This is a genomic window from Lysobacter oryzae DSM 21044, from assembly GCF_059568595.1.
The window spans coordinates 623054-678875 of record NZ_JCANTQ010000008.1 but is presented as its reverse complement, the minus strand read 5'-3'; the positions used below and the strand labels follow the sequence as shown (position 1 = coordinate 678875).

At 66.5% G+C, this 55822-nt stretch carries 55 protein-coding genes and 2 tRNA genes (2 of these 57 cut by a window edge); 37 read left to right on the top strand and 20 right to left on the bottom strand.

All coding sequences use genetic code 11. The features are described from left to right. The 4 genes from BP05_RS03340 to ykgO form a co-directional block, all read right to left on the bottom strand. Nucleotides 1-449, bottom strand: the 5' portion of a protein-coding gene (locus BP05_RS03340) for a carbon-nitrogen hydrolase (protein WP_496360401.1). It extends 439 nt beyond the left edge of the window; 449 of the gene's 888 nt are visible here — the first part of the coding sequence; its start codon is at nt 447-449; its stop codon lies beyond the left edge, outside the window. Nucleotides 450-565: 116 nt separating this feature from the next. Beyond that, nucleotides 566-1600 (bottom strand): agmatine deiminase family protein, encoded by a 1035-nt coding sequence (locus BP05_RS03335; RefSeq protein ID WP_496360399.1) that lies wholly within the window; start codon nt 1598-1600, stop codon nt 566-568. Nucleotides 1601-1687: 87 nt separating this feature from the next. Continuing rightward, nucleotides 1688-2098 carry a hypothetical protein gene (locus tag BP05_RS03330; RefSeq protein ID WP_496360398.1) on the bottom strand — a complete coding sequence of 137 codons (411 nt, stop codon included), beginning with the start codon at nt 2096-2098 and terminating at the stop codon, nt 1688-1690. A 155-nt stretch (nt 2099-2253) separates the two neighbouring features. Next, the gene (ykgO, locus tag BP05_RS03325; protein ID WP_010342887.1) at nt 2254-2379 is read right to left on the bottom strand and encodes a type B 50S ribosomal protein L36; all 126 of its coding nucleotides are present in this window, start codon (nt 2377-2379) and stop codon (nt 2254-2256) included. Between the two features lie 161 nt (nt 2380-2540). Here ykgO and cmk point away from each other — a divergent pair, with 161 nt between their 5' ends. The 8 genes from cmk (at nt 2541) to galU (ending at nt 10933) form a co-directional block, all read left to right on the top strand. After that, nucleotides 2541-3212, top strand: a complete 672-nt coding sequence (gene cmk / locus BP05_RS03320) for a (d)CMP kinase (protein WP_496360390.1) — start codon at nt 2541-2543, stop codon at nt 3210-3212. 154 nt (nt 3213-3366) lie between these two features. Next, the gene (gene rpsA, locus BP05_RS03315) at nt 3367-5055 is read left to right on the top strand and encodes a 30S ribosomal protein S1 (protein ID WP_496360388.1); all 1689 of its coding nucleotides are present in this window, start codon (nt 3367-3369) and stop codon (nt 5053-5055) included. A gap of 153 nt (nt 5056-5208) precedes the next feature. Then, nucleotides 5209-5511, top strand: a complete 303-nt coding sequence (locus BP05_RS03310) for an integration host factor subunit beta (protein ID WP_460734253.1) — start codon at nt 5209-5211, stop codon at nt 5509-5511. Between the two features lie 141 nt (nt 5512-5652). Further along, nucleotides 5653-5913, top strand: a complete 261-nt coding sequence (locus tag BP05_RS03305; RefSeq protein ID WP_496360386.1) for a hypothetical protein — start codon at nt 5653-5655, stop codon at nt 5911-5913. 2 nt (nt 5914-5915) lie between these two features. After that, the gene (gene lapB, locus BP05_RS03300; RefSeq protein WP_496360384.1) at nt 5916-7091 is read left to right on the top strand and encodes a lipopolysaccharide assembly protein LapB; all 1176 of its coding nucleotides are present in this window, start codon (nt 5916-5918) and stop codon (nt 7089-7091) included. Between the two features lie 4 nt (nt 7092-7095). Next, on the top strand, nt 7096-8106 hold the full coding sequence (locus BP05_RS03295; RefSeq protein WP_496360382.1) for an MraY family glycosyltransferase: 1011 nt from the start codon (nt 7096-7098) through the stop codon (nt 8104-8106). Beyond that, complete coding sequence (locus BP05_RS03290) at nt 8103-10016, top strand: polysaccharide biosynthesis protein (protein ID WP_496360380.1); 1914 nt, start codon at nt 8103-8105, stop codon at nt 10014-10016. Before BP05_RS03295 ends, BP05_RS03290 begins: the two co-directional genes overlap by 4 nt. Then, the gene (gene galU, locus BP05_RS03285; RefSeq protein WP_496360378.1) at nt 10016-10933 is read left to right on the top strand and encodes a UTP--glucose-1-phosphate uridylyltransferase GalU; all 918 of its coding nucleotides are present in this window, start codon (nt 10016-10018) and stop codon (nt 10931-10933) included. Before BP05_RS03290 ends, galU begins: the two co-directional genes overlap by 1 nt. A 38-nt stretch (nt 10934-10971) precedes the next feature. Here galU and BP05_RS03280 read toward each other — a convergent pair whose 3' ends face one another. Then, nucleotides 10972-11403 carry a hypothetical protein gene (locus tag BP05_RS03280; protein ID WP_496360376.1) on the bottom strand — a complete coding sequence of 144 codons (432 nt, stop codon included), beginning with the start codon at nt 11401-11403 and terminating at the stop codon, nt 10972-10974. A 149-nt stretch (nt 11404-11552) separates the two neighbouring features. Here BP05_RS03280 and BP05_RS03275 point away from each other — a divergent pair, with 149 nt between their 5' ends. Beyond that, entirely contained in the window at nt 11553-11879 is a 327-nt protein-coding gene (locus tag BP05_RS03275; RefSeq protein ID WP_496360637.1) for a tRNA-binding protein, read from the top strand. 60 nt (nt 11880-11939) lie between these two features. Here BP05_RS03275 and BP05_RS03270 read toward each other — a convergent pair whose 3' ends face one another. From BP05_RS03270 to BP05_RS03260, 3 genes are all read right to left on the bottom strand, one after another. After that, on the bottom strand, nt 11940-13148 hold the full coding sequence (locus BP05_RS03270; protein WP_496360374.1) for an acetyl-CoA C-acyltransferase: 1209 nt from the start codon (nt 13146-13148) through the stop codon (nt 11940-11942). 23 nt (nt 13149-13171) lie between these two features. Further along, nucleotides 13172-15547 (bottom strand): 3-hydroxyacyl-CoA dehydrogenase/enoyl-CoA hydratase family protein, encoded by a 2376-nt coding sequence (locus BP05_RS03265; RefSeq protein WP_496360372.1) that lies wholly within the window; start codon nt 15545-15547, stop codon nt 13172-13174. Between the two features lie 83 nt (nt 15548-15630). After that, nucleotides 15631-16251, bottom strand: coding sequence for a TetR/AcrR family transcriptional regulator (locus BP05_RS03260; protein ID WP_496360370.1), 621 nt, complete (start codon nt 16249-16251; stop codon nt 15631-15633). A gap of 232 nt (nt 16252-16483) precedes the next feature. Here BP05_RS03260 and ndk point away from each other — a divergent pair, with 232 nt between their 5' ends. From ndk to BP05_RS03205, 11 genes are all read left to right on the top strand, one after another. Then, the gene (gene ndk, locus BP05_RS03255) at nt 16484-16909 is read left to right on the top strand and encodes a nucleoside-diphosphate kinase (protein ID WP_496360368.1); all 426 of its coding nucleotides are present in this window, start codon (nt 16484-16486) and stop codon (nt 16907-16909) included. Nucleotides 16910-16923: 14 nt separating this feature from the next. Then, nucleotides 16924-18171 carry a dual-specificity RNA methyltransferase RlmN gene (rlmN, locus tag BP05_RS03250; RefSeq protein WP_496360366.1) on the top strand — a complete coding sequence of 416 codons (1248 nt, stop codon included), beginning with the start codon at nt 16924-16926 and terminating at the stop codon, nt 18169-18171. Further along, nucleotides 18158-18991, top strand: a complete 834-nt coding sequence (locus BP05_RS03245) for a tetratricopeptide repeat protein (RefSeq protein ID WP_496360364.1) — start codon at nt 18158-18160, stop codon at nt 18989-18991. Before rlmN ends, BP05_RS03245 begins: the two co-directional genes overlap by 14 nt. Then, the gene (locus tag BP05_RS03240) at nt 18988-19806 is read left to right on the top strand and encodes a helix-turn-helix domain-containing protein (protein WP_496360362.1); all 819 of its coding nucleotides are present in this window, start codon (nt 18988-18990) and stop codon (nt 19804-19806) included. The genes BP05_RS03245 and BP05_RS03240 overlap by 4 nt, the downstream gene beginning before the upstream one ends. An 82-nt stretch (nt 19807-19888) precedes the next feature. Next, nucleotides 19889-20518, top strand: a complete 630-nt coding sequence (locus BP05_RS03235; protein WP_496360360.1) for a YfgM family protein — start codon at nt 19889-19891, stop codon at nt 20516-20518. A 29-nt stretch (nt 20519-20547) separates the two neighbouring features. Next, nucleotides 20548-21726 carry an outer membrane protein assembly factor BamB gene (gene bamB, locus BP05_RS03230; RefSeq protein ID WP_496360635.1) on the top strand — a complete coding sequence of 393 codons (1179 nt, stop codon included), beginning with the start codon at nt 20548-20550 and terminating at the stop codon, nt 21724-21726. Between the two features lie 101 nt (nt 21727-21827). Next, nucleotides 21828-23228: a ribosome biogenesis GTPase Der gene (gene der, locus BP05_RS03225; protein WP_496360358.1), complete on the top strand. Its 1401-nt coding sequence runs from the start codon at nt 21828-21830 to the stop codon at nt 23226-23228. 38 nt (nt 23229-23266) lie between these two features. Beyond that, the gene (locus tag BP05_RS03220) at nt 23267-23857 is read left to right on the top strand and encodes an NTP transferase domain-containing protein (RefSeq protein ID WP_496360356.1); all 591 of its coding nucleotides are present in this window, start codon (nt 23267-23269) and stop codon (nt 23855-23857) included. Then, entirely contained in the window at nt 23850-25064 is a 1215-nt protein-coding gene (locus tag BP05_RS03215) for a molybdopterin molybdotransferase MoeA (protein WP_496360354.1), read from the top strand. The genes BP05_RS03220 and BP05_RS03215 overlap by 8 nt, the downstream gene beginning before the upstream one ends. A 45-nt stretch (nt 25065-25109) precedes the next feature. Continuing rightward, nucleotides 25110-26237 (top strand): molybdopterin-synthase adenylyltransferase MoeB, encoded by a 1128-nt coding sequence (gene moeB, locus BP05_RS03210; protein ID WP_496360352.1) that lies wholly within the window; start codon nt 25110-25112, stop codon nt 26235-26237. 11 nt (nt 26238-26248) lie between these two features. Beyond that, nucleotides 26249-27301 carry a DUF2272 domain-containing protein gene (locus tag BP05_RS03205; protein WP_496360350.1) on the top strand — a complete coding sequence of 351 codons (1053 nt, stop codon included), beginning with the start codon at nt 26249-26251 and terminating at the stop codon, nt 27299-27301. A gap of 18 nt (nt 27302-27319) precedes the next feature. Here BP05_RS03205 and BP05_RS03200 read toward each other — a convergent pair whose 3' ends face one another. The 3 genes from BP05_RS03200 to BP05_RS03190 all read right to left on the bottom strand — a co-directional run bounded on the left by BP05_RS03200 (nt 27320) and on the right by BP05_RS03190 (nt 28789). Next, entirely contained in the window at nt 27320-27535 is a 216-nt protein-coding gene (locus tag BP05_RS03200) for a hypothetical protein (protein ID WP_496360348.1), read from the bottom strand. Further along, the gene (locus BP05_RS03195; protein ID WP_496360346.1) at nt 27532-28368 is read right to left on the bottom strand and encodes an alpha/beta hydrolase; all 837 of its coding nucleotides are present in this window, start codon (nt 28366-28368) and stop codon (nt 27532-27534) included. Before BP05_RS03195 ends, BP05_RS03200 begins: the two co-directional genes overlap by 4 nt. Nucleotides 28369-28477: 109 nt before the next feature. Then, nucleotides 28478-28789, bottom strand: a complete 312-nt coding sequence (locus BP05_RS03190) for a DUF1244 domain-containing protein (protein ID WP_496360344.1) — start codon at nt 28787-28789, stop codon at nt 28478-28480. A gap of 85 nt (nt 28790-28874) precedes the next feature. Here BP05_RS03190 and folD point away from each other — a divergent pair, with 85 nt between their 5' ends. The 4 genes from folD (at nt 28875) to tadA (ending at nt 33430) form a co-directional block, all read left to right on the top strand. After that, the gene (folD, locus tag BP05_RS03185; RefSeq protein ID WP_496360342.1) at nt 28875-29735 is read left to right on the top strand and encodes a bifunctional methylenetetrahydrofolate dehydrogenase/methenyltetrahydrofolate cyclohydrolase FolD; all 861 of its coding nucleotides are present in this window, start codon (nt 28875-28877) and stop codon (nt 29733-29735) included. 84 nt (nt 29736-29819) lie between these two features. Next, on the top strand, nt 29820-31277 hold the full coding sequence (gene guaB, locus BP05_RS03180; RefSeq protein ID WP_496360340.1) for an IMP dehydrogenase: 1458 nt from the start codon (nt 29820-29822) through the stop codon (nt 31275-31277). Between the two features lie 75 nt (nt 31278-31352). Next, nucleotides 31353-32921 (top strand): glutamine-hydrolyzing GMP synthase, encoded by a 1569-nt coding sequence (guaA, locus tag BP05_RS03175; RefSeq protein ID WP_496360338.1) that lies wholly within the window; start codon nt 31353-31355, stop codon nt 32919-32921. Next, nucleotides 32921-33430, top strand: a complete 510-nt coding sequence (gene tadA, locus BP05_RS03170; RefSeq protein WP_496360336.1) for a tRNA adenosine(34) deaminase TadA — start codon at nt 32921-32923, stop codon at nt 33428-33430. The genes guaA and tadA overlap by 1 nt, the downstream gene beginning before the upstream one ends. A 2-nt stretch (nt 33431-33432) precedes the next feature. On the opposite strand, the gene BP05_RS03165 is transcribed toward tadA, so the two are convergent. After that, nucleotides 33433-33891 (bottom strand): DUF2721 domain-containing protein, encoded by a 459-nt coding sequence (locus BP05_RS03165; protein WP_496360334.1) that lies wholly within the window; start codon nt 33889-33891, stop codon nt 33433-33435. Between the two features lie 61 nt (nt 33892-33952). Here BP05_RS03165 and orn point away from each other — a divergent pair, with 61 nt between their 5' ends. Further along, nucleotides 33953-34516 (top strand): oligoribonuclease, encoded by a 564-nt coding sequence (gene orn, locus BP05_RS03160; RefSeq protein WP_496360332.1) that lies wholly within the window; start codon nt 33953-33955, stop codon nt 34514-34516. Nucleotides 34517-34522: 6 nt separating this feature from the next. Here orn and BP05_RS03155 read toward each other — a convergent pair whose 3' ends face one another. Both BP05_RS03155 and ppsA read right to left on the bottom strand, forming a co-directional pair. Then, nucleotides 34523-35443 carry a mechanosensitive ion channel family protein gene (locus BP05_RS03155; RefSeq protein ID WP_496360330.1) on the bottom strand — a complete coding sequence of 307 codons (921 nt, stop codon included), beginning with the start codon at nt 35441-35443 and terminating at the stop codon, nt 34523-34525. Nucleotides 35444-35453: 10 nt separating this feature from the next. Beyond that, a complete protein-coding gene (ppsA, locus tag BP05_RS03150) occupies nt 35454-37829 on the bottom strand; it encodes a phosphoenolpyruvate synthase (protein WP_496360328.1) in 2376 nt (791 codons plus the stop codon). A 132-nt stretch (nt 37830-37961) separates the two neighbouring features. Between ppsA and ppsR the strand changes: the two genes are divergently transcribed. From ppsR to BP05_RS03120, 6 genes are all read left to right on the top strand, one after another. Then, nucleotides 37962-38783 carry a posphoenolpyruvate synthetase regulatory kinase/phosphorylase PpsR gene (gene ppsR / locus BP05_RS03145; RefSeq protein ID WP_496360326.1) on the top strand — a complete coding sequence of 274 codons (822 nt, stop codon included), beginning with the start codon at nt 37962-37964 and terminating at the stop codon, nt 38781-38783. Between the two features lie 116 nt (nt 38784-38899). After that, complete coding sequence (locus BP05_RS03140) at nt 38900-39412, top strand: DUF1249 domain-containing protein (protein ID WP_496360324.1); 513 nt, start codon at nt 38900-38902, stop codon at nt 39410-39412. 45 nt (nt 39413-39457) lie between these two features. Continuing rightward, nucleotides 39458-39533, top strand: a tRNA-Ala gene (locus BP05_RS03135). Nucleotides 39534-39604: 71 nt separating this feature from the next. Continuing rightward, nucleotides 39605-39680: transfer RNA gene (locus BP05_RS03130), tRNA-Glu, on the top strand. Between the two features lie 334 nt (nt 39681-40014). Further along, a complete protein-coding gene (locus BP05_RS03125; RefSeq protein ID WP_496360322.1) occupies nt 40015-40755 on the top strand; it encodes a response regulator in 741 nt (246 codons plus the stop codon). Between the two features lie 5 nt (nt 40756-40760). After that, nucleotides 40761-42740 carry a PAS domain S-box protein gene (locus tag BP05_RS03120; RefSeq protein ID WP_496360633.1) on the top strand — a complete coding sequence of 660 codons (1980 nt, stop codon included), beginning with the start codon at nt 40761-40763 and terminating at the stop codon, nt 42738-42740. Between the two features lie 3 nt (nt 42741-42743). On the opposite strand, the gene BP05_RS03115 is transcribed toward BP05_RS03120, so the two are convergent. Further along, on the bottom strand, nt 42744-43562 hold the full coding sequence (locus BP05_RS03115) for a helix-turn-helix domain-containing protein (RefSeq protein WP_496360320.1): 819 nt from the start codon (nt 43560-43562) through the stop codon (nt 42744-42746). Between the two features lie 55 nt (nt 43563-43617). On the opposite strand from BP05_RS03115, the gene BP05_RS03110 reads away from it, so the two are divergent. Together BP05_RS03110 and BP05_RS03105 are read left to right on the top strand one after the other, a co-directional pair. Further along, nucleotides 43618-44196 (top strand): flavodoxin, encoded by a 579-nt coding sequence (locus tag BP05_RS03110; protein WP_496360319.1) that lies wholly within the window; start codon nt 43618-43620, stop codon nt 44194-44196. Between the two features lie 155 nt (nt 44197-44351). After that, complete coding sequence (locus BP05_RS03105; RefSeq protein WP_496360317.1) at nt 44352-44906, top strand: GNAT family N-acetyltransferase; 555 nt, start codon at nt 44352-44354, stop codon at nt 44904-44906. A gap of 67 nt (nt 44907-44973) precedes the next feature. On the opposite strand, the gene BP05_RS03100 is transcribed toward BP05_RS03105, so the two are convergent. Both BP05_RS03100 and BP05_RS03095 read right to left on the bottom strand, forming a co-directional pair. Next, on the bottom strand, nt 44974-45345 hold the full coding sequence (locus tag BP05_RS03100; RefSeq protein ID WP_496360315.1) for a hypothetical protein: 372 nt from the start codon (nt 45343-45345) through the stop codon (nt 44974-44976). Nucleotides 45346-45350: 5 nt separating this feature from the next. Next, nucleotides 45351-46193, bottom strand: a complete 843-nt coding sequence (locus BP05_RS03095; protein WP_496360313.1) for a universal stress protein — start codon at nt 46191-46193, stop codon at nt 45351-45353. A gap of 196 nt (nt 46194-46389) precedes the next feature. Here BP05_RS03095 and BP05_RS03090 point away from each other — a divergent pair, with 196 nt between their 5' ends. The 4 genes from BP05_RS03090 to BP05_RS03075 are packed head-to-tail and all read left to right on the top strand — an operon-like array spanning nt 46390 to nt 52428. Continuing rightward, complete coding sequence (locus tag BP05_RS03090) at nt 46390-47913, top strand: thymidine phosphorylase family protein (RefSeq protein ID WP_496360311.1); 1524 nt, start codon at nt 46390-46392, stop codon at nt 47911-47913. A 2-nt stretch (nt 47914-47915) separates the two neighbouring features. Further along, entirely contained in the window at nt 47916-48827 is a 912-nt protein-coding gene (locus BP05_RS03085) for a ribose-phosphate pyrophosphokinase (RefSeq protein ID WP_496360309.1), read from the top strand. Beyond that, the gene (locus BP05_RS03080; RefSeq protein WP_496360307.1) at nt 48824-51310 is read left to right on the top strand and encodes a phosphoketolase family protein; all 2487 of its coding nucleotides are present in this window, start codon (nt 48824-48826) and stop codon (nt 51308-51310) included. Before BP05_RS03085 ends, BP05_RS03080 begins: the two co-directional genes overlap by 4 nt. Further along, nucleotides 51307-52428 (top strand): acetate/propionate family kinase, encoded by a 1122-nt coding sequence (locus BP05_RS03075; RefSeq protein ID WP_496360305.1) that lies wholly within the window; start codon nt 51307-51309, stop codon nt 52426-52428. Before BP05_RS03080 ends, BP05_RS03075 begins: the two co-directional genes overlap by 4 nt. Here BP05_RS03075 and BP05_RS03070 read toward each other — a convergent pair. The 3 genes from BP05_RS03070 to BP05_RS03060 all read right to left on the bottom strand — a co-directional run. Then, nucleotides 52403-54925 carry a cation-translocating P-type ATPase gene (locus BP05_RS03070; protein ID WP_496360303.1) on the bottom strand — a complete coding sequence of 841 codons (2523 nt, stop codon included), beginning with the start codon at nt 54923-54925 and terminating at the stop codon, nt 52403-52405. The two genes, BP05_RS03075 and BP05_RS03070, sit on opposite strands and share 26 nt — an antisense overlap. Then, nucleotides 54919-55428 (bottom strand): CDP-archaeol synthase, encoded by a 510-nt coding sequence (locus BP05_RS03065; RefSeq protein WP_496360301.1) that lies wholly within the window; start codon nt 55426-55428, stop codon nt 54919-54921. Before BP05_RS03065 ends, BP05_RS03070 begins: the two co-directional genes overlap by 7 nt. Before the next feature lie 92 nt (nt 55429-55520). Continuing rightward, nucleotides 55521-55822, bottom strand: the final stretch of a protein-coding gene (locus BP05_RS03060; RefSeq protein WP_496360299.1) for an efflux RND transporter periplasmic adaptor subunit. 916 nt of this gene lie beyond the right edge of the window; 302 of the gene's 1218 nt are visible here — the last part of the coding sequence; its start codon lies beyond the right edge, outside the window; the stop codon is at nt 55521-55523.

The following is a 55822-nucleotide window of genomic DNA, read 5'->3' as shown; positions in this document are numbered from 1 at the left end:
AGGCGCCCGACCGAGGTGTTGATCGGTTCGAAACCGATATCGCCCGGAGTGAAATAGAACTTCTCGTAGAAGCCCGGATCGTCGGGGATATGCATCTTGCGGTACTTGCCCGCCGTCGAACCGTCCTTCTCAAAGACCACTGCCGTGTTGTGGTAGAGGCCCGTCGCGCGCTTCTCGAACAGCGAGCTGACCAGCACCACCCCATGCTGCTTGGCGAGTCGTCCCAGGCGTTCCGTGCTGGGGCCGGGGATGGTCTCGGCGAGGTCGAATTCGCTGACGCTCTCGTGCTGGCAGAAGTAGGGGCCGTTGTGCAGTTCCTGCAGCAGGACCAGTCGCGCGCCACGTTTGGCCGCCTCCGCGACGCGGGCCTCGATGACCGTCAGGTTGGCATCGGCATCGCCGTGGTTTCGCTCCTGGACCAGGGCAACGGGCAGGCTGGTTTTCTTCATGACCGATGCGGCTCCCTAAATGGCTGGCGCGATTGTAGTCGGCGCGATGCGCACGGCGGGTTTGCCCCTCGTGCGCCGGATGGGTGCAGGACGTGCGTTCCGCACGAGCGGAATTGCTAGGCCACAAGGCCCGCCGGCAGCTGCATGGTGATGCAGTGCAGGCTGCCGTTCTGCCAGATCAGTGGGCGGCAGGGGACCGCGATGATCTCGCGGTCCGGGAAGGCCTGCGCAAGCACCGCCTGCGCCTCTGCGTCGGCCGGATCGCCGTAGCCCGGCATCAGCACCGCGCCATTGATGATCAGGAAGTTGGCATAGCTCGCCGCCAGTCGACGGCCTCCGTCGATCACCGGCTTGGCCCACGGCAGGGGGAACAACCGGTACGGCTGGCCGTCGCGGGTGCGCAGGGCGGCGATCTCGTCGGCCATCGCCTTGAGCTCGGGGTAATGCGAGTCGGCCGGATCGTCGCAGGCCTGGAAGACGATGGCGTCGGGTGCGGCAAAGCGGGCGAGGGTGTCGATATGCGCATCGGTGTCGTCACCTTCCAGGTAGCCGTGGTCGAGCCACAGCACGCGGTCCTGATGCAGCCAGCCGGCCAGCTTACGGGTGATCTCCTCGCGGGAGGCATCCGGATGGCGCTCGTGCAGGCATTGCCAGGTGCTCAGCAAGGTGCCGTCGCCGTCGGTCTCGATGGCCCCGCCTTCCAAAGCAAAATCAATCGGTTGGCGTGAACTGTTGACAAACAGTCGCAATCCATCGAGGCGCTCGATCAACTGGTCGTCGCGACTGGCCTCGAATTTCCCGCCCCAGCCGGTAAAGCGGAAATCCAGCAGGCGGAAGCCGCTGCCGTCGGGCAACGAGATCGGGCCGGAATCGCGCAGCCAGGTGTCGTCGTATTCGGCCGGCACGAAGCGCACGCGCGACAGGTCCACCCGCGCAGAGCGCAGGCGCGCTTCCGCGTAGGTTTGCAGGTCGTCATCGGCGACGCAGATCACTACCGGCTGGAAGCGGGTAATGGCGGCGACCAGGGCAATGTAGGTTTCCTCGACTTCGCCCAGGCGTTCGGCCCAGTCGGTTTCGGCATGGGGCCAGGCAATCAGGACCGCGGACTGCGGTTCCCATTCCGCGGGGAAGCGAGGAGGGGCAGGATTCATTGGGTATTGGGGCAATAAAAACGGCGGGAGATGATACCCGCCGTCGGATGATTCATGAGTTTTGTCCCCGTCGCGCGGGGATGCGAATTACTTGATCGGCGGTTTCGGGCCGATTTCCTGCGCATCGGCCTTGTTGGCGACGACGTCGATTACCTTGCTCTTCTCGAAGTACACCGTGAAGGCCGGATAGACCCAGCGATTGATCATCGGCCACTGGCGCTTCTGGCCGCCGCGCGGGTCGAGCTTTTCCGACGGCGCGCCGTACTTGGATTCGACCTGGGCCATGGTCTGGCCGCGGACCGGCATGCTCGCCTTGTTTTCTTCTTGTACGCGCTCGATGAGCAGCGTGCTGGTCTGGACCTCGGTAGTGGCCGGCTGGGTCTCGACTGCAGCAGGCTGGGTCTCGACTTCGGCGGGCTGGGTCTCGGTCTGGGCCGAAGCAGCGCCGGCCAGGGCCAGGAGGGCGAACATCGGAATGGCGGCAATACGGGCATTCATAGCGTGGCACTCCCCAGTGGACGGGCGATTGTACGCACAAGCGTGCAGAAGTCGGCAGCAAGACGCCGTCACGGTTTTGCACGCCGGCGGCCCTTGCCGGAAACGCAAAAGGCCGCCTTGCGGCGGCCTTTTCGTCGAACCTGGAACGCTGGCGCTTAGCGCTGGCGAGCCTTGAAGCGCGGGTTCGACTTGCAGATCACGAAGACCTTGCCACGGCGGCGAACGACCTTGCAGTCGCGGTGACGGGCCTTCGCCGACTTCAGGGAGGACAGGACCTTCATGACAGAGACCTCGGACGAAATGGGTGAAAGACGGGTGGAGCGAAACGAAGCCCGCAATTCTAGAGGACAAATTGCCGGCGGATCAAGTGGTTGCACCGGCGAAGGAGGCGCCACGGGTCGGCGCGCGGGATTGGGCTCGCCCGCGTCGGCATAATGAACGGATGAGCGACCCCATTCCCGTACTGACCATCGACGGCCCCTCCGGCTCCGGAAAGGGCACCATCAGCCGCCTCGTCGCCCAGCGACTGGGCTGGCATTACCTGGATTCGGGCGCCCTGTACAGGGCCGTCGGGGTGGCTGCTGGCTGGGAGGGCGTCGACCTCGATGATCATGCCGCCTTGGTCCGCTGCACCTTTGACACCCGGATCGAGTTTCGGGAGGTGGGCAGCGAGCTACGGGTAGTGGTCAACGGCGTGGATGCGACCGACGAACTGCGCACTGAGACGGCCGGCGCCGCCGCCTCGGCCATCGCGGCTATCCCGGAGGTGCGCGCCGCGCTGAAGGATCGCCAGCGGGTGTTCCGCCAATCCCCGGGGTTGGTCGCCGACGGGCGGGACATGGGTACGGTGATCTTCCCCGACGCCTCCCACAAGGTGTTCCTGACCGCCAGTGCGGAGGAAAGGGCAGAAAGACGCTATAAGCAGTTGATGGAAAAAGGAGTTTCCGTTACATTGAGCGGTCTGCTGCGGGAGATCCTCGCCCGTGACGCCCGTGACGCCCAGCGTGCCGTGGCGCCGTTGCGACCGGCCGATGACGCCGTCCGCATCGACACCACCGGACTCGGGATCGAAACGGTCGTCGAGCAGGTGCTGGCCTTGTTGCCGAAGCACTGAGCGAATCGTCTTTCGCGGCAGATACAACTCCCATCGCATGGTGCGTTGGGGTTCCATCCACTGGTACGAATCCTCGTACCGCACAACGGGTGGGTCGCCGGATCAGTGTCATGTCCCCCGTCTGCGACCCGTGTGTTCAACCGAGTAATTTTCAATGACCGAATCATTTGCCGAACTGTTTGAACAGAGCCAGACCAATCTGGCCAAGCTGAAGCCGGGCTCCATCGTCATCGGCACCGTCGTGGATGTCCGCGGCGACGTCGTGGTGATCAACGCCGGCCTCAAGTCCGAAGGCATCGTGCCGATCGAACAGTTCCGGAACGACGCTGGCGAAATCGACGTGGGCATCGGCGACGAAGTCAAGGTCGCCCTCGACTCGATCGAGAACGGCTTCGGCGAGACAGTGCTGTCGCGCGAGAAGGCCAAGCGTTCGATGGTGTGGGACGAGCTGGAAGAAGCTCTCCAGGCCAACGCCACGATCACCGGCCGCATCAGCGGCAAGGTCAAGGGCGGTTTCACCGTCGACATCAAGGACGTCCGCGGCTTCCTGCCCGGTTCGCTGGTCGACGTGCGCCCGGTGCGCGACTCGTCCTACCTCGAGGGCAAGGAACTCGAGTTCAAGCTCATCAAGCTCGACCGCAAGCGCAACAACATCGTCGTCTCCCGCCGTGCGGTGGTCGAGAGCGAACATTCGGAAGAGCGCGAGCAGCTGCTTGAGAAGCTGGTCGAGGGCGCCGTGCTGAAGGGTGTGGTCAAGAACCTCACCGATTACGGCGCGTTCGTCGACCTCGGCGGCATCGATGGCCTGCTGCACATCACCGACATGGCTTGGAAGCGCGTGCGTCACCCGAGCGAAGTGGTCGAAGTCGGCCAGGAACTCGACGTCCGCGTGCTCAAGTACGACCGCGAGCGCAACCGCGTCAGCCTCGGCCTCAAGCAGCTTGGCGAGGATCCGTGGGACAACATCGCCCGCCGTTACCCGGCCAACACCCGCGTGTTCGGCAAGGTCTCCAACGTCACCGATTACGGCGCGTTCGTCGAGATCGAGCCGGGCGTCGAAGGCCTGGTGCACGTCTCCGAAATGGATTGGACCAACAAGAACGTCAACCCGTCGAAGATCGTGCAGGTCGGCGACGAAGTGCAGGTCATGGTCCTCGACGTGGACGAAGAGCGTCGCCGCATCTCGCTGGGCATGAAGCAGGTCACCTCGAATCCGTGGGAGACCTTCTCCGTCCTGCACAAGAAGGGCGACAAGGTTTCGGGCCAGATCAAGTCGATCACCGACTTCGGCATCTTCATCGGCCTGGACGGCGGTATCGACGGCCTGGTGCACCTGTCCGACATCAGCTGGAACACCACCGGCGAAGACGTCGTGCGCAACTACAAGAAGGGCGACACGCTGGAAGCCGTGGTGCTGGCCGTCGATCCGGAGCGCGAACGCATCTCGCTCGGCGTCAAGCAGCTGGAACAGGACCCGATGGGTCAGTACGTGGCGACCAACGCCAAGGGCTCGATCGTCAAGGGCATCGTGAAGGAAGTCGACGCCAAGGGCGCAACCGTCGAACTCGACGGCGGCATCGAAGGCTACGTCTCTGCGCGCGATATCTCGAACGAGCGCGTGGACGATGCCAGCAAGGTGCTGAAGGTCGGCGACGAAATCGAAGCCAAGATCGTCGGCACGGACCGCAAGGGTCGCAGCATGCAGCTGTCGATCAAGGCGAAGGACCAGGCCGAGCAGGCCGAGGCGCTGGCCGATTACAACCGTGCGGCGGCCGATGCTTCCAGTGGCACCACCAAGCTGGGCGCGCTGCTGCGCGAACAGCTCGGCAACAAGGGCGAGTAATCGCCCCTGTTGAGGTAAGTTGTTGAAACAACGAGGGCGGCCCGGCATGCCGGGTCGCCTTCGGTCTGTAAGACGATCCGGCCCGGTCCGGATCGAAAGAGGAGGGCGCAGTGGGGTGCGTCCGCCCGGAAGTCAGGGGAGCGAAGCCACGTCATGACCAAGTCCGAACTGATCGAGATCCTGTCGCAGCGTCAGGCGCACCTGAAAGGCGACGACGTGGATCTGGCGGTAAAGGCACTGCTCGAAATGATGGGCGGCGCGCTCTCCAGCGGAGAGCGGATCGAGATCCGCGGCTTCGGCAGTTTCTCCCTCCATTTCCGTCCGCCTCGCCTGGGCCGCAACCCGAAGACCGGCGAGTCGGTAGCTTTGCCTGGCAAGCACGTTCCGCACTTCAAGCCGGGCAAGGAATTGCGAGAGCGCGTCAGCGGCGTGACCCCGGTCGAAGAGAACGATTGACAGCGGCACGTCCGGCGGCACGTCCGCGCGGCACGGGGATTTCCGATGCGCTCGCATCAATCGACCGCGATTGCGCATCGCGCCGGCGCCTTGCGTCCGTTAAGCTAATTCGATGACGACAAGGGCCGTTCGGAGGGCGTCATGCGCGTAATCCGCCTGCTGGTTGCAATCGCGTGCATCGCGCTGGGCGCGGTGGTAGGTGCGCTCAACCGCGAAGCGACCATCGTCGACCTGGGTGCCGTGCGCATCCCGACAACCCTGGGCGTCGCCATGCTCGTCGCGCTGTTGCTTGGCGTCCTGATCGGCGGGCTCGCCATTGCTGCGAGCGTCGCCCTGCCACTGCGGCGCCGGCTTGCACGCATTGAGCGTCAAGTCGTTTCCCCGGCCAACACTGGAACCTGACGATGGAATTCATCAACGAGTGGTTCTGGTTCTTCCTTCTTCTGCCGATTGCCGCGATCAGCGGCTGGGTGATCGGCCGCCGCGGCGGTGAGCGCCATAGCGACAGCCAGGTCAGCAAGTTGTCCATGACCTACTTCCGCGGGCTCAACTACCTGCTCAACGAGCAGCCGGACAAGGCCATCGAGTTGTTCCTGCACATCGCCGAACTCGACAAGGACACCTTCGAGACGCAGGTCGCGCTCGGACATCTCTTCCGCCGTCGTGGCGAGGTCGATCGAGCGATTCGCCTTCATCAGGCGCTGGTGCAGCGGCCCGGCCTGAGCGACCAGCAGAAGGTACAGGCGCTGCTGGCGCTGGGCGAGGATTACATGCGCTCGGGTCTGCTGGATCGCGCGGAGACCGTCTTCAGCGATCTCGTGGCCCTGGACATGGCCCCGCTCGCACTTAAGCACCTGATCGGGATCTACCAGTCGGAGCGCGACTGGGACAAGGCGATCGAGAACGCGCGCCGCTACGAGGCCGCCACGGGCGAGGCGATGGGAAAGTTGATCGCTCAGTTCGAATGCGAGGTGGCCGAGCGCCAGCGTGCCTCGGGCGACACCGATGCCTCGCGAGCGGCGGTGGCCCGTGCCTACGAAGCCGACGCGAACTCCGTGCGCGCGGGCATGATCGAAGGCCGCATCGAACTGGATGCCGGCAACGATCCCGGCGCAATCCGCGCATTCGAGCGGGTGGCCAGGGCTGATCCGGACTACCTCCCCGAAATATTGCCCTCGTTGCTGCCGGCGTACGAACGCGCAGGCGATCACCCGGGTGCCAGGGCTTTCCTGGCGGAGATGTGCGAGCACTATCGCGGCATTTCGCCGGTGCTTGCACTCACCCAGATGGTCGAAGCCGATGAAGGCGTTTCAGCCGCTCGTGCCTACCTGGCGCGCCAACTCAAGGATCGCCCCTCGGTGCGTGGCGAGGCCGCGCTGATCGACCTCACGCTGGCGGAGCAGGCCGATCCGCTGGCGACGCTGCACGATCTAAAGCACATCACCGACCAGCTGCTGGTGCGCAACCCGAGCTACCGCTGCACCCGCTGCGGGTTCGGCGCGCGCAGCCACCACTGGCAATGCCCGAGTTGCAAGGAGTGGGGCACCGTCAAGCCGCTGCTGAATTACGCGGTGGTTTGAGCCGATGCTCCTTTGGCTCTTCCTGCATTTCGCGATCGGCTTGGTCGGAACCTGGCTGGCGCGGAAGTACGCCATCGAGCGTGACCTGATCGACCACCCGGGCGAGCGCCGCAGCCACGAAGTGCCGACGCCGCGCGGCGGAGGCGTCGCCGTGGTCATCTCGCTGTTGATCGCCGGCTGCGTGATCGGTTGGCGAAACCCACAACAGATCGTCCTGGTCGTCGGATTCCTGACGGGGTTGTCGCTGATTGCGGGGATCGGAATGGCCGATGACCACCGGCCGCTGTCCCCGTGGTTGCGTTTGGCCGTACAGGCGCTCGCGGCAAGCCTGTTCGCGCTGGCCGTTGCGGGAACCTGGGGAAGCATTGGGATCGCCGTGCTGGCCTTCGCGGCAGTGATGGTGCTCACCAACGTCTGGAACTTCATGGACGGCATCAATGGCATCGCCGCGACCCAGGCGGTGCTGGTCGCGCTTGGGTTGGCGTTTGTGATCGGCAGTGGCTGGTCCTGGCTGGCGCTGGCGCTGGCTGCCGCCTGCCTGGGATTCCTGCCGTTCAATTTCCCGCGAGCTCGCATCTTCCTGGGCGACGTGGGCAGCGGGGCGCTTGGATTCGCCTTGGCGTGCCTGCTGGTCATCGCCATCGCCACCGGAACCTCGCGCGGCCTGCTGTTGCTGCTGCCCTTGTCGGCCTTCCTGATCGACAGCGGCCTGACCCTGGCGCGCCGGGTGTTTCGCGGCGAGCGTTGGTGGAGCGCCCACGCCCAGCATGCCTACCAGCGCTGGGCGACAGGTGCAGGAACTCACACAATCGTGACATTGGTGTACGCAGGCTGGACCGCTGGTGCCTGGTGGCTGGCTTGGCGGTTGGGGGCGGTGGACGAGAGGCAGATGGCGATCTGGTGCGCGGTCTGGCTGGGAACGACGGTCGCCCTCTGGGGTTGGCTGCAACACTCCTATTCAACAGGTCCGACAATCGAGCCGCAGGCAGCGGCGAAAGGGAAGGGCAGGAAATGAGTTCCTGGTTCGAACGATGGAAGAGCCTGCTGCCGCGCCAGGCCGTGGTGCTGCACGACCTGATGATGGTCTGGGTGGTCTGGCAGTGCCTGCACCGGCTGCGCTGGGGCATGGTCAGCAATCCACCTGAAACGTCGCTCTGGAGCACGGAAATCGCCTTGGTGCTGGCCGCGCAGGGCCTCGTGTTCTGGCAGATCGGGCTCTACCGCGGCCTTTGGCGATTCGCCAGCGTCCCCGACCTCTGGAATATCGTGAAGGCGAGCGTGCTCGGCCTCTTCGCGATCCTGCTGGGGCTGTTCCTGTACAACCGCCTCGACATGGTGCCCCGCACCGTGCTGGTGCTCTATCCGCTCGCGCTGATGGCCTTGCTCGGCGCGCCGCGACTGCTTTACCGCGCCTGGAAGGACAGCCGCGTCGAAGGTCGGGGACGCGAGGGCAACGTTCGCACCCTGATCCTCGGAGCAGGGCGCGCCGGCGAGGCACTGGTCCGCGACCTGAGGCGCGTCGGCAACTACCAACCCGTGGGCTTCCTTGACGACGCTTCCGTTCTGCGCGGCAGCAAGGTGCAGGGTGTACCCGTGCTCGGCACCGTCCAGGACGTCGCCGAGATTGCGCGGGAAACCGCAGCCAAGCTCCTCGTCATCGCCATGCCTTCGGCCGATGCAGTGGCAATGCAGCGTGTGCTGGCAGCTTGCGAGCGCACCGGACTGCCGTTCCGCATGGTCCCCCGGCTCCAGGACGTACTGGAAGGCCGTTCGCTTCCGGGCGAGCTCAAGGAAGTGGCGATCGAGGACCTGCTCGGGCGCAAGCCCGTATTGCCCGATTGGAAGTCGATCCGCGGGTGGCTGGGCGCGCGTACTGTGCTGGTGACAGGTGCTGGTGGCTCGATCGGTTCCGAGTTGTGCCGCCAATGTGCCCGGCATGGCGCGCGCAGGATCGTGCTGATCGAGATCGACGAAATCGCGTTGACGACGACCGAGGCCACGCTTCGTCGCGACTTCCCGGACATCGAATGCGTTCCTCTGTTGGGAGATTGCGGCGACGCCGCACTCATCGGCCACGCTCTGGCGACCACCGAGCCCGACGCGGTGTTCCATGCCGCGGCATACAAGCAGGTACCGCTGCTGGAAGCGCAACTGCGCGAAGCCGTGCGCAACAATGTGCTGGCGACGAGTACGGTCGCGCACGCATGCCGCGAGCATGGCGTGGGCACGTTCGTACTTATTTCCACCGACAAGGCGGTGGACCCGGTGAACGTGCTGGGCGCCACCAAGCGATTGGCGGAGATGACCTGCCAGTCGCTGGCCGACCACCGCTCCACCCGCTTCGTCACAGTCCGCTTCGGCAATGTGCTTGATTCCGCCGGGAGCGTCGTGCCGCTGTTCCGCGAGCAGATCCGCATGGGCGGCCCGGTCACCGTGACGGATCCGGAAGTGACTCGCTTCTTCATGACGATTCCCGAGGCCTGCCAACTGATCCTGCAGGCATCCGCGATCGGCACGCACGAAGCGATCTACACGCTGGACATGGGCGAGCCGGTACCGATCCGCATGCTGGCGGAACAGATGATCCGTCTCGCCGGGAAACAGCCCGGCCGTGATATCGCCATCGTTTACACCGGCCTGCGACCGGGCGAGAAACTGCACGAGACGCTGTTCCACGCGGACGAGCGCTATCGCCCGACCGCGCACCCGAAGATCCTCCAGGCTGAGCCGCGCCAAGTGGCTGCCCAGACCATTGAAAACGCGATCGCGCAACTGCGTGAAGCGAGTGGCCGTTACGACGTCGAAGCGTTGAAACTGCAATTGCGCGCCGCGGTGCCGGAATTCGAGCCGATTGGCGCGCATGGCGTGCAACAACCGGCCTCTACCGTGGTCGCATTTCCCACCCGTAGCGTCAGGAAGGTTTGATGTCTCCCGCTCCAAAGCAGACCCGCATTCGCACTGCAGTCTTTCCGGTTGCAGGGCTCGGTACCCGCTTCCTTCCCGCCACGAAGACGGTGCCGAAGGAGATGCTGCCAATCGTCGACAAGCCGCTGATCCAGTACGCCGTTGACGAAGCTGTCGAAGCGGGCTGCGACACCTTGGTCTTCATCACCAACCGGTACAAGCACGCAGTTGCCGACTATTTCGACAAGGCCTACGAGCTCGAGCAGAAGCTCGAGCGTTCGGGCAAGTCAGAGCAGTTGGGCCTGATCCGCAACGTGCTGCCGCCGCATGTGCGGGCGGTCTTCGTCACCCAGGCCGAAGCGCTCGGCTTGGGGCATGCGGTGCTGTGCGCGAAGGCAATCGTCGGCGACCAGCCATTCGCCGTGGTCCTGCCGGACGACCTGATCTGGAACCGCGGCGGCGCGGGTGCACTCAAGCAGATGGCGGACGCGGCCGAAGCCGCGGGGTCGAGCGTGATTGCGGTGCAGGATGTCCCGCGCGAGCAGACGGGCAGCTACGGGATCGTCGCGACCGAATCGTTCGCGAACCGGCAGGGCCGGATCACCGGGATTGTCGAGAAGCCCAAGCCCGAGGCGGCGCCCAGCACCCTCGCGGTGGTGGGGCGTTATGTGCTGAGCCCGCGCATCTTCGAGTTGCTGGAGTCCACGCGGCCTGGAGCAGGCGGCGAGATACAACTGACCGACGCCATCGCCACGCTGTTGACCGAGGAGGTGGTGAATGCCTACCGGTTCAAGGGCACCCGATTCGACTGCGGCACGCACATCGGCCTGATCGAGGCGACGATCCGCTACGCGCTGGACCACGAGAAGTTGAGCGACTCGGCGCGCCGCATGATGCAGAACGCGCTGGACGAGCTTGGGGTCGAAGACCTCCAGTAATCCACCCGCCAAGGCGGCGGGTGCTGCCTTCGCGAGAGTCAACCCGCGAACCGCCACCACGCCCAGATCGACCAGCCGATCAGCGAGCCCCCGAGCGCCAGGACCACCGTGCCCGCCGCTGCAACACGGCGCGCCCATGCCAGACCGGTCGCATCCCGCAATATGCGGACATCGCGCATGGTCTTCCACTGGGCAGGGGGAAACCGGCCCTCGATGCGCGACGCAAATGCCATCCGGCGCAGTGTCAGGCCAAGTCCAAACGCGGGCATTGCCAAGGCCACGCCGAGGCTGGACAGCAGCCAGCGCAACCAAGCACGCACCGTTTCCGGGCTGCTGTTGCCAAGCTCCACGGTGAGGTGTGCGAGCCACAGCTGCAGCTGCCATAGCAGCACGCCGCACATGAGCACGATGCCGGCAAGCAGCCATAGCGCCCGCTTGCGATAGGCTTTGTCTGCGTAATGGATTTCCATGGGGCCTCCTCGATGCCGCAATCACACCCGGGCCCGCGGCCCATGTCCAGACCTCCTGTCAGCCATTCCGCCGCAGCGGTCACAGATCGCAACGAGCGGGCCTGCCCGCGGCCGTGGAGGCAGGCGTGAGCCAGCGCGACGGGGTGGACATGATCGAGTGGAGCGACTTCGAGAAGGTGCTGCTGTGCGCCGGCACCGTCCTGAAGGTGGAGGAGTTTCCCGAGGCGCGAAAGCCCGCGTGGAAACTCTGGGTGGATTTCGGGGCGCACGGGGTGCGCAAGACGAGCGCGCAGGTGAAATCGTTGTATCGCGCCAACGACCTCGTGGGGCGCCAGATCATCGGTGTGATCAACTTTCCGCCCAAACAGGTGGGACCTTTCGTATCCGAGTTCCTGCTCACGGGCTTCCATACCGACGAAGGCGTGGTGATTGCCACCGTGGAGCGGCAGGTACCGAACGGTGCGCGACTGGCCTGAGGGCGGCGCCGAAAGCAAGACGGCGCCCGCAGGCGCCGCCGTGCCAGTTCCATCGTAAGGTTACAAGGACTCGAAAATGCCGGCAGCACCCATGCCGGTGCCGATGCACATCGTGACCATGCCGTATTTCTGCTGGCGGCGGCGCAAGCCATGGACGATGGTGGCAGTACGAACCGCGCCCGTTGCACCGAGGGGATGGCCCAGCGCGATCGCGCCGCCGAGCGGGTTGACCTTGGCCGGATCCAGTTGCGTATCGCGGATGACGGCCAGCGCCTGCGCGGCAAAGGCTTCGTTGAGTTCGATCCAGTCCAGCTGGTCCTTGGTCAGGCCGGCCTGCTTGAGCGCCTTCGGAATCGCCGCGATCGGACCGATGCCCATCACTTCCGGACGCACGCCGGCGACCGAGAAGCTGACGAAGCGGGCCAGCGGCGTCAGGCCATAGTCCTTCACCGCTTGCTCCGAGGCGAGCAACACGGCACCTGCGCCGTCCGACATCTGCGAGCTGTTGCCGGCCGTCACCGTGCCCCCGAACTGGCCGTTGCGGAACACCGGCTTCAGCTTGGACAAACCTTCAAGCGTCGTGTCCGGGCGCGGGCCTTCATCGAGTTCGACCAGGGTCTTCTTCAGGCGGATCGCATTGCCGGCCAGGTCGGGCAGGTGCGAAATCACTTCGAATGGCGTGATCTCGTTGGTGAATTCGCCGGACTGAATCGCCGCGATCGCCTTCTGGTGCGAAGCAAGGGCGAAGGCATCCTGGTCCTCGCGCGAGACCTTCCATTCCTCGGCGACCTTTTCGGCGGTGATGCCCATGCCGTACGCGATGGCGACGTTTTCGTTGTTGGCGAACACGCTCGGCGAAAGTGCGACCTTGTTGCCCATCATCGGCACCATCGACATCGACTCGGTGCCGCCCGCCAGCATCAGGTCGGCGTTGCCCAGGCGGATCTGGTCCGCGGCCAGCGCGACAGCCTGCAGGCCCGACGAGCAGAAGCGATTGATCGTCTGGGCGGCCACCGTGTTGGGCAGGCCGGCCAGCAGCGCGCCGATGCGCGCGACGTTCATGCCTTGCTCGCCTTCGGGCATGGCACAGCCGATGATGGCGTCGTCTATACGGTTGACGTCAATGCCCGGCGCCTGCGCGACCACGCTACGCAACACGTGCGCCAGCATGTCGTCGGGACGGGTGTTGCGGAACACGCCGCGCGGGGCCTTGCCGACCGGGGTGCGGGTGGCGGCGACGATGTAGGCTTCTTGGACTTGCTTGATCATGGTCGTGATTCCTGTGTCGTCGCTCAGTTGCGCAGCGGCTTGCCGGTCTTGAGCATATGGGCGATGCGTTCCTGCGTCTTTGGCATCTGCGCCAGGGCGACGAAGTGTTCGCGTTCCAGCTTGATCAGCCATTCCTCGTCGACGAGGGTGCCGCGGTCCACTTCGCCGCCGCAGATCACGGTAGCTATGCGGGTCGCGATCTCGTAGTCGTGCGGAGAGATGAAGCGCCCTTCCAGCATGTTCACCAGCATCATCTTGAAGGTGGCGATGCCGACGTTACCGGCGACCTGGATGCGGCGCCCCGGCAGGGGCGGGCGGTAGCCGGACTCGGCGAGCGCGCGCGCCTGCTGCCTGGCAACATGCAGCAGTTCGAAGGCGTTGAAGACGACCACGTCGGAGTCGCGCGCCACCTTCAGCGCCTTGGCTTCGAACGCCGAGGTCGAGACCTTGCCCATCGCGACGCTTTCGAATGCGGTCTTGAGCTGTGCGAACACGTCGCCGCCCGGGCCAGCGGCTTCCGATGCACGCACCGCGAATTCCTTCAGGCCGCCGCCGGCCGGAAGCAGGCCCACGCCGGCCTCCACCAGACCGATGTAACTTTCCAGCGCCAGCACTGTCTTCGCTGCGTGCATCTGGAATTCGCAGCCGCCGCCCAGCGCAAGGCCGCGCACCGCGGCGACAACAGGTACCTGGGCGTACTTGATGCGCTGGCTGGTGGCCTGGAAGTTGGCGACCATGGCTTCGAAGCCCTTCATGTCACCCGCTTGCAGCAGGCCGAGCGCGCCTTGCAGGTCCGCGCCGGCCGAGAAGGGCTCCTTCGGTTGCCAGATCACGAGGCCGCGGAAGTCCCGCTCCGCGATTGCGACCGCTTCCTGCAGGCCATTGAGCACGTGGTCGTTGACGGTGTGCAGCTTGGTCTTGAAGCCCACCACCGCGATGTCGTCACCCTCGTCGACCCACATGCGCACGCCGTCGTTCTCGTACACGGTCCGGCCCTGCGAGAACTTCTCCCCGATCAGTGCATCCGGGAAGCGCTGGCGCGCGTAAACGGGGTGGGACGAGCGCGGCACCATCGCCTTGTGCGCCGGGCTGTAGCTGCCCGCGGTGCCATGAACGCCGTCGCGGCCGTCGAACACCCAGTCCGGCAGCGGCGCGCTGCTCATCGCGGCTCCCTTCACGATGTCGTCCGCGATCCACTCCGCCACCTGTTTCCAACCCGCGGCCTGCCAGGTCTCGAACGGACCGAGCGACCAGCCGTAGCCCCAACGGATGGCGAAGTCGACGTCACGCGCGGTGTCCGCAATCGATTCCAGGTGGTAGGCGGTGTAATGGAAGGTGTCGCGGAAGCAGGCCCACAGGAACTGCGCCTGGGGATTCTCGCTGGCGCGCAGCGCGGCGAACTTCTTCGCCGGATCCTTTTCCTTCAGCAGGGCGGCGACATCGGCATCGATCTCGCCGGCGGAAGCGCGGTAGTCCTGCGCCTTCAGGTCAAGAACGAGGATGTCCTTCCCCTTCTTGGTATAGAAGCCCGCACCGGTCTTCTGTCCCAACGCGCCCTTATCGATCAGTCCGGTGAGCCACTTCGGTGCCTTGAAATACTGGTGCCAAGGATCGTCCGGCAGCGTATCGGCCATGGTCTTGATGACGTGGGCCATGGTGTCCAGGCCGACCACATCCGCCGTGCGGTAGGTCGCCGACTTCGGACGGCCGATGGCGGGGCCGGTGAGCGCGTCGACGGTGTCGAAGCCCAAGCCGGACTGCTCGGTGTGGTGCATGGCAGCCAGCATCGAGAACACGCCGATGCGGTTGCCGATGAAGTTCGGAGTGTCCTTGGCGTAGACCACGCCCTTGCCGAGCGTGGTGGTCAGGAACTCCTCGAGGCCCTCCAGCACCGGAGCATCGGTGGTGCGGGCCGGGATCAGTTCGGCCAGGTGCATGTAACGGGGCGGGTTGAAGAAGTGCACGCCGCAGAAGCGATGGCGCAGTTCCTCCGGGAGCACTTCGGCGAGGGCGTTGATGCCCAGGCCCGAGGTGTTGGATGCGAGCACGGTGTGCGGCGGCACGAACGGCGCGATCTTCCGATAGAGGTCCTGCTTCCAGTCCATCCGCTCGGCGATGGCCTCGATGATCAGGTCGCAGCCCGTCAGCAGTTCCAAGCCGGTTTCGTAATTTGCCGCGACGATGCGCTCGGCCAGCGCTTTGTCGGCAAGCGGGGCGGGGCTGAGCTTGGCGAGGTTGGCGACAGCCTTGGTGGCGATGCCGCTGGGGTCGCCTTCCTTTGCCGGCAGGTCGAACAGCACCGTGTCGACGCCGGCGTTGGTCAGGTGGGCCGCGATCTGTGCGCCCATCACGCCAGCGCCCAGCACGGCCGCACGCCGGACAAGTAGTTTCTTAGACATGGATTACAAGTCCTTGATTATGCGCGAGCAGATAGCCCGCTTTCGGTTCGGAGCGTTAAAGCGAAAAATGTTGTCCGCCCGCCTCAGGCGCTGCGGAAGCCGGCCGCAGCGAAGGCAATGAGCTCGCGAGCGGCGCGTTCGCGATGCGCCGCCTCGGTGACGCCGGCGGGGCGCTTGATCAGGCCAAAATCGGCCATCGCATAGGTCAGCGCCCCGACCACGATGTCCAGGCGCCAATACAGGGATTCCTTGCTCAGCGCGGGTAGGCAGGCGGTTATGGCCTTGGCGAATTCGCGCAGTACATGGCCGTAATGCTCGGACAGGAACCGGCGCAGGGCATCGTTCTTTTCCGCATATGCGCGGGCGATCATCCGAGCGAACGCGCCGTTGTGGCGATCCTGCGCCATCGCCAAGGCCGGTTCCACGAACGCGGCCAGGATGGGCTCGAGTTCCCCCGGATGGTCCTTTTGGGCCTCCTTCAGCGCGTTCAGCCGCTGCTGGCTCATCTCGTCCATGCGCCGACGGAAAACCTCGTTGACGAGGTTCTCCTTGCTACCGAAGTGGTAGTTCACGGCGGCGATGTTCACATCCGCCCGGCTCGTGACCTGGCGTAGCGACGTGCCAGCGAATCCGAATTGGGCAAAGAGCTCCTCGGCGGCGCCGAGAATGCGGTCCTTGGTGGAAAAGGGGTGGGGCGTGGCCATGGGACACCAGCAGTCGTTTCAAAGGACGATTCAAACAACTGTTTCAGGCTAGAACCATACGGCACCGCACGTCAACCGCCCGTTGGCGAAAAGTTCTCCAATCGGATCGCTACTTGGGCTAGAATTTGCCCCAGCCATATTGGCTAAACCCGCGATTCGACGCGGGTTTTTCTGTTATTCTCGGGCGCGAACACGGAGTGTTCCGCGGCCCGCCTATCCGGAGATATTTCCCATGGCGCTGGAGCGCACCCTTTCGATCATCAAGCCCGATGCCGTCGCCAAGAACGTCATCGGCGAAATCTATTCGCGCTTCGAGAAGGCCGGCCTGAAGGTCGTCGCCTCGAAGATGACGCAGCTCTCGCGTAATGAGGCCGAAGGCTTCTACGCCGTGCACCGCGAGCGTCCGTTCTTCAACGCGCTGGTCGAGTTCATGATCAGTGGCCCGGTCATGATCCAGGTCCTGCAGGGCGAAGGCGCCGTGCTGAAGAACCGCGACCTGATGGGCGCCACCAACCCCAAGGACGCCGCCCCGGGCACCATCCGCGCCGACTTTGCCGACAGCATCGACGCCAATGCGGTGCATGGCTCGGATTCGCTGGAAAACGCGGCGATCGAAGTTGCCTATTTCTTCCCGGCGACCGACGTCTACTCCCGCTGATTTGAAGTGACGCAATGAACCAGACCCGCGACATCGCCATCGACCTCGTTCCCGCCGGCGCCGCAGCCGACGATGCGACGTCGGCCGCCCTGCGCGGGTCTGTGGGCAAGGCCGCGCCGTCGGAGTCGAAGACCAACATCTTCGACTTCGACCGCGTATCGCTTGAGCGCTTCTTCGAGGAAGAACTCGGCGAGAAGAAATTCCGCGCGCACCAGGTGATGAAGTGGATCCACCACCGCTACGTCACCGAATTCGCCGAGATGACCGATCTGGGCAAGGTGCTGCGCGCCAAGCTTGAGGAGCGCGCCGTCGTGCACGCGCCGCAGCTCATCTTCGACAAGGAATCCACCGACGGCACGCACAAGTGGCTGCTCGGCATGGATCCCAAGAACGCGATCGAGACCGTTTATATCCCGGACAAGGGACGCGGCACGCTGTGCGTGTCGTCGCAGGTGGGCTGCGCGCTCAACTGCCAGTTCTGCTCGACCGCGACGCAGGGCTTCAACCGCAACCTGTCGACGGCGGAGATCATCGGCCAGGTCTGGATCGCCGCCCGCCACCTCGGCAACGTCCCGCACCAGCAGCGCAAGCTCACCAATGTGGTGATGATGGGCATGGGTGAGCCGCTGGCGAACTTCGACAACGTCGTGCGCGCGATGAGCATCATGCGCGACGATCTCGGCTACGGCCTGGCCAACAAGCGCGTGACGCTGTCGACTGCTGGCATGGTGCCCATGATCGACCGCCTTGCGGCCGAGAGCGACGTTTCGCTGGCTGTCTCGCTACATGCTCCGAACGACGAGCTGCGCAGCGAGTTGGTGCCGCTGAACAAGAAGTACCCGATCGCCGAGCTGATGGATTCCTGCGTACGCTACGCGTTGCGCAAGAAGGGCGAGTCGGTGACGTTCGAATACACCCTGATGAAGGGCGTCAACGACCAGCCGCAGCATGCGCGCGAGCTGATCCGCCTGATGCGCGAGTTCGACCGCCGCGTACAGATGAAGGATGCCGCAAAGGTCAACCTGATTCCGTTCAACCCATTCCCCGGTACGCGCTTCGAGCGCCCGGACGATGAAGCCATCCGGGGCTTCCAGAAACTGCTCAACAACGCCGGCATGATTGCCCCGGTGCGGCGCACCCGCGGCGATGACATCGATGCGGCGTGCGGTCAGCTCAAGGGTCAGGTGATGGACCGCACACGCCGGCAAGCCGAATTCCGCAAGCGCCTGGTGGCACAGGGAGCCGGTGATGCGGCTGCGTGACGCACTCGTTCCCGCCCTTTGCGTGGCCCTGCTTGCAGTAGGCGGATGCGGCGGCGGGAGCTACGTGCGCACGAGCCTGGGTAGGGACCACCACATTGAACCGGCGGTCAATCGCATAAGCGAAAAGAAGGACAAGGCGCGCGATGAAGCGGCGATCGAGCAGCGCGCGCTCGTGGAAGTGGCGCGGAATCTTGCAGAAGGCGACTTTCCCGCGGCAAAGCGTTCGGCCTCGGCCATCCTGAAGCGGCATCCTGGCTCGGTCGACGCGCATACCTATCTGGCTATCGCCTTGGACGAAACCGGCGACGCGGCGGGCGCGGCAGCGCACTACCTGCGCGCAACAGAACTCGCCCCCACCAATGGCGGGGTATTGGGCAATTACGGAATCTGGCTGTGCGAACAGGGTCGGGCCGTTGAATCCCTGTCCTGGTTCGATCGGGCGCTCGCACTGCCGAGCTACAAGGATTCGTCCCTGATCGTCGCCAATGCGGGGGTATGTGCCGGCAAGGCGGGACAACCGCAACGGGCCGAGCAGGCGCTGCGCCGCGCGGTCGAACTCGATCCGCAGAACTCACTGGCGCTTGGCGCGCTTGCCGAGCGCGAGTTCCGCGCCGGCGACGCGTTCGAAGCCCGTGCATTTTCGGAACGGCGTCTCGCTGTGGCACCAGCGGATGCCAAGGCGTTGTTGCTTGCGTCACAAATTGAACAAAAACTCGGCGACAGCTCTGCGGCTGAGCGCTACGTTTCGCGACTGAAGACGGAGTTCCCCGATGCACCGGAAGCACGGAACTCCGCTATAGGGGATGGTGGCAGGCAATGACGTATTCCGAGCAGGCAGTACCGGGCATCGGTGCGGGCTGTGGCGCTGCCCTCAGGCAGGCGCGAGAAGCCGCTGGGATGTCCATCGAACAGGCGGCTGCGCAGCTGCGCATGACGGTGCGCGCGGTGGCCAATCTTGAAGCCGACGACTGGGCTGCGCTTGGGGCGCCGGTATTCGTCAGGGGGCAGTTGCGCAGCTATGCACGCCTGCTTGGGGTAGACATCGAGCCCTACATCGAGCAGACACCCGTGGCCTCGGTGGCCCCTTCGACCCTCGTCAGCCACACGCACACTCCGGGCTATCAACGATTCGCCGAACAGGTCGGTCGGCGCGCCATCTATGTGGCGATCACGGCGGCGATCGCGGTGCCGGTATGGCTCGGAACGCGCTCGCACTTCGGCAGCAATGATCTGGCGGTGCAATCGCTCGACGTGCCCGCCACCACGGCCCAGGTCGAAGAGCGGGCTGCGCCCGAGCGGCCGGTTTCCCAGCAGCGTACGCCGCTGGTGGCCTCGATCGCGTCGCTCCCCGCGGCGCCGCAGGCGGCCGCCGCACTGACCATTACTTTCACGGGCGACAGCTGGGTCGAGATCCTTGGCCCGGATAACCAGCAGGTGCTCGAGCGCGGCTTGCTCACGGCGGGCCAGCAGCGCAGCTACAAGATCGGCGAAGTAGGTCGCATCAAGCTCGGCAACATCGATGCCGTGGAAGTGAAGCGCGGCGGCGCAGCAGTCGACCTGGAACCATTCAGCCGCGCGAATGTGGCGCGCTTTACGCTATCCTCTGACGGTTCCCTCGCGCCGGTCGCCAACTGACCCGCGTCGCGGGTCGGCCCTTCCCACCGGCGAGCAGCCGGTTTCCTGATGAACCCTGCCTGCGAAGGCGGGGCGAGACTCCATGGCGATCGACGAACTTCTAGACGAACACGAACAGAGCGAACGCGTCCGCGAATGGCTGCGTCGCAATGGCAGCGCACTTGTTTTCGGCATCGCGCTTGGACTTGCCGCCATCGGGGGCTGGCAGTGGTGGCAGCGCCACCAGGCCGCGAAACAATCCCAGGCCGCCAGCGACTACCAGGCCGCCATCGATGCCATCCAGGCCAACGACAAGGCTGCAGCCGGCAAGATCCAAGCCGTGCCCGAAGGCATCTTCCGCGCGTTGGCCCAGCTCGAACTGGCCAAGTCGCAGGTCGCCGCCAGGCAGGTCGATGCGGCGGTCGCCACGCTACGCGCCATCAAGGTCGACGATCCTGCGATCGCGGCGATCGTCAACCAGCGCCTTGCCCGCCTCCTGATCGAAAGCAAGCAGGCCGATGCCGCCTTGAAGTTGGTCTCCGATGGCGATTCCCAGGCCGCGCTCGAGATACGGGGCGACGCGCAGATGGCGCTCGGCCAGCGCGAGCAGGCCCGCGAGAGCTACAGCAAGTCCCTGCTCAAGGCGAAGGTCGGTACGCCGCAGCGCCGCGTGCTCGAACTGAAGCTGACCGAAGCCGGCGGTACGCCCCCCAAGACCGAGAGCCAGTCCTGATGACGTCCAACATGAGTTCGCCCGATCGCATGCCGGCCTCGACCGTCCTGCTGCGTTCTTCCGCCCTGTTGCTGTGCGTGCTTGCCATGGGCGGTTGCTCCACGGTCAAGGGCTGGTTTGGCAGCAAGAAGGAAAAGCCGAACGAGCCGGCCGCACTGACCGATTTCACGCCGTCGGTTTCCGTCGCCAAGATCTGGTCGGAAAGCGCGGGCAAGGGCGAGGGCCGGGTCGGTGTTCGCCAAGGGCCGGTCGTGGGCGACGGCCGGGTCTACGCGGCAGCCGTCGACGGCGGCGTACGGGCGCTCGACCTGCAGACCGGCAAGACGATCTGGCACTACCCCAGCAAGCTTCGCCTGTCCGGCGGCCCGGGTACGGGCGACGGATTGGTGGTCATCGGCGGTCTCGATGGACAGGTGATCGCGCTGGACGCGGCGACCGGTACGGAAAAGTGGCAGGCCAAGGTCCCGGCCGAGGTCATTGCCGCGCCGGCGATCGGGCTGGGCAGCGTCTTCGTCCGCTCCAACGACGGCCACGTCACTGCGTTCGATGCCTCGACCGGCGAACGTCGCTGGTTCTGGACTTACGACGTGCCCGTCCTGAGCCTGCGCGGCAACGACGCGGTGGTGCTGGGACCGGGCTACGTGTTCTCCGGCAATGACGACGGCACCGTGACCGCATTGTCGGCCGTGGATGGCCACACGCTTTGGACCCTGCCAGTAGGATCGCAGGAAGGCCGTAGCGAACTGGATCGCCTGGCCGACGTCGACGGTACGCCGGTGCTGGAAGGCAGCACCATCTATGCCACCAGCTTCAAGAAGCAGACCGTGGCGATCGATGCGCCGACCGGTCGCGGCATCTGGGCGAGTCAGTTCGGTGGCGTGGGCCGCCTGGGCGTCGCCAGCGACCGGCTGATCGTGGCCGATCCGGCGGGCAGCGTTTACGCGCTCGACAAGAGCAATGGTGCGTCCCTCTGGCAGCAGCCTGCGCTCGCGCGGCGCCTGCTCACCTCGCCGGTGGTGCAGGGTGACTACGCGGTAGTCGGTGACTATGACGGCTACCTGCACTGGATGAAGCTCGATACGGGTGAACTGGCGGCCCGCGCCCGCGTAAGCGGCGATGCGCTTCGCGGCAGTCCGGTCGTTGCGGATGGCATCCTCGTGGCCCAGGACGTCGACGGCAAGCTGGCCGCCTTCCGCCTCGGCCAATAACCGCCGTTTTGGCTTTTCCATGACCCCGGCCCGCGGCCGGGGTTATTGTTTGCGCGATTCGCAGGTTCATCCCTCGATCCGCTCTTGATTGGCAGGTTTGCATGCTTCCCCTCGTTGCCCTGGTGGGCCGCCCCAATGTCGGCAAGTCGACGCTCTTCAACGCCCTGACGCGTACCCGCGACGCGTTGGTGCACGACCAGCCCGGCGTGACCCGTGACCGCAACTACGGCGTATGCCGCCCTGAAGGGCAGCGTCCTTTCGCTGTGGTGGATACCGGCGGCATCGCGGGCGAGGAAGAGGGTTTGGCGGGCGCCACCGCGCGCCAGGCCCGCGCCGCTGCCGAGGAGGCCGATCTCGTGCTCTTCATCGTCGACGGCCGCGAAGGCCCGTCCGCCCTCGACGACGAGATCCTGCAATGGCTGCGCAAGGCCGACCGGCCGACCGTACTGGTGGTGAACAAGACCGACGGTCTCGATGCCGGCGCCGCCAAGGCCGAATTCGCCCGCTATGGCTTCAGCGACGTCATTCCGATCTCGTCCGCCCACCGCGTGGGCCTGGACGCGCTGCTCGCCGACATCCAGAAGCGTTTGCCGGAGGCCGGTAGCGCAGTCGAACTGGATAACGATCCCGACCGCATCCGGGTCGCCTTCATTGGCCGTCCCAATGTGGGCAAATCGACCCTGGTGAACCGCCTGCTGGGGGAGGAACGCATGATCGCCTCGGAGGTTCCCGGCACGACCCGCGATTCGGTCTCCATCGACATGGAGCGCGACGGCCGGCTGTACCGGCTGATCGACACCGCCGGCCTGCGCCGCAAGTCGAAGGTCGAGGAGGCGGTCGAGAAGTTCTCGATCGTCAAGACCCTGGCCGCGATCGAAGAGTGTCAGGTCGCCGTGGTGATGCTGGACGCCGGCGAAGGCGTGACCGACCAGGACGCCAGCGTGCTTGGTTATGCATTGGATGCCGGGCGCGCACTGGTCGTCGCCGTGAACAAGTGGGACAACCAGACCGACTACCAGCGCCAGCAGACCGAGAACCTGCTGACGCGCAAGCTGGCCTTCGTCGACTGGGCGGAAGCGGTGCGCATCAGCGCCAAGCACGGCTCCGGCCTGCGCGAGCTGTTCAAGGCGATCCATCGCGCGCACAAGTCCGCGACCACCGAGCTGGGCACCAGCGAAGTCACCAAGGCCATGGAAATCGCGTACGAAACCAATCCGCCGCCGGTGGTGCGCGGGCATGTGGCGAAGATGCGCTTTGCGCACCCCGGGGGCACCAACCCGCCGACCTTCATCATCCACGGTACGCGCCTGCGCACCCTCGCCGACAGCTACAAGCGCTACCTGGAGAATTTCTTCCGCAAGCGCTTCAAGCTCGTCGGTACGCCGGTGCGCTTCGTATTCAAGGAAGGCACCAATCCGTACGAAGGCAAGAAGAACGTGCTGACGGAACGGCAGGTGGCGCGCAAGCGGCGCATGATCCGCCACGTGAAGCGGAACAAGTAGCGGCAATCCGTGTGCCCGGCGTACGCAGGCCTCTCGCCGTGACATCGCCTATTACCCAAGGCGAACTCACCCTGGGCATCCTCGCGGGTGGCCGCGCCACGCGCTTGGGCGGTGTCGACAAGGCCTGGCTCGAGCGCGGCGGCGTTGCGCAGGTGATCCGGTGGCAGCGCCGCTTCGCCGACGAGACATGCGGCGCACTGGTCAGCGCCAACCGGGAACTCGCACGCTACGCGGACGCCGGCCTGCTGGCCGTTCCGGACCGGACCGCAGACGACCTCGGCCCCATTGCGGGCCTGGACGCACTCTTCGCGCGGTGCCGCACTCCCTGGATGCTGACGCTGCCGGTGGACCTGGTCGGCGTCAACGATTGCCTGTTGCCCAGTCTGGTGTCTGGAGCCGCCGGCACTGGCGCTTTCGCCATCGATGACGAGGGGCCGCAGCCGCTGGTGGCGCTGTGGAACGTGGCTGCCGCAGCGGTTGCCGCCACGGCGATGATCCGCAGCAACGAGACCGCCGTGCATATCCTGCAGGCACGCCTCGGCATGCCGGGGGTGCGTTTGGCGGGCGTACGCTTCGGCAACCTCAATACTCCCGAGGACCTGCGTGCGGCGGGGATGACAAATGGCTGAGTTCGCAACCGGGCTGCTGTTCGACGACGCCATGGCACTGCTGCGCGAGGTCGCCGGGCGGCACCGGCTCGCGATGGAAACGCTGGCCCTCCCGCGCTGCCACGGCCGCATCCTGGCGCAGCAGCTCGATGCGCCAATGGCCTTGCCGGCGTTCGACAACAGCGCGATGGATGGATTCGCATTCCGCCACGCCGACCTCCAGGGCGAGCAGACGCGCCTGCGGCTTGCCGGTGAGCAGTTCGCCGGTATCGCCGGCGATCTCGCCCCGGGCGAGGGCGAGTGTGTTCGTATCACCACGGGGGCGCCCATGCCACCCGGCACGGACACTGTCGCGATCAAGGAAAACTGCCGGCTCGAAGGCGCGACCGTGCTCGTCCCGCGCACGGCGCCGGGTGCGAATGTGCGCTTCGCGGGCGAGGACGTGCGGCCTGGCGACCGCGTCCTGGACGAGGGTGAACTCCTGACGCCAGCGCGCGTTTCGCTCGCGGCGTCCCTCGGGCTTGGTTCGTTGCAGGTATCGCGCAGGCCGACGGTGGCGGTGTTCACGACGGGCGATGAACTGGTCGAACCCGGCATGCCGTTGGCGCCCGGGCAGATCTACGACAGCAACCGCGACCTGCTGATGGGACTGTTGCGCGCCGATGGCCTGGAACCCACGGCCTGGCCACGATTGCCCGACGATCCGCGGCAGGTGGAGATCGCGCTGCGCGATGCCGGATGCGCCTTCGACCTGATCATCACCGCGGGTGGTGTCTCCGCGGGTGAGAAGGATCACCTGCCCGGCGTGCTGGCGCAGTTTGGCCGGATCAACTTCTGGAAAGTGAAAATGAAGCCGGGCATGCCGTTGCTCTTCGGCACGCTCGACCAGGCGCAGGTGCTGGGCCTTCCTGGAAATCCGGTTTCCGTGTTGGCGACCTACCTCACGTTCGGCCGTGCCCTCATCGATGGCCTCCAAGGCCGGAACGACCCGCGACCGGCGTGGCGCGCCCAATTGGTGGCGCCGCTCGACAAGCTACACCCACGCCGGGAATTCCTCCGCGCGCGCCTTTTCAGCGGCGCCAACGGTGCTCTCCACGTCGAAGCCAACGCCGCCACCGGCTCGCACCGGTTGCGTGCGGCAGCGGACTCCAATGCACTGGTGGTGGTGCCGGAAGGCCCGCGGAGCTACGCGGCGGGCGAGGTGGTTGAAGTAATCCCGCTGTACTGAGCGGCGCGATTGGCGTTGCCCGATCCGCGCGCGGATAATTCAGGCATGGCCATCGCAGTGATTTCTCCCGCCGATGCACTGCGCCGATTAGGCGCCGGTGCGGTCCTGGTCGACGTGCGCGAGGCGCACGAGCGTGCCGGCGGTTTCGCGACAGGTGCCCTCGGGATCGCGCGTGCGGAGCTGGAGGCCGACCCAGCGGCCAGCCTCCCCGCGATCGATGCGGAGATCCTGCTGATCTGCCAATCCGGCGGGCGTTCCATGAAAGCCGCGCAGGCATTGGAGGCGGCCGGATACACCAACCTGGCCTCGGTGGACGGGGGTACGACGCGCTGGATCGCGGAAGACCTGCCCCTGACCAGGCCCGCGGTGGATGGCGACTTTTACGATCGCTATTCGCGCCATCTCCGGCTTCCGGAAGTCGGCGAGGCGGGGCAGCGCAAACTCGAAGCCGCGCGCGTCGCGCTGGTGGGGGCGGGTGGACTGGGTTCGCCCGCCGCGTATTACCTGGCGGCTGCAGGCATCGGCACGCTCGTCCTCGCCGACGACGACGTGGTGGACCGCAGCAACCTGCAACGACAGATCCTGCACACCGACGCACGCATCGGCATGGCCAAGGTCGAATCCGCGGGGATCGCCTTGTCGGCGCTCAATCCCCGTGTGCAGGTAGAGCCCTTTCGAGAGCGCATCACGGCCGCGAACGTCGAGCGCCTGATCGCCGATGCCGATGTCGTGATCGACGGCGCCGACAACTTCCCCGTGCGCTACCTGCTCAACGATGCCTGCGTGAAACTCGGCAAGCCGCTGGTGTATGGTGCCGTGCACCGGTTCGAAGGGCAGGTCAGCGTGTACGACGCCGGACGCCGGCGCGGCGACGCTCCGTGCTACCGATGCCTGTTCCCCGAACCACCGTCGCCGGAAGCGGCTCCCAATTGCGCCGAGGCCGGCGTGCTGGGCGTGTTGCCCGGCGTCATCGGCCTGCTCCAGGCGACCGAGGCGGTCAAGCTGATCCTGGGCATCGGTACCCCACTCAGCGGGCGCCTGCTGAATTTCGATGCGCTGGCCATGCGCTTCCGAGAGACCCGCCTGCGTCCGGATCCCGATTGCGTGGTGTGTGCGCCGGGCCGTGAATTCCCCGGTTACATCGACTATGCGAGGTTCTGCGCGGGAACCTGACGGAGGTCGCCATGGGCAACGGACCGGGACGAAACTGGGCGCCAGGCATCGCGCGCTTCGCGTACCGCACCGTTCCCGTGCTTCTTGCCTGCATGGCGCTATGTCCCGCAGGTATGGCCGCAGGGCCGGTGTGCACCCAGATTCCCCAGTCGCCGCCCACCTACGCCGCGCGCATCGCGCAGGTGGCCTGCACCGAAAATGCCCTGTGGTACGGACCTTTCATCGACACACAGGGGCGACTGGCGAGCATCACCGTTTCCGAAAGCGAACGGCTCCGCCTCCAGGATGGAACCACGCCCGCGTGGCAGCGCGTCGCCGACTACTGGAAGGGCAGCGGCTTGCTGCCGCAAATGTCCAACTTTCCCGGCGCAGCGGATTGTGGGTATGCCGCGAGCAGCCATATACAGAGCGCCTCGTGCCGGGCGTTCCTGAGCGACACGCCGTGGTCGGCCGTGTTCGTCTCCTTCGTCATGAACCGCGCAGGGGTGCCGGGATTCAATCCCTCGGCCAGCCACATCGACTACATTCGCGATGCCTACCGATATCCGGAGGCATCGCCCTATCGCCTGGCTGATCCGGAGTCCGCGAATCCTGCGGCCGGGGACCTGCTGTGCTTCTCGCGCGGCCGTTTCGACCTGGGTGCGCAGGGGTTTCGCGAATTCCTCGCCAGCGGCTCGGGCGACGGCATCAACATGCATTGCGACATCGTCGTCGCCGCCAGTCCCGGGGGCGACGGCAAGCTTTACCTGGTGGGAGGCAACATCCTCCAGGGCGTGACCATGCGGGTGCTGCCACTCAACCGTACGGGCGCGATCTGGGCCCTGCCTCGTCGCGCCGCCAACACGGGCGCCTGTCAGCCGCGCAGCGAAGAACCGTGCAGTTTCAATCGTCAGGACTGGGTGGCGCTGATGAAGCTCAAGCCGTTGCCGGCACCCAGCGGCGCGTTGACTACTTTGGGCATCCAGCCACAGCGATGCTGCACGCAGTGTCCGTTGCCCATGCCCGCCAACTTGAAACGGTGTCCGGCACCGCTACGTCCGGCGGACGCGCAGCCGGTCAGGTAGGTCGGTCGTGGGAATTCTTCAGACAACGCGTTCGACAACGGCCGCCGCGCTCGCCGTCTTGCGCCGCGGCTTGGCGCGCGGATCGAGCTGCACGTTGAGCACCATGTTGCAGTGGATGCAGCTGTAGCTCAGGCAACGGATGTCGTCGTTGCCGTTGTTCTGCCCGAATACGCTCTCTATGCGGACATGCAGCAACCGCTTTCCGCACTTGGGGCATTCGCCTTGGTTGATCATGTCGACTTTCTCCGGGCCAGGGTTACGTTCGGGCGTTGGGTCTTGGAGGCGGGGGGACCCGGTGTGCGCGAAGGCACGGCGAAGAACGTCTTGAGCGTCTTCGCGAATCCCGGAGCCATGGCCACGTCGCCGTGCTCGGCATTGGGCAGCTCCAGCACCTGCGGTCGACGCGGCAAGGCTTCGATCAGGCGCTGGGTACTGGTGGCCGGGATCACCTTGTCCTTGCCGGCGCGCACCACCAGGGTCGGGCCGGTACGGCGGCTCAGGTTGGACGCCGAGTCATACCGGTCGCGCGCCAGCAGGCGTATGGGCAGCCAGCGGTAGCGCGCCTGGCCGACGTTGGTCAGGGTGTCGTAGGGGGTGATCAGCGCCAGGCGGCGAACCGGCCGGCGGGCGGCGACATGCGCGGCCACTCCCGAGCCCAGGCTGTAGCCGATCACGTCGATGCCGATGCGCGGGTGCGCCTGGCGGACATGGTCGAACAGCGCCAGGGCATCGCTGGCGAGGCTCTCTTCGTCGGGCTGGCCCTCGCTCGCCCCGAATCCCCGGTACGAGACCAGGTACACCGTGTGCGTCGGGAACCAGCGGGCGAAGCTCGAGCGATTGAGGTGGATCGGCTCGGAGTTGCCGCCGAAGTAGACCAGGGCGCGCCTGCGGCCGGGATTGACCACCCAGCCCCGCAAGGTGACGTCGCCATTGACCAGGGAGAAGTTGGTCTGGCCGGCTTCCACCCGGGTTTCGTCCGGGCAGTACACCAGGTCCCGCTGCCGCACGTACATGAAGCCGCAAAGCCCCAGGTACACCATCGAAATTGGCAGCGCGATCCAGAACATGGCCTGTCGCAGTACCTGTCGTGCAGGTTCCTCAAGCTCGGAGAAAGCCTACCGGCAGCGATGTGATCCGGGCGCATCCATGCCGGTCCCCTGCATCGAGGTCGGAGGTCTAGCCCTTATGCAAACGCTGCGCCGCCTCGAACGCGGCCAATTGTTCGGGGGAGGCCTCGCGCTGGTGCTTGGCCTTCCATTGCGGGAAGGGCTCGCCGTAAACGGTTTCGCGCGCCTCGTCCTTGGTCATGGTGATGCCGCGGTGCTCGGCGGCTTCGCGGTACCAGTCGGCCAGGCAGTTGCGGCAGAAGCCGGCAAGGATCATCAGGTCGATGTTCTGGACGTCCGGACGCTCCTGCAGCAGGTGGTCGCGCAGCCGGCGGAAGACGGCGGCTTCGATCTGGGTGGTTTCGAAATCGGTGGCGGGCATGGAAATCGGCCGGAGTGGGAAAGGGATGGGCGATAATGTGCGCCTTCATCGCTCCTCCACGCCACCGAATCGGCCGCCCCCACGCATGACCGCCCGCATCCTTGACGGCAAACGCATCGCCGAAGACCTGCTCGACAACCTCAAGGCGCAGGTGGATGCGCGGGTCAAGGCCGGCAAGGCCGCCCCGGGGCTGGCCGTCGTGCTGGTCGGCAACGACCCGGCTTCGGCGGTCTACGTCAAGAACAAGCGCCGCGCCGCGCAGAAGGTCGGCATCCGTGCCATCGACTACGACTTGCCGGCCGACACCAGCGACGAGCAGCTGCTCGCCCTGATCGACCAGCTCAACGCCGACCCGGACGTGCACGGGATCCTGGTCCAGTTGCCACTGCCCGGCCATCGCGATGCAACCCACCTGATCCACCGCATCGACCCGCGCAAGGACGTGGACGGCTTCCACCCGGAGAACGTCGGCCACCTCGCCCTGCGCCAGTTCGGCCTGCGGCCCTGCACCCCGCGGGGCATCACCACGCTGCTGGCCTACACCGACCGACCGGTGCGCGGCCAGAGCGCGACCATCGTGGGGGTCTCCAACCACGTCGGCCGCCCGATGGCGCTCGAGCTACTGATCGCAGGCTGCACCGTCACCAGTTGCCACAAGTTCACGCCGCCGCAGGTGCTGGAACAGGCGGTCCGGAACGCGGACATCCTGGTGGTCGCGGTTGGCCGGCCGCAGCTGATCCCCGGGGAATGGGTCAAGCCTGGCGCCGTGGTCATCGACGTGGGCATCAACCGGGTGGAGGACGGACGCCTGGTCGGCGATGTCGGATTCGAGGCCGCCTCGCAACGCGCCAGCTGGATCACGCCGGTACCCGGCGGGGTGGGGCCGATGACCGTGGCGACCCTGATGCAGAACACGCTGGAAGCCGCCGAGGCGGCGGATGCCTGATCCGGAACGACGAATCCCGCGAATGCGAGCGCCGCGGTAGCGAAACACGTTACAATTACTGGCTTCATCCATCCGGGACCGCCCATGCTGCGAATCCAGGCTGAAGCGCTGACCTACGACGACGTTTCGCTCGTTCCCGCGCATTCCACCGTCCTGCCCAAGGACGTCTCGCTCGCCACGCGCCTGACCCGCGACCTCACCATTCGACTGCCGATCGTCTCGGCGGCAATGGACACGGTTTCCGAAGCGCGCCTCGCGATCGCGATGGCCCAGCTTGGCGGTATCAGCATCGTCCACAAGAACATGACTCTCGAGGCGCAGGCGGCGCAGGTCGCCCACGTCAAGAAGTTCGAGGCGGGCGTGATCAAGGAGCCGTTTACCGTCGGCCCCGATACCACCATCGCCGAAGTCCTCAAGCTCACCCGCGCCCGCAACATCTCCGGCGTGCCAGTGGTGGAGAACGGCACGCTGGTGGGCATCGTGACCAGCCGCGACATGCGCTTCGAGAAGAAGCTCGACGATCCGGTCCGCCACATCATGACCAAGAAGGACCGCCTCATCACCGTGCGCGAAGGCGCGTCGGACGAAGAGGTCGTGCAGCTGCTGCACAAGCACCGCATCGAGAAGGTCCTGGTGGTCAACGATGGCTTCGAGTTGCGTGGCCTGATCACCGTCAAGGACATCCAGAAGAAGTCCGACAATCCCAACGCCGCCTACGACAGCAGCGAACGCCTGCTGGTGGGCGCCGCGGTGGGCGTGGGCGGCGACACCGAAGCCCGCGTCGCCGCGCTCGCGGCCGCCGGCGTGGACGTGGTGGTGGTCGACACCGCGCACGGCCATTCGCAGGGCGTGCTGGACCGCGTGAAGTGGGTGAAGAAGAACTTCCCGCAGCTGCAGGTCATCGGCGGCAATATCGTCACCGGCGACGCCGCACTCGCGCTGATGGACCATGGCGCGGACGCGGTGAAGGTCGGTGTCGGCCCGGGTTCCATCTGCACCACGCGCATCGTGGCCGGCGTCGGCGTACCGCAGATCACCGCGATCGACATGGTCGCCGAGGCGCTGCAGGACCGCATTCCGCTGATCGCCGACGGCGGCATCCGCTACTCGGGCGACATCGGCAAGGCACTGGTCGCCGGCGCTTCGTCGGTGATGATCGGCGGCCTGTTCGCCGGCACCGAGGAAGCCCCGGGCGAAGTCGAACTGTTCCAGGGCCGCAGCTACAAGAGCTACCGCGGCATGGGTTCGCTGGGCGCGATGGAGCTGGGTTCCAAGGACCGCTATTTCCAGGATGCATCCGACGCCGACAAGCTGGTGCCGGAAGGCATCGAAGGCCGCGTCCCGTACCGTGGCCCGCTGCGCGGCGTGGTCCACCAGCTCGCCGGCGGCCTGCGCGCCACGATGGGTTACGTCGGTTGCTCGAACATCGAGGAAATGCGCAAGAAGCCCTCCTTCGTGAAGGTCACCAGCGCCGGCACGCGCGAGAGCCATGTGCACGACGTGCAGATCACCAAGGAACCGCCGAACTATCGCGCGGGATGAATGTGAGCCGGAAGGGAGACGTCAGTTTCCCTTCTCTGCTTTTGAGACTTCGATTTTCAGTGCATCGCCGCCCCCATGACGACGAACATCCATAACGACAAGATCCTGATCCTCGACTTCGGCGCGCAGTACACGCAGCTGATCGCCCGTCGCATCCGCGAGATCGGCGTCTACTGCGAAATCTGGGCCTGGGACCACGATCCACAGGAGATCGCCAAGTTCGGCGCCAAGGGCATCATCCTCTCGGGCGGTCCGGAATCGACGACCCAGCACGGGGCGCCGAAAGCGCCGCAGGAGGTGTTCGACAGCGGCCTGCCGATCCTCGGCATCTGCTACGGCATGCAGACGCTGGCCGCGCAGTTGGGCGGCGCGACCGAAGCCGCCGATGCCCGGGAATTCGGTCACGCGGAAGTGGAGCTGGTCGCACGCGACGCGTTGCTGGGGGGCCTGAGCGACCACGATGGCGAGCCACGCATCGATGTGTGGATGAGCCACGGCGACCACGTCGCCAAGGCCCCGCCGGGCTGGACGATTACGGCCGTCACCGATCGCATCCCCGTTGCGGCGATGGCGCTGGAGGAAAAGCGCTGGTACGGCGTCCAGTTCCATCCGGAAGTGACCCATACCACGCAAGGTCAGACGCTGCTGCGTCGTTTCGTCGTCGACATCTGCGGCTGCCAGACCCTCTGGAACGCCGCAAACATCATCGAAGACCAGATCGAGCGCGTGCGCGAACTGGTGGGCGGCGACGAAGTGATCCTTGGGCTCTCGGGCGGGGTGGACTCGTCCGTCGTCGCCGCGCTGCTGCACAAGGCGATCGGCAAGCAACTGACCTGCGTCTTCGTCGATACGGGACTTCTGCGCTGGAACGAAGGCGACCAGGTGATGGCGATGTTCGCCGAGCACATGGGCGTGAAGGTCATCCGCGTCAACGCCGCCGACCGCTACTTCGAAAAGCTCAAGGGCGTCCACGACCCCGAAGCCAAGCGCAAGATCATCGGCAACCTCTTCATCGATATCTTCGATGAGGAGTCTGCCAAGCTCAGCAACGCCAAGTGGCTGGCGCAGGGCACGATCTATCCGGACGTGATCGAATCGGCCGGCAGCAAGACAGGCAAGGCGCACGTCATCAAGAGCCACCACAACGTCGGTGGCCTGCCCGAAGACATGAAGCTCAAGCTGGTGGAGCCGCTGCGCGAGCTGTTCAAGGACGAGGTGCGCCGCCTCGGCGTGGAACTCGGCTTGCCTCGCGCGATGGTGTATCGCCATCCGTTCCCGGGTCCCGGACTGGGCGTGCGCATCCTCGGCGAAGTGAAGCGCGAGCACGCCGAATTGCTGGCCAAGGCCGACCACATCTTCATCGATGAGCTGCGCAAGGCCGGCTGGTACGACAAGACCAGCCAGGCGTTCGCGGTGTTCCTGCCGGTCAAGTCGGTCGGCGTCGTCGGAGATGCGCGTGCCTACGAATGGGTGATCGCGCTGCGCGCGGTCGAGACGATCGACTTCATGACCGCGCACTGGGCGCACCTGCCGTACGACCTGCTCGGCACGGTGTCCAACCGGATCATCAACGAATTGCGCGGTGTTTCGCGCGTCGTGTACGACATCAGCGGCAAGCCGCCTGCAACGATCGAGTGGGAATGATGGACCCTGCTACGGGCGAGCAGGGGATTGAAGATCCCCGCACCCAGGACGAGCGCTGGATGCTCCATGCGCTCGAGCTGGCGCAGCGCGCGCAGCACGAGGACGACGAAATTCCGGTAGGCGCGGTGCTGGTCTCCGCCGACGGCCGGATCCTCGGCGAGGGCTGGAACCGCAACATCACCGACAGCGATCCCACCGCGCACGCCGAAGTGGTCGCCATGCGTGCGGCCGGCTCCAGGCTGGGCAACCATCGGCTGCTCGGCACGACGCTCTACGTGACGCTCGAACCCTGCGCAATGTGCGCGATGGCGATGGTCCATGCCCGGATCGCGCGTGTGGTGTTCGGCGCGAGCGACCCCAAGACCGGAGCCGCCGGGAGCGTTTTCGACCTGCTCGCCGACCCGCGGCATAACCATCGGGTTGAAGTCGCCGGAGGCGTATTGGCCGAAGAAGCCAGCCGGCGCCTCACCAACTACTTTCGCGTCAAGCGCGGCAAGGCCCCGCTGTAGGCTCAGCCGCGCCGGCGCGCGAGCTCATGGTCGAGTTCGTCGTCGAAGCTACGTACCGACAGGCTGACCTCACGCCACAGCGCGAAGCTGGCCGCCAGCAGGAACAGGACGCCGAAGACCGCCAGCATCGTGGGCAGCGCGCCCATGCGGAAGCCGAGCAGCGCGTCCATTGCCAGCGTGAGGCTGGTACCCACAAAGCTGGCGAGCGCGGCGTAGAGCATCTGGCAGGCGCGCAGCACAAGGTGCGCACGTTGCCGGTGCCGCAGGATCTGCGCGTCGCGTTCGGCACGGTCCGGGGCCTCTTCCTCCCACGCGACGATCAGCGAGCGCAACCGGTCGACGACCCGCGCCAGTCGGGCGTTGGCCGATGCCAGCAGCGCCGCCGTGGCGGTCAGGAAGAACGCCGGTGCCAGCATGGCCGTGAGGATCGCGTAGTGGACGTAGGTCGGGTTGGAAAGCATGGCGCATGGATTCGACGGAGGCTGGGCTATGATGCGGCGTCCCGGACGGTAGTGCGAGCGCATGGTTAACCCGCAGAAGGAACAGCGACTGATCTGGATCGACCTGGAGATGACCGGGCTCGATACCGACAACGATTCCATCCTCGAGATCGCTACCGTCGTCACCGATGCGCAACTCGAGATCCTTGCGGAAGGACCGGAACTGGCCATCGCGCATCCGCTCGAACGCCTGCAGGCGATGGACGAATGGAACCGCAACCAGCACGGAAAGTCCGGGCTTTGGCAGCGGGTGCTGGAGCAGGGCGTGACGATGGCGGAGGCCGAACAGCGGACGCTGGCCTTCCTGTCCCAATGGGTGCCGGCGAACTGCTCGCCGATCTGCGGCAATTCGATCTGCCAGGATCGCCGCTTCCTGCACCGTTGCATGCCGCGGCTGGAGCGGTACTTCCACTACCGCAACCTCGACGTAAGCACGATCAAGGAACTTGCCCGCCGCTGGGCGCCCGCCACGCTCAATGGCGTGCGCAAGGAGTCCAAGCACACCGCGCTCAGCGACATCCACGATTCCATTGCCGAGTTGAAGCATTACCGCGCGGCGATGGGCAGGCTCGGCGGCCTGGAGTGAGTTGACTCACCCTTTCGGCAGGTGCGATCCAAGTCCCTCGCCGATCGGACCGTTCAGCAGATCGGACAAGGCGCGGCCGTCGGCGCCGTGATGAAACACCCTGATATCACGGGTTCCGGCGGGAAGGCCGATGCCCAACTCGACCAGCCCGTTGCGGACAGCCTCGGTGAGGTCGCTGCGAAGCTGCTGGACGTCGCCCGTGCGCGCCCAAACGCGCAGCTCGATGCTGATGCGATTGTCCGCCGCCAGGCCGGTGGCGAAGACCAGGGGCGCGGGTTCCTGCAAGATCCGCGGCTCCTTCTTTGCGATCTCCACCAACCGCATGCGCGCGGCCTGCAGGTCGTCGCCGTGTGCGAGGGTGGCGGCGATGTCGATGCGGCGCTTCATCGTGGCGGTGAAATTGGTGATCGCCGCCGCGGTGATGAGGCCGTTGGGCAGGATCACCACGCGGTTGTCAGGCGTGCGCAGGCGAGTCTGGAACACGCGGACCTGCTCGACCGTGCCCTCGAGGCCGGCAGTCAGCACGTAGTCGCCGGCGCGGAACGGACGTTGTGCGATCAGCTGGAAACCGGCGACCAGGTTCGACAACGAATCCTTCAACGCCAAGCCGATGCCCAACCCCGCCGCACCCAGCACAGCGAACAGCGACGCAGTCGGGAAGCCAAGGAACTGCAACGCCGCCAGGATCACAACGACCACCATCGCGGCATAAGCGATGTTACGCAGGAAACCCCGCAGCGTGGTTTCGGTCTGCGTCCGTTCCAACACGCGATCGAGCGTGCGCGACAACCGCTTCGCCAGCCACAGGCCGATCAGCAGGATCAGTGCCGCACCCAGCAGGCGCAGGCCGTAGAGCTCGGCCAGCGCCCGCCAATGCTCCAGCGAGTGCAGTTCCTTCAGCGTGGTGGTCTCGATGGCCGGTTCCATGGCGCCGCGGTCAGGTCGCTGCCTTCACTTTCGCCAGGCGAAGCCAGGTATCCACGACCGTGTCGGGATTCAGCGACACCGACTCGATGCCCTGCTGCATCAGCCACTCGGCTAGATCCGGGTGGTCGCTGGGTCCCTGGCCGCAGATGCCGACGTACTTGCCCTTGGCACGGGCGGCCTGGATGGCCATCGACAGCAGTTTCTTCACCGCCGGATCGCGCTCGTCGAACAGGCCGGCAACGATGGCCGAGTCGCGGTCAAGGCCCAGGGTGAGCTGGGTGAGGTCGTTCGAACCGATGGAGAAGCCGTCGAAGATGTCGAGAAATTCGTCCGCCAGCAGTGCATTGGAGGGGACCTCGCACATCATGATGATCTTCAGCCCATCCTTGCCTTGCTCGAGGCCGTTGGCCTTGAGCACTTCGATTACCTTGCGGCCCTCATCCAGCGTGCGCACAAACGGAATCATGACCCAGCAGTTGGTCAGGCCCATTGTCTCGCGCACCTTCTTCACCGCCCGGCATTCGAGCGCGAACGCATCGGCGAAGCTCGGATCGACATAGCGGCTGGCGCCACGGAAGCCGATCATCGGATTCTCTTCATGCGGCTCGTAACGCGATCCGCCGATCAGGTTGGCGTATTCGTTGGACTTGAAGTCGGACAGGCGCACGATCACCGGGTTCGGGGCGACCGATGCGGTAATGGTTGCAATGCCTTCGGCCAGGCGGTCGACGTAGAAGTCGACCGGGTCGCCGTAGCCCGCGGTCCTGGCGTCGATCTTCTTCTTCGTCTCGGCGTCCTGCGAGGCGTACTCGAGCAGCGCCTTGGGATGGATGCCGATATGGCTGGCAATGATCATTTCCAGGCGCGCCAAGCCGATGCCGGCGTTGGGCAGCATTGCGAAATCGAAGGCGCGCTCCGGGTTGGCGACGTTCATCATCACCTTGAGCGGCGCCTCCGGCATCTTGTCGAGGTCGGCGACGTTGCGCTCGAAGGGCAGGGCGCCGGCATAGATGTATCCCGTGTCACCCTCGGCGCAGGAGATGGTGACTTCCTGGCCATCCTTGATCCTGTCCAGTGCATTGCCGGTGCCCACGACCGCGGGCACGCCGAGCTCGCGCGCGATGATCGCGGCATGGCAGGTGCGGCCGCCACGGTTGGTGACGATGGCCGAGGAACGCTTCATCACCGGTTCCCAGTCCGGGTCGGTCATGTCGGCAACCAGCACATCGCCAGGCTGCACCCGGCTCATGTCGTCGAGCGACCTCACGACGCGGGCGACGCCGCTGCCGATCTTGTTGCCGATGGCACGGCCTTCCGCGATCACCGCGCCGCGTCGCGTAAGCGCGTAGCGCTCGATCTGCGTCGCGTGCGCGCGCGACTTCACCGTTTCCGGGCGCGCCTGGACGATGAACAGTTTGCCGCTGACGCCGTCCTTCGCCCACTCGATGTCCATGGGGCGGCCGTAATGCTTTTCGATCACCAGCGCCTGCTTGGCGAGTTCGTGCACGTCGGCATCGTTGATCGAGAACGTGTTGCGCAGGTCGGCTGGCGTCTCTTCGATCCTGACCCGCTCGCCGGGCTTGTCCGAATAGACCATGCGCTGCTGCTTCGCGCCGATCGAGCGGCGCAGGATCGCCGGCTTGCCCTGCTGCAGGGTCGGCTTGTACACGTAGAACTCGTCCGGATTCACCGCGCCCTGCACGACCATCTCGCCCAGGCCGAAGCTCGAGGTGATGAAGACGACGTCGCGGAATCCGGACTCGGTGTCCAGCGTGAACAGAACGCCGGAGGAACCGACGTTGGAGCGCACCATCAGCTGCACCCCGGCCGAGAGGAAGACGTCCTCGTGCTTGAAGCCGTGGTGCACGCGGTAGGCGATCGCGCGGTCGTTGTAGAGCGAAGCGAACACTTCCTTGACCTTGTGCACGACATCGTCGGCGCCGGTCACGTTGAGGAAGGTTTCCTGCTGGCCGGCGAACGAGGCATCCGGCAGGTCTTCGGCGGTCGCGGACGAGCGCACCGCGACCGCGACGTCCGAACCGCCGTTCTCATCGCAGAGCTGCCTGTAGGCCTTGCGGATGTCCGCATCGAGGTCGGGCTGGAGCGGCGCGTCGATCACCCAGCCGCGGATTTCCTTGCCTGCCGCGGTGAGGGCCGGCACGTCTTCCACATCCAGCGTCGCCAGCTTGTCGTAGATGCGCTGGTGCAGGTCGTTGTGGGCGATGAACGCCTTGAATGCTTCCGCCGTTGTCGCGAAGCCGCCGGGAACCGATACGCCGAGGTTCGCAAGATTGCCGATCATCTCGCCGAGCGAGGAGTTCTTGCCGCCCACGCGGGCCAGGTCGGACAGGCGCAGCGCGTGCAGCCAGAGGATGTTCTCGTTCAAGACGGGGCTCCGTGGGGTAGGGGCCGGAGATGGCCTGGATGGCGAAACCGCTATTATCGCCGCTGCATCGGGCCCAGACAAACGCGGTTCCGGTGCTTTCTTCCGCTGCTACAGGTCCTCGCGAGGTGGGTGATGCCCGGAATCCGGCCGGTTTTCTACGTTTCCGACGGCACCGGCATCACGGCCGAGACGATCGGCCACAGCCTGCTGACGCAGTTCACCCAGACCCGCTTCGTCACTGATCGCTATTCCTTTATCGACAGCATCGAACGGGCGGCTGAAGTGGCTGCAAAGATCCGCGCAGCCGGCGAGCACCATGGCACGCGGCCGGTCATCGTCAATTCCTGCGTCGACGGCGCCGTGAGCGCAGCGCTGGCCGAAAGCGGTGCGCTGATGCTGGACGTGTTCGCGCCCTTCATCGAGCCGCTGGAGCGCGAATTGGGCGAGGCCCGCGAACGCCGCATCGGCCAGGCGCACGGCCTGGTCAACTTCGAGACCTATCACCGTCGCATCAACGCGATGAATTTCGCGTTGACCCATGACGACGGCGCCGCGACGGATTACGCCGGCGCCGACGTGATCCTCGTGGCCGTATCGCGCGCAGGCAAGACGCCGACCTGCGTGTACCTGGCGCTGCAGTACGGCATTCGCGCGGCAAACTACCCGCTTACCGAGGAAGACCTCGAACACGACCGCCTGCCGCAGCGGCTGCGGGCCTACCGCAACAAGCTGTTCGGGCTGACGATCGATCCGGTGCGGCTACAGCAGATCCGTCAGGAGCGCCGGCCCAACTCGCGTTACGCCCAATTCGAGACGTGCCGGCGGGAAGTCGCGGCGGCGGAAATGATGTTCCGGGGCGAGGGCATTCCAACCCTCAGCACCACGCATACCTCGATCGAGGAAATTGCCAGCAAGGTGCTCACGACCCTGGGCATTCACCGCGAGATGTTCTGAGCGGATGTCCGGCAGCTGAAACGCTGCATTTTCGAGGGGAAGAACTGTGACCATAGGCGCGTTCATCGGGCGCGTCAACGCTGCGCCGCGTGGCCTGCGCGTGTAGCATCGGTCCCATGCAGCAACTCGTTACCCGCACCACCCATGTCGATCTGCCGGGGCGCCTCCGGCTAGGAAAGTTCGGTTGGCTGATGGGGCTGTACGCGGAAAACCACACCCGCCTGCAGCGACTGTTCGAACCGGCCGACCTCGCGCCCGGCCGCTACCAGTCCGATATCGGCGACGGCCTGCCGCTGCTCCTGGACGTGATGGAGCAGCACCGTTACACCACGGAACTGCGCCTGACTTACGACATGGTCGATCCGGTCACGGGCGAGCCCGATCCATCGGCGTTCCTGCGCGTCTACCACGACGCCCGCCAGGTCGAAGCGACTCACTGCTACGTCGGACGGCGCTGGCAGGATGTGATCGGCATGTATCCGCCGCCGGCCGAAATCATCGGCCATCGCCTGCGGATGAACACTTTCCTCGGAAAGTGGCTGCAGTACCTGGCCGAGAGCGGCCACGGCGTCGCCACGCTGCGTCTCCGCGAAGATGCGGATGTGAAAAAAATCGAAAAGGTGGCTTGACGCTCCTGAATCAGCTCCCTAAGATAGCGGTCTTTCCAGCGCCGTGGGGCCATAGCTCAGCTGGGAGAGCGCCTGCATGGCATGCAGGAGGTCGCCGGTTCGATCCCGGCTGGCTCCACCACTCTGGTTACAAGTTTCAAAAACAGGCCGGCTTTCAGCGAAGCACTTCGGTGAAAGCAAAAGTTCTACAGCGTCCCCATCGTCTAGAGGCCTAGGACATTACCCTTTCACGGTAGCGACCGGGGTTCGAATCCCCGTGGGGACGCCAACTGACAAGCACTTAGGGCCCGGGAAACCGGGCCCTAAGTGTTTTTGGGTTCCGGGATTCCTCGCAGCAAAGCGCGTCAGTGCATGCGCTCTGGCCTGGTCCGCTCTTCCGCTTGGGCCAAGGGCGCGACGTCGCTTGGCGCGTTGCAGTGACTGCCGGAACGGATGCGCCTGAGAGCCGGCGCGATGCAGATTGCCGTGACCACTCGGCCATGGCGTTGAAGCCGAGGGTGCACGAGCCCGCTCCATGTCGATGGTGCGCGCGCCGCCCCATGTCCTGCTGAACCCGCCGGATAGGGGTACGATCGCCGCGAGCGACCGGAGCCGCCAGCGCCATGCAAGCTGCCACGCCGCACGAGGCCCAGCGGATTGGGCAACCCAGAGTCTTGGTGGTCGATGACGATCCCGAGATTTCCGCGATGTTGTCGCGCTACCTGCAGGGCCAAGGCCTGGGTGTGCGCGTGGCCCAGAACGGGGCCCAGGTCCGGGCCGCTTTGAGCGCGCCGGACTTCGACGTGGTGCTGCTCGATCTGGGGCTGCCCGATGCGGATGGGCTCGGCCTCATGCGTGAGCTCCGCGGCCGCTGGGCGGGCCCCGTCATCATCGTGAGTGGCCGCGGCGAATCCATCGAGCGCGTGGTCGGCCTGGAACTCGGCGCCGACGACTACGTCAGCAAGCCATTTGACCTGCGCGAACTGCTGGCGCGCATCCGTTCCGTCCTGCGTCGCGCGCAGCCCGCAGCCTCGACGGAGATCGCGCAGCAATTCACTTTCGACGGGTTGAGCCTGGACATGGCCACGCGCCAACTGTCTGGTCGGGGCGGCGAAGACATCAGCCTTACGTCCGGTGAACTGGACCTGCTGCTGGCCCTGGTGCAACGACCGCACCAGGTCCTCAGCCGGGACCAGCTGATGAATGCGATCCATGGCCGCGACGCGGGGCCCTATGACCGGGCCATCGACATGCAGATCGGGCGCCTGCGCCGCAAGGTGGAACTCGACCCCGGCAATCCGCGGCTCATCAAGTCGGTGCGAGGCGCTGGCTATCTGTTCGCCAGTGCGGTGCAGCGCGGTTGACCGTCGTGATCATGTTTCCGCAATTGTTCGAGTCGGTGCCGGATGCGCTGGTCATCGTCGATCGCGATGGCCGCATCCTCATGGCCAACCAGAACGCATCACGGCTGTTCGGTTACCCGGACAACGGCCTGGACGGACTTTCCGTCGAGGACCTGGTGCCGGAGGACGTCCGCGCCAGGCACCGCAACTATCGCCTCGGTTACACGCAGCAGCCGCGCGTGCGGCCGATGGGAAGCGGAGGCATGACGCTGGTCGGGCGGAGAAGGGATGGGCAGCAATTCCCGGTCGAAATCGCGCTGAGCCCGCTCGAGTCCGACCTGGGGGTCCATTACCTGGCATCGATCCGCGACATCTCGGAAACGCTGCGGGCGCAGCAGGCGATGGTGCGGGCCCGCTATGACGCCGTCGTGGGCCGGATCGGCCAGCTGGCGCTGGCATCCACCGCAACCCAGGACGTGATCGAAAGCGTTCCCGGACTGTTGCTGGAGGTGCTCGATGTATCGACCGTCGCCGTGGTGATCATGAGGGGGGAGGAGGCCACGGTGGGTGCTGCGGCGGGACCGATGGGCGACCACAGAGGCGGTCCGTGGTGGGCGAAGCTCGAGGGCCCGCTTGGCACGGCGCTGAAGTGCGACCGCCCGCTCGTCGTGCATGACGCAATTGCCGATGGCCCCGAGGGATGGCCCCAGGCAGTTGCCAGCGGCGTGATCGTTCCGCTGCTCGATCGCGATCGGCCGATGGCAGCGTTGCTGGCCCTGGCCGAGCATCCTCGCCGTTTCGATCACGATGCGGTGCAACTCCTGCAGACCGTTGGGAACCTGATCGCTTCCCTCGTGCAACGGCGTCGCACCGAGGAACAGCTGGCCCATGCGCAGCGCCTTGATGCCATCGGCCAGCTCACCGGCGGCGTTGCCCATGACTTCAACAACCTACTGACCGTGATTTCCGGCAGCCTGCAGTTGCTCGAAGGGGAGTGCGAAAACCAGCCCGGCGCCCTGGAAATCATCAACAGTGCGCTCCGTTCGGTCGAACGGGGTTCGGAACTCACCTCCAAGTTGCTGGCATTTGCGCGGCGCCAGCACCTGAGCCCGAGAGCCGTCGATCCCGCGTCACTGCTGAAGGATTTGCGCCTCATGCTGCGGGGTGCATTGGGAGAGTCCATCCTCCTGAAGGTCGAATGCGAACCCGACACGCCTGCAGTCTTTGCCGATCCCTCCCAGCTGGACAACGCCCTGGTCAATCTTGCGCTGAACGCCAGGGACGCGATGCCGGAAGGGGGATCGATCTCCATCAGCGCCGGTGAGCGCCGCCATCCCGAGGACCGCTTTCCTCCCGAACGGCGCTCCAATCGCTGTGTCGTGTTCACCGTTGCCGATGCCGGACGCGGCATGACCCCTGAAGTCCTGGGGCGCGCCTGCGAGCCGTTCTTCACCACCAAGGCGATCGGGCGCGGCAGTGGATTGGGGTTGAGCATGGTGTACGGCTTCGTCAAGCAGAGTGGCGGCGACCTGCACATCGAAAGCCAGCCGGGACAGGGCACCCGGGTCGAGCTGTGGTTGCCGGTCGCAGGGGCCGAAACGGGGGCGCAAGCCGCGAGCCCCACGGCGGATGTCCACGGCTCAGAACTGGTGCTGGTGGTCGAGGACGAAACCGAGGTGAGGAACATCGCCGCCGCATTCCTGCGATCACTCGGCTACCAGGTGGTCGCCGTTGGAAGCGCTGGCGAAGCACTCAAGGAATTGGCGGCCAACGACGGATTCGCGTTGCTCTTCAGCGACGTGATGCTGGGCGGAGGAATGGATGGGGTCGAACTCGCGCAGGCCGCCCGCCTGCTTCGCCCCCAACTGGGGATCCTGCTGACGTCGGGCTACGACGACTCGGCAGCGCAAGCGACGCATTCCACGCGCGAATCCTTCGAGCTGCTGCGCAAGCCTTATCGCCGCGAACAACTGGGCGCGGCCGCGCGGCGCAACCTGCCGGCGTAGGCATTACGCGGCGGAGAGGATGACCCGCAGGCCCCTCGCATCGTCGATGCGGATCTGACGGCCGTCCACCGCGATAAGGCCGGCCGAGGCCAGGCGGGACAGCACCCGCGTCACCGTTTCCAGCTGCAGCGCGAGAAAGTTCCCCAGTTCGGCCCGGGTCATTCGCAGCAGCAGATGGCTGGCGCTGAATCCCAACGCTTCCAGCCGCGAAGCGAGATCGAGCAGGAAGGCGACGACACGCTGCTCCGCATTGAGCGTTCCAAGGGCCAGCATCCAGCGCCAGTCACGCCGGATTTCGCTGGCGAGAGTAGCCGTCACGTGCGGCAACAGGTCGGGCGCGCGGGCGCGGATCTGGGCCAGCGGTATCTCCCAGACTTCGGCGGTGTCGAGCGCGACCGCATCGCAGCCGTACTGGGGCATGTCGAAGGAATCGATCCCAAGCAGGTCGCCACGCAGGTGGAAGCCGGTGATCTTTTCGCGACCGTCCTCGCTGAGCACGCAGGTCTTGAAGATGCCGGCATGCACCAGGAACAGGGAATGGCAAGGCTGCCCGGCCCGGAACAACGTCTGCTTGCGTTGCAGGCAACGGCGATGCACCGGCAGCGCCTGCAGGAGCGTCTCCAGCTCCGACAGCGGAGGCTGGCAGGTGTCGATCACGGAAGCGGAAAGGCACGGGAACGTGCTGGATTCGACCGGTGCGAACTGTGCGTCAAGCATGGCGGCGGCCTCACTCGGGTCTGTGTGCACACTACCCCTGCCTTGCGGTGGAACGATGTTGCAGCCGTAACCGACCGTAACAATTTGTAACGGGATGCTCCGCATTGCCGCTTTCGTTGATCCCGGTCAACGGGAGGCTGCCCGCGGGAGGCCACGCTGGATGCGATCGAACCAGCAGCCGGATCGCCGTCCGGGAGGCGGCGTCGCCATGAAGAACATTCTCATCGTCTATTTCTCCATGGGCGGCCATACACGGGCGCTCGCGGAGGAGCTCGCTGCGGCGACGGACGCGGATATCGAGGAGATCACGGAAGTCCACCCGCGACACGGCGCAGGCGGAATGTGGCGTGCGCTATGGGACGCCTCATGGCGCCGCCGCACCCGCATCCAGCCGATCCGGCACGATCCCGCCGACTACGACCTGCTGGTCCTGGGCGGTCCGATCTGGGCCAGGCGCCTGGCGGCGCCGGTGCGCACCTTCGCGCAGCAATACGGCCAGCGGGCGAGGGCGATCGCGTTCTTCTGCACGGAAGGCGGGCAGGGTGCGGACTCGGCGTTTGGCGACCTGCAGCGCCTGAGCCGGCAGCGCCCGGTCGTAACCTTGGCCGTGGACGCCAAGCACCTGAGCCCCCCGGAGCATCGATCCGACCTGGGACGCTTCGTCGCGTACCTGATGCGCGGAGCGGTCGGAGGGGGAACGGAGGCGGGCGGATTGCCCGCAGCGATCGGCGCCCACTGATGCTGCGCGGGCAGCGAGGCCGATGCACATAGGTCCGCGCATGCACGGACGCAGAGGTTGGCGTCACGCGATCGGCCGACAGCCATTGATCTGGATCAATGGTCGGGAGCGAGGCCCGTCCTAGTCTGGGACTGCCTTCTCCACGGAGTACCTTCATGAGCAGCACGCCACTGGTTCACCGTCCTTCCGCCGGTCCCGACTATCCGCGCTGGTCCGAAACGCTCCGCGACCACAGCCACGTGGTGATCCGGCCGATCACGCCGTTGGACAAGGACGCCGAACGCGCGTTCATCGAGGGACTGTCGCTGGAGGCGCGGCGGTACCGCTTCCTGGGCCAGGTCAGGACCCCCAGCGAGGCCCTCATCGAACAGTTCACCAACATCGACTACGTGCACGAGGTCGCCTTCGTGGCAGTGATTCCCGAAGACGGGCACGAGCGGATCGTCGGCGTAAGCCGCTACAGCACCGATGAGAGTGGGACGAACTGCGAATGCGCGGTGACGGTGGGTGACGAATGGCAGAACCGGGGTCTCGGCACGCTGCTGATGCGGCACCTGATCGAGGTAGCGCGTGCCCGCGGCATCCGCCGCATGGTCTCGATCGATTCGGCGGAGAACGTGCGGATGCAGGACTTGGCTGCTTACCTCGGCTTCGACACGCGGGTGGATCCGGACGACGCCGGCCAGGTGATCCACGAGCTGGCGCTGTAGGGTCGCGACGGCGCGAGCCGGGTCTCGTGTCACTGAAGAAGGCGGGACGACCTGTCCCGCCTTTTCTTCATTGGGTCCCGCCGTTCCTGCGCTGGCCGGGGGGAATTGCGGGCTGGTGGGTGGTGTCGCCCTCGTCCTGGATCAGGCGCGACCGTACGTCCCGTGCGGTCTCGAGATAGTCGTCGTAGCAGGCGAAGAACTTTTGCCAGCATGCCGGCACGTCCTCGTCCGGCGCCGCGATCATCGCGTGGTAGAGGCTGGTGAGCATTTCGTGCCGCCGGCCCAGGTCGAGCAATGCGCCGTCGATGAGCAGGCGATGCTGGCGCCCGAGCGAGGCGGCCGATGGCCCGTGCAATCGCCCCCTCATGTCCGCCAGCGAGCGCGCCGTGCGTTCCACCGCGGTTCCCGCGTGATTGAGCAGTTCGGACTTCGTGAGCACGGGTTTCAATGCGAGAACAGGATGGGAAGGTGGATGGCGCGCAGCAGTTCGCGCGTGGTGCCGCCAAGCGCCCATTCGCGCAGGCGCGAGTGGCCGTAGCCTCCAGCGACCAATAGCTGGGCTTCGGTCGCTGCGGCATGGCGCAGCAGCGTGGTGGCCACGGTCTGGCCCGAGCGCGGAAGGCTGACCACGTTGACCTGCAGGTCATGCCGGGCCAGGTGCGTGGCGATGTCCACGCCCGGGTCTTCGCCATGCTGCTCGTCGCTCACCTCGGGTTCGACCGTCACCACGTCGATCGAGGTCGCCCTGGCGAGCAGGGGCAGCGCGTCATGCAGTGCCCGGGTCGACTCGCGCGAAGGTTTCCACGCCACGACCACGTGGCGTATCGGCAGCTCGACCGGGTGGTGGGGTGGAATCACCAGCACCGGCCTGCCCGATTCGAACAACATGGAACTGAAGAAGGCGCGCGCGACGACGTGGTCGTCCGCTCCCTGCTTCGGGGCCGCCATGACACTCAGGTCGGCATAGCGCGCCTGTCGCGCCATCGCGCGGGGAGGTTCGACCAGGAGGGTCTCGTCGGTGCGGACTTCCCACGAGATGCCTTCCTTCTCCAGCCGCGTGCGCAACGTCGCCGCCTTGGCTGCGGCCGTGGCGCGGAATTCCGCGTACATCTCGCTCTGCATGAAGTCCGGGGTGATGCCCCACGGACCCGGCACTGGCAGCGGCAGGCTCACCGGCTGCACTACCGACAGGTGGGCGCCATAAGCCGCAGCGAGCGCGATCGCCGCCGATACCGCTTCGGGATCCCCCGACGTATCGGTGATTGGAAGCAGCAGATCCTGGATCATGGTCGTGCCCCGCGGGATGTATGGCGAACATCCCATTGCGCCGGCACGGCCCCATTGATCCACGTCAAACATGCCGCATGCGGCGCGATCGGCCCGGGCCATTGACCGGGATCAAAGGTCCGGCCCTGCGATCAGGCTTAACATGCGACCGTCCTCACATGGCGCATGAATCATGGGAGCCGATCAGCCAGACGACATGAGCAGCGTGGCGGCCGACGCGAGCAGCACGCGGCTGCCCGTGCGTCGCGCTGGGATCGACACTTACCGGCAACCGGTGCTCTTCCTCCACCAAGGCTGCCTGGTATGTCGCGCCGAAGGCTTTGCGGCGCTGGCGCGCGTGAAAGTGACGGTCGGGAAGCGCGAGATCGTGGCCACCCTCAACGTGGTCACCGGCGACTGGCTGGGCGAAGGCGAGGCGGCCCTGTCCGACGCGGCATGGCAGGCGCTCGCGCCGGAGCCGGGCGCGTTGGCCGAATTCGCGCATGCCGATCCGCCAGAGTCCGCGGGCATCCTGCGGGCGAAGGTATTCGGTGCCAGGCTCGACGAGAGCGACTTCGCGGCCGTACTGCGCGACGTGCTGGCATCGCGGATGTCGGACATAGAAATTGCGGCGTTCGTGACCGCGTGCGCCGGCGACCGGATGGACCTGGACGAATCGGTCGCGCTGACGCGCGCAATGGTTGCTGTCGGGGAACGGATCGATTGGGGCGCCGGGCCGGTGCTCGACAAGCACTGCGTTGGCGGGCTGCCAGGCAACCGCACCACGCCGATCGTCGTGTCGATCGTGGCCGCACTGGGGCACCGCATTCCCAAGACGTCCTCGCGCGCGATCACATCGCCGGCGGGCACGGCCGACGTCATGGCCACGATGACGACCGTGGACCTGGACCTGGCGACGCTGCGTCGCGTGGTGGAGAGCGAAGGCGGGTGCCTGGCCTCGGGGGGAACCATGCGCCTGAGTCCCGCCGATGACGTGCTGATCCAGGTCGAGCGCCCGCTGGATTTCGACAGCGATGGGCAGATGGTCGCCAGCATCCTGTCCAAGAAGGCGGCGGCCGGATCCACGCACGTGCTGATCGACATCCCGGTAGGCCCGACCGCCAAGGTGCGCACGCACACCGCGGCCGACGGAATCGCGCGCCGGCTGGGATTCGTCGGCGATGCGATCGGCCTGCGCATCGGCATCCATCTATCGGATGGGACCCAGCCCGTCGGTCGCGGCATCGGTCCCGCGCTGGAAGCACACGACGTGCTGGCCGTACTGCGTAACACGCCGGACGCTCCCATGGATCTGCGGGAGCGGGCGCTGGACGTTGCCGGCGCCGTCCTGGACCTGGTTCCGGGTGCCGAGCCGGGCAGGGGGCGAATCCAGGCCGAACAGGCGCTGCGCTCGGGGGAGGCACTGCGCAAGTTCGAGGCGATATGCGCGGCGCAGGGGGGATTCCGCGAGCCGGGTCGCGCCCGGTTCGCGACGCCCTACGTCGCGCCAGTCGATGGCCGCATCACCTGCATCAACAACCGGCACCTGGGCCGCGTCGCCAAGCTCGCGGGCGCTCCGCACGACGTGGATGCGGGCGTCGTCTGCGCATTGCGCGTGGGCGACCGCATCCGCCGCGGCGAGCCGCTGTTCCTGGTACATGCCCAGTCGCGCGGGGAGCTCGCCTATGCGCTGGACTTCGCCGACGCGCACCCGGACATCCTGTCGATCCAACCGGAGTAGGTATGTCACTCATCGTGCTGCCGTTCCCCGAAGATGTTGCGCTGGCAACGGCCGTGGCTTCGCGCCTGGGCGCGCGGCTGGGCCGGCTGGAGTGGCGCCACTTCCCCGATGGCGAGTCCCTGCTGGCGATCGGCGAGGAGGTCGCGGACGCGGACGTCGTGCTGTTCTGCAACCTCAAGCAACCGGACCAGAAGGCCATTCCCCTGCGATTCGCGGCGCAGACGGCGCGCGAACTCGGCGCCCGCAGCGTCGGGCTGATTGCGCCGTACCTGGCGTACATGCGCCAGGACAAGCGCTTCCACGCCGGTGAAGCCATCAGCGCGAACGTGTTCGCCCGGTTCCTGGACGAGACTGTCGACTGGCTGGTCACGGTGGATCCCCACCTGCACCGCATCCACTCGCTCGATAGCCTCTTCCGAATTCCGGCAACCCTGGTCTCGGCCGCGCCGGCGATCGCCGGCTGGATCCGGCGCGAAGTCCCGCGCCCGCTGCTCATAGGCCCCGACAGCGAGAGTTCGCAATGGGTCGCCGACGTGGCGCGCGACGTGCGAGCCCCTTACGAGGTGCTGCACAAGGTGCGGCGCGGCGATCGCGATGTCGAAGTCAGCCTGCCCAGGGCCGAGCATCTTCGCGGCTATACGCCGGTGCTGGTCGACGACATCGTTTCGTCGGGAAGGACCCTGGTGGCCACGCTCGGCCACCTGCACCGGCTGGGGCTGCCTCCCGCCGTGTGCGTGGCGATCCATCCCGTGTTTGCCGGCGATGCGTGGCAGGTGTTGCAGGACGCCGGCGCCGGGCGGGTCGTCAGTACCGACAGCATCGCGCACGCCAGCAACGCGATCAGCCTGGCGATTCCGATCGCCCAGGCCGTGGCCGAGCGGATGGCCACCGGCACGCGCGAGGTCGTGCAATGACCTTCGACCAAACCCCGGAAGAAAGACTGCTGGCATGCGGTACCTGCAACGAACTGGACCCGCCGCTGCGGCGCCACGTAGAAGCCGAGGCGGCGCGGTGCCGTGAGCACGATGCGTCGTTCGCGGCTTGGGCTGCCGGTTACGGCGTGATATCCCACGACGCGCTGACCCAGACCCGCATGCATGCGCTGATCCGCGCGTTGCAAGCCCAGGGCGCACTGCCTGACGTGGAGACGGGCTACCGTCGCCTGATGGCCGCCGACCGCCTGGCGAGCGCGGGCTTGTGGCTGGTCGTGCACATGACCTACGCGCAGCGCGTGAAGCTGGACGGAGCAGCGCTGGATGCGGCCGACTTCAAGCCGCATCCGGAAGGGCACACCGGCGGCTCCCTGAACATGGTTCCGGCTTACGTCGCCTACCTCGCTGCCAATGCGCTGACCGGGCATACGCGCAGCTGGTTGATGGGGCAGGGCCACTGCGTCGCCGCGGTCGACGCCGTCAATCTCCTTGCGGGCAACATGAGCCCGGCCCACGCCGAGCGCTATGGCCTCGACGATGCGCGCCTGTCGCGCTTCGTCGGCGACTTCTACGCCTACGACGTGGGCGCGGACGGGCATCCGGTCTCGCCGCTGGGATCGCATGTCAACGCGTACACGGCCGGCAGCCTGCAGGAAGGCGGCTATCTCGGCTTCGCCGAATTGCACTATGCGCACGCGCCGCTGCGTGGCGAGCGACTGGTGACGTTCCTCAGCGATGGCGCGTTCGAGGAGCAGCGCGGCAGCGATTGGGCCCCGCGCTGGTGGCGACCGGAGGACTGCGGCTACATCGTGCCGATCATGATCCTCAACGGCCGGCGCATCGAGCAGCGCACCCAGATCGCCCAGCAGGGCGGCGAGCGTTGGCTGCACGCGCACCTGAAACTCAACGGCTTCCAGCCCATCGGCCTGGATGGGCGCGATCCCGCGAGCATCCTGTGGGGCATCCATGCCATCGAGACGCGCCAACAGACGCGCATCGAGGCCTATGCCACGGCCGGCTTCGACACGGGTGCGCCGCTGCGCTACGGCATCGCCGACGCCCCGAAAGGCCACGGGTTTCCCGGCGCCGGCACCAACCGCGCGCACAACCTGCCGTTGAACGGCAATCCGGCGAAGGATGGCCGCGCACGCGACGAGTTCAACGCGGCATGCGCGCGCCTGCATGTGCCCGAGCGTGAGCTGCGCGAGGCGATCGCGGCCTTGTCGACGCACGAGTCGCAGCAGCGCCCGCGCGAACGCGACCACGCCCTGGCGACGCGCGACGTGGCACTGCCCGGATTGCCCGAACCGGCGTGGCGGACGGCGGGTGAGGTCGCCGCGCCCATGGCGGGGATCGACGAGTACTTCGTCGCCACCGTGACGGCGAATCCCGGACTGCGTCCGCGCGTCGGCAATCCCGACGAACTGCGAAGCAACCGGCTCGACCACACGCTGGACCGCCTCAAGCACCGCGTGCACGAGCCGGAACCGGGAATCGCCGAAGCCTGCGACGGCGCGGTCATCACCGCGCTCAACGAAGAAGCGGTGGTGTGCGCGGCGCTCGCGAACAAGGGCGGCATCAACCTCGTCGTGACCTACGAGGCGTTTGCCGTGAAGATGCTTGGCGCGATCCGCCAGGAGCTGATCTTCGCGCGCCAGTTGCGCCGCGCCGGACGCCCGCCGGGTTGGCTGTCGGTGCCGTTGGTGCTGACGTCGCACACGTGGGAGAACGCCAAGAACGAGCAGTCGCACCAGGACCCGACCTTGTCCGAGGCCTTGTTGGGCGAGATGCAGGACGTGGTGCGGGTGTCGTTCCCGCCGGACGCCAACAGCGCGCAGGCGACGCTGCGCGGGGTGTACGCCGAGCGCGGCCGCATCGCCGCGCTCATCGTGCCCAAGCGCGAGTTGCCGGTTCGCCTGGACGCCAGCCAGGCGCTGGCGCTGGCGCGCGACGGCGCGCTCCATCTGCAGGAGCACGAACGCGCGCGGATCGACCTGGTGGCGACCGGCGCCTGTCAGCTGGACGCCGCGGAGCGGGCATGGCGACGCCTCGCACGACATGGCGTGGCGGCGAACCTGATCTACCTGGCCGAGCCGGGCCGCTTCCGCACGCCGCGCGACGAGGACGAAGCCGGACAGCTGCACGACGACGAAGCCGTGCAGCGCTGGTTCGCACCCGGCCGCCCCAGGTTGTTCGTCACCCACATGCGTGCGGAACCGTACCTGGGTGCACTGCGCCGGCTGGATGGCGGGCCCGCGTTGTGCCAGGCATTGGGCTATCGCAATCGCGGCGGCACGCTGGACGTGGATGGCTTGATGTTCGCCAACCGTTGCACCTGGGCGCATGCGGTGGCGGCTGCGGCCGGATTGCTGGGGCATCCGCCCTCCGAGTGGCTCACTTCCGAGGAGTACGCGGCGGTGCTCGGTCGAGGCGCGCCGGCAGTGCTCTGGGAGTCCGGCGCGTGACGGTGGCGGGCGGGAAATCCCTGCTTGCGCTGAACCTGGGCTCGGCCACGCTCAAGGCGGCGCGCTTCGATGGTGAGGGTTTCGGGCAGGCGGCGGGCCGGGTCGAGATCGCCTTGCAGGAGCATCCCGCGAACGCGGATGCGTTGCTTGCGGATGTCGCCCAACGGCTTGGCTTCGAGAGCGCGCCGGGCGAGGTGGGCCATCGCATCGTGCACGGCGGCGACGCGGCCGCCGCACGCGTCCTGGACGCGCCCGAAGTCGTGCGCCTGCAGGACCTGGCGCGCCTGGCGCCGTTGCATCAGCCGGCCGCGCTCGCCGTGGTTGCCGATGCAGCGCGGCGGTGGCCCGGAGCCGTGCAACGGGGCGTCTTCGACACCGCCTGGCACAGCGGGTTGCCGGAGAACGCGCGCCGCCTGCCGGTGCCGCAGGCCTGGGAAGCACTGGGCATCCGTCGTTACGGGTTCCACGGCCTCGCGTTCGCGTCGGCGCTGCGGGCGTTGGCGGCCACCTGTCCCAACGGCGGGCAAGGGCGTGTCGTGCTCGCGCACCTGGGAGGCGGCGCGAGCCTGTGTGCCGTGTCCGACGGTCGCAGCGTCGATACCACCATGGCCATGACGCCGCTGGAAGGCCTGCCGATGGCGACGCGCAGCGGCAGCCTGGATCCGGGTGCGTTGCTGTTCCTGCTCCGCAGCGGCCGTTACACGGTCGATTCGCTCGAACAGGCGCTGTACCGCGAATGCGGATTGCGCGGCCTGTCCGGCCTGTCCGGGGACATGCGCGAGCTGCTCGCGTCGGACGCGCCGGCCGCACGGCTCGCAGTGGATGTCTTCGCCTTGCGCGTTGCACAAGGCATCGCGGCCATGGCCACGCATCTGGGCGGTATCGACGACCTGGTCTTTTCCGGCGGCATCGGCTCGCATGCCGCGCCGGTCAGGGCCCGTATCGCGGCATACCTGGCCTGGCTCGGGGTCGCGCTGGACGATGCAGCCAACGCGCAGGGTGCCGAGCTGCTCAGCCCTGCCGGCGCGCGCGTGCGCGCCTGGCGTTTCGTGGTCGACGAAGAGCGGGAGATCGCGGCGGCGTCTGCCGCCGCTAGCTTCGCAGCAGGAGCCGCCTGAGAGCGGCGTGCGCTGTCTCGACCAGCACGAGCGCCAGAAGCGGCGTGAGTACCGCCACCGCCATCAATCCAGCCGGAGGCGGAGCGAAACGGAACCAGCGGCCGGGGCCTTCGAACCAGGTCACGGTCGCCAGCATCGCCATGGCGGACAGCACGACGATCCAGAAGGCGGCATTGCGTTGCCGCCACCATCGTTGCCTGGCCGCGCCCGCCCGGTTGACCACGATCAATCCGAGGTTGCCCATGACCAGGGCGATGAAGGAAAGGGCCGCCAGCTGCGGGGCAGGCAGCTCCTGGGCCCGCCCCAGCAGGTAGATGAGCGCCACGATGGCAAACACGACGAGTCCCTGCGCGAGGCTGCCCAGCAAGGTGCGCAGGTCGAGCAGGCGATGCGAAGGCGAGCGTGGCGGCCTTCGCATCACGTCGTCCGCGGCCGGTTCGCGTTCGAACACGAGCGTCGAGGCCGGATCGATGATGAGCTCGAGGAACACGACGTGCAGCGGCAACAGGATCAGCGGACCACCCAGCAGCAGCGGCAACAGCGCGAGGCCGGTGATCGGCACATGCACGGCCAGGATGTAGCGGACGGCGCGAACGATGTTGTCGTAGATGGTGCGGCCGTGGCGGATGGCCTTCACTACGGTGACGAAGTTGTCGTCGAGCAGGACGATCGACGCCGACTCGCGGGCGACATCGGTGCCGCGTTCGCCCATCGCGACGCCCACGTGCGCAGCCACCAGGGCGGGCGCGTCGTTGACGCCGTCGCCGGTCATCGCCACTACCTGGCCGTCCTGCTTCAGCGCCTCCACCAGGCGCAGCTTGTGTTCGGGTTTCACGCGTGCGAACACATCCGTCGCGGCGGCCCGTGCGCGCAGCGCAGCGCCTTCGAGGTTCTCCAGTTCGCTTCCCAGGACGACATCCTGCGGTCGCGCGAGCCCGGCCTGGGTGGCGATGGCGCGGGCGGTTTCACGGTGGTCGCCGGTGAGCATGATCACCCGCACGCCGGCGGCCTGCGCTTCTGCCACCGCCTCGCGAACCCCATCCCGCAGCGGATCGGCCAGGCCGAGCAGGCCCCGCCACTCGAACGCGAAGCCACGCGCCGTCAGCGGCAGCGTGTCCGGGTCGTCGGGCCATTGCGCCTGCGCAGCGGCGATGACGCGCAGGCCGCGCCGCGCCATGGACTCGACTTCGTGCAGGATGGCCGTGCGCTGTTCCTGCGGCAGCGCGCACAGATCGGCCACCGCTTCGGGCGCGCCCTTGCAGCAGACGCGCAGGCTGCTGGAATCCGGCGGGCGCCATGCGTAGGTCGCCGCGAGCAGCTCGCTCGAAAGCGGGTATTCGTGCACGCGCGTGCCATGGCCGAGGGCTTGCGGCGCGGCGTTGGCCAGCGCCGTCCTGATCGCGATCTCCATCGGATCGAAGGACTGGTCCGGGCTGGCGGCGTCACCGCAGGACAGCAGGGCCTGCAATGGCGGCGTCAGGGAGGCGGAGGGCGTGCCACGCTCGCCGTCGGCCACCAGTTCGACCAGCGACATCCGGTTCTCCGTCAGTGTCCCGGTCTTGTCGGTGCACAGCACTGTCACCGAACCCAGTGCCTCGATCGCCGGCGGGCGGCGCACCAGCGCGCGATGCCGGGCCATGCGCCATGCCCCCAGCGCGAGGAATACCGCCAGCACCACCGGAAACTCTTCGGGAATGTTCGCCATTGCCAGGGTGATGCCGGCAAGCACGCTCTGCAGCCAGTCGCCGCGCAGGGCGGCGTACAGCAGCGTCACCAGCAGGCTCGTGCCCACGCCGAGGACCGCGAACAGGATGACCGCGCGCCGGATCTCGCGTTGCATCGGCGTCGGCGGCGAGCGCAGCGTGCGCAGCGCGGTGCCGATCCTGCCCACGGCGGTCCCGGCGCCGATCGCAACGACCTGCGCCGTGGCGTGGCCGCGGACGACCAGCGTGCTGGCCCGGATCACGTCGTCGTCGCGGGCGGCGCCCGAGCCGGTCGAACGGCGTACCGGCACCGATTCGCCGGTAAGCATCGATTCGTCCAGCATCAGGTCGTTGTCGTCGACCAGGCGCGCATCGGCGGGAACGCGATCGCCTTCGGCGACGAACACCGTGTCGCCCACGACCACCTCCCGCGCCGCCACCATCCGGGTTTCGCCTTCGCGGCGCACGCGCGCACGCGGACTGCTCAGGTCGCGCAGGGCCTGCAGGGCGCGCTCGGACTTGTACTCCTGGTAGACGGTCAGGCCGATCACCAGCAGTACCGATGCGCCCAGCACCGCGGCTTCCTGCGGATCGCCCAGTAGCAGGTAGACGCTGGTCGCCGCCAACAGGAGCAGCAGCATCGGCTCGCGCAGGACGCTTGCGACGATGCGCCACGCATTGCGCTGGTCGGACTGCGGCAGCAGGTTCGGACCATCGCGCCGGAGGCGCAGCGCGGCCTCGGCATCCGACAAGCCCGTGCATTGCTCCGCGGCGGTGGAACCTGGCGTCACCATGGGCTGGTCTTGATTCCGAACTGGTAGGCGAACCGGTTCACGACCAGATCGCCGGCGAACGAGATCGCCAGGATCAGGATCACGTCGCCGAAATCGAGCGCGGCGAACGGGCCCACGACGAGCAGGGCGCCGACGACGAAGTCCAACTGGTCGAACGGAATCCATGGCCGGCCCGGGGCGATCCTGCGCCGGCGCTTGCAGTAGCTCTTCAGGCAGTCGCCGGCCATGGCGCCGACGCCGAAACCCAGGCCCAGCCACGGCCAGTGCGAGTAATCGAGCAATGGGGATGGGATCCGGACCGCGGCCTGCACGCCGGTGGTCAGCACGGCGGCGGCCACGCCCGCCGCGAAGCCGAGCACGGTCTTGTGGCTGCCCAGTGCGGTGACGTGGATCGGCGGATTCCAGCCCGTCCAGAACCGCGTGAACGGTGGCGCCATGTTGGCGGCGTAGGCCGGCAGCATCAGGTACGCCAGTTGCAGCAGATGGGCGATGAACGCGGCCACGCGGGTTCCCCGGCAGGTCCTCTAACAGGATGGCGCGATTGGCGAGCGCGGTCGGTGCGGCCCAGCGTCGCTACGATGGCGTCCATGCGCCTTCACCGCGGCACCGGTGCCTTCGATGGCGACGGTCGCACCCGCATGCCGTCGTGCAGGCTGTCGTCGGGGTAGAGCACGACCTGCGCACCTTGTTCGAGGCCGCCACGGACCTCCGCGGCGGCATCGCCCATCTGGCCGATCCGTACCCGGCGCAAACGGGCGCGGCCTTGTTCGACGGCATAGGTCGCCCACTCGTCGCCATCGCGGAACAGCGCCGCCACCGGGATCGAGAGCACGTCTTCCGCATGCCACACCCGGAACTCGGCTTCGACCCGGAAGCCATCACCCAAGGTCGGATAGC

What these genes read in the sequence shown, in the direction of transcription:
- BP05_RS03090 (WP_496360311.1), top strand. Translation starts at nt 46,390, where the DNA reads ATGAGCAGCGTGGCGGCCGACGCGAGCAGCACGCGGCTGCCCGTGCGT.
- BP05_RS03295 (WP_496360382.1), top strand. Translation starts at nt 7,096, where the DNA reads ATGCTCCTTTGGCTCTTCCTGCATTTCGCGATCGGCTTGGTCGGAACC.
- tadA (WP_496360336.1), top strand. Translation starts at nt 32,921, where the DNA reads ATGGACCCTGCTACGGGCGAGCAGGGGATTGAAGATCCCCGCACCCAG.
- BP05_RS03280 (WP_496360376.1), bottom strand. Translation starts at nt 11,403, where the DNA reads ATGGAAATCCATTACGCAGACAAAGCCTATCGCAAGCGGGCGCTATGG.
- moeB (WP_496360352.1), top strand. Translation starts at nt 25,110, where the DNA reads ATGGCCATCGCAGTGATTTCTCCCGCCGATGCACTGCGCCGATTAGGC.
- BP05_RS03205 (WP_496360350.1), top strand. Translation starts at nt 26,249, where the DNA reads ATGGGCAACGGACCGGGACGAAACTGGGCGCCAGGCATCGCGCGCTTC.
- ndk (WP_496360368.1), top strand. Translation starts at nt 16,484, where the DNA reads ATGGCGCTGGAGCGCACCCTTTCGATCATCAAGCCCGATGCCGTCGCC.
- BP05_RS03260 (WP_496360370.1), bottom strand. Translation starts at nt 16,251, where the DNA reads ATGGCCACGCCCCACCCCTTTTCCACCAAGGACCGCATTCTCGGCGCC.
- BP05_RS03190 (WP_496360344.1), bottom strand. Translation starts at nt 28,789, where the DNA reads ATGCCCGCCACCGATTTCGAAACCACCCAGATCGAAGCCGCCGTCTTC.
- BP05_RS03110 (WP_496360319.1), top strand. Translation starts at nt 43,618, where the DNA reads ATGCGATCGAACCAGCAGCCGGATCGCCGTCCGGGAGGCGGCGTCGCC.
- BP05_RS03335 (WP_496360399.1), bottom strand. Translation starts at nt 1,600, where the DNA reads ATGAATCCTGCCCCTCCTCGCTTCCCCGCGGAATGGGAACCGCAGTCC.
- folD (WP_496360342.1), top strand. Translation starts at nt 28,875, where the DNA reads ATGACCGCCCGCATCCTTGACGGCAAACGCATCGCCGAAGACCTGCTC.
- BP05_RS03105 (WP_496360317.1), top strand. Translation starts at nt 44,352, where the DNA reads ATGAGCAGCACGCCACTGGTTCACCGTCCTTCCGCCGGTCCCGACTAT.
- ppsR (WP_496360326.1), top strand. Translation starts at nt 37,962, where the DNA reads ATGCCCGGAATCCGGCCGGTTTTCTACGTTTCCGACGGCACCGGCATC.
- cmk (WP_496360390.1), top strand. Translation starts at nt 2,541, where the DNA reads ATGAGCGACCCCATTCCCGTACTGACCATCGACGGCCCCTCCGGCTCC.
- galU (WP_496360378.1), top strand. Translation starts at nt 10,016, where the DNA reads ATGTCTCCCGCTCCAAAGCAGACCCGCATTCGCACTGCAGTCTTTCCG.
- rlmN (WP_496360366.1), top strand. Translation starts at nt 16,924, where the DNA reads ATGAACCAGACCCGCGACATCGCCATCGACCTCGTTCCCGCCGGCGCC.
- guaA (WP_496360338.1), top strand. Translation starts at nt 31,353, where the DNA reads ATGACGACGAACATCCATAACGACAAGATCCTGATCCTCGACTTCGGC.
- BP05_RS03085 (WP_496360309.1), top strand. Translation starts at nt 47,916, where the DNA reads ATGTCACTCATCGTGCTGCCGTTCCCCGAAGATGTTGCGCTGGCAACG.
- guaB (WP_496360340.1), top strand. Translation starts at nt 29,820, where the DNA reads ATGCTGCGAATCCAGGCTGAAGCGCTGACCTACGACGACGTTTCGCTC.
- BP05_RS03290 (WP_496360380.1), top strand. Translation starts at nt 8,103, where the DNA reads ATGAGTTCCTGGTTCGAACGATGGAAGAGCCTGCTGCCGCGCCAGGCC.
- BP05_RS03310 (WP_460734253.1), top strand. Translation starts at nt 5,209, where the DNA reads ATGACCAAGTCCGAACTGATCGAGATCCTGTCGCAGCGTCAGGCGCAC.
- BP05_RS03140 (WP_496360324.1), top strand. Translation starts at nt 38,900, where the DNA reads ATGCAGCAACTCGTTACCCGCACCACCCATGTCGATCTGCCGGGGCGC.
- BP05_RS03115 (WP_496360320.1), bottom strand. Translation starts at nt 43,562, where the DNA reads ATGCGGAGCATCCCGTTACAAATTGTTACGGTCGGTTACGGCTGCAAC.
- orn (WP_496360332.1), top strand. Translation starts at nt 33,953, where the DNA reads ATGGTTAACCCGCAGAAGGAACAGCGACTGATCTGGATCGACCTGGAG.
- lapB (WP_496360384.1), top strand. Translation starts at nt 5,916, where the DNA reads ATGGAATTCATCAACGAGTGGTTCTGGTTCTTCCTTCTTCTGCCGATT.
- BP05_RS03070 (WP_496360303.1), bottom strand. Translation starts at nt 54,925, where the DNA reads ATGGTGACGCCAGGTTCCACCGCCGCGGAGCAATGCACGGGCTTGTCG.
- BP05_RS03080 (WP_496360307.1), top strand. Translation starts at nt 48,824, where the DNA reads ATGACCTTCGACCAAACCCCGGAAGAAAGACTGCTGGCATGCGGTACC.
- BP05_RS03245 (WP_496360364.1), top strand. Translation starts at nt 18,158, where the DNA reads ATGCGGCTGCGTGACGCACTCGTTCCCGCCCTTTGCGTGGCCCTGCTT.
- BP05_RS03125 (WP_496360322.1), top strand. Translation starts at nt 40,015, where the DNA reads ATGCAAGCTGCCACGCCGCACGAGGCCCAGCGGATTGGGCAACCCAGA.
- ykgO (WP_010342887.1), bottom strand. Translation starts at nt 2,379, where the DNA reads ATGAAGGTCCTGTCCTCCCTGAAGTCGGCGAAGGCCCGTCACCGCGAC.
- BP05_RS03240 (WP_496360362.1), top strand. Translation starts at nt 18,988, where the DNA reads ATGACGTATTCCGAGCAGGCAGTACCGGGCATCGGTGCGGGCTGTGGC.
- BP05_RS03155 (WP_496360330.1), bottom strand. Translation starts at nt 35,443, where the DNA reads ATGGAACCGGCCATCGAGACCACCACGCTGAAGGAACTGCACTCGCTG.
- BP05_RS03265 (WP_496360372.1), bottom strand. Translation starts at nt 15,547, where the DNA reads ATGTCTAAGAAACTACTTGTCCGGCGTGCGGCCGTGCTGGGCGCTGGC.
- BP05_RS03200 (WP_496360348.1), bottom strand. Translation starts at nt 27,535, where the DNA reads ATGATCAACCAAGGCGAATGCCCCAAGTGCGGAAAGCGGTTGCTGCAT.
- BP05_RS03165 (WP_496360334.1), bottom strand. Translation starts at nt 33,891, where the DNA reads ATGCTTTCCAACCCGACCTACGTCCACTACGCGATCCTCACGGCCATG.
- BP05_RS03305 (WP_496360386.1), top strand. Translation starts at nt 5,653, where the DNA reads ATGCGCGTAATCCGCCTGCTGGTTGCAATCGCGTGCATCGCGCTGGGC.
- BP05_RS03275 (WP_496360637.1), top strand. Translation starts at nt 11,553, where the DNA reads ATGATCGAGTGGAGCGACTTCGAGAAGGTGCTGCTGTGCGCCGGCACC.
- bamB (WP_496360635.1), top strand. Translation starts at nt 20,548, where the DNA reads ATGCCGGCCTCGACCGTCCTGCTGCGTTCTTCCGCCCTGTTGCTGTGC.
- BP05_RS03270 (WP_496360374.1), bottom strand. Translation starts at nt 13,148, where the DNA reads ATGATCAAGCAAGTCCAAGAAGCCTACATCGTCGCCGCCACCCGCACC.
- BP05_RS03330 (WP_496360398.1), bottom strand. Translation starts at nt 2,098, where the DNA reads ATGAATGCCCGTATTGCCGCCATTCCGATGTTCGCCCTCCTGGCCCTG.
- BP05_RS03195 (WP_496360346.1), bottom strand. Translation starts at nt 28,368, where the DNA reads ATGTTCTGGATCGCGCTGCCAATTTCGATGGTGTACCTGGGGCTTTGC.
- der (WP_496360358.1), top strand. Translation starts at nt 21,828, where the DNA reads ATGCTTCCCCTCGTTGCCCTGGTGGGCCGCCCCAATGTCGGCAAGTCG.
- BP05_RS03095 (WP_496360313.1), bottom strand. Translation starts at nt 46,193, where the DNA reads ATGATCCAGGATCTGCTGCTTCCAATCACCGATACGTCGGGGGATCCC.
- BP05_RS03215 (WP_496360354.1), top strand. Translation starts at nt 23,850, where the DNA reads ATGGCTGAGTTCGCAACCGGGCTGCTGTTCGACGACGCCATGGCACTG.
- BP05_RS03235 (WP_496360360.1), top strand. Translation starts at nt 19,889, where the DNA reads ATGGCGATCGACGAACTTCTAGACGAACACGAACAGAGCGAACGCGTC.
- rpsA (WP_496360388.1), top strand. Translation starts at nt 3,367, where the DNA reads ATGACCGAATCATTTGCCGAACTGTTTGAACAGAGCCAGACCAATCTG.